This is a genomic window from Dictyoglomus sp. DH, from assembly GCF_055181375.1.
This window is the reverse complement of the sequence record NZ_CM143706.1, coordinates 1,210,518-1,268,188: the sequence shown is the minus strand read 5'-3', so window position 1 is coordinate 1,268,188 and position 57,671 is coordinate 1,210,518. Positions and strand designations below refer to the sequence as shown.

At 31.8% G+C, this 57,671-nt stretch carries 59 protein-coding genes and 1 tRNA gene (2 of these 60 cut by a window edge); 2 read left to right on the top strand and 58 right to left on the bottom strand.

Translation table 11 applies throughout. The features are described from left to right. The 49 genes from ACY3JJ_RS06230 to rapZ all read right to left on the bottom strand — a co-directional run. Positions 1-434, bottom strand: the start of a protein-coding gene (locus tag ACY3JJ_RS06230; protein WP_463091263.1) for a PilN domain-containing protein. The gene continues 952 nt to the left of window position 1, outside the view; 434 of the gene's 1,386 nt are visible here — the first part of the coding sequence; its start codon is at positions 432-434; its stop codon lies beyond the left edge, outside the window. Position 435: 1 nt separating this feature from the next. After that, positions 436-867, bottom strand: coding sequence for a hypothetical protein (locus ACY3JJ_RS06225; RefSeq protein ID WP_463091262.1), 432 nt, complete (start codon positions 865-867; stop codon positions 436-438). Beyond that, positions 864-2,495 carry a lamin tail domain-containing protein gene (locus ACY3JJ_RS06220; protein WP_463091261.1) on the bottom strand — a complete coding sequence of 544 codons (1,632 nt, stop codon included), beginning with the start codon at positions 2,493-2,495 and terminating at the stop codon, positions 864-866. Before ACY3JJ_RS06220 ends, ACY3JJ_RS06225 begins: the two co-directional genes overlap by 4 nt. 2 nt (positions 2,496-2,497) lie before the next feature. After that, positions 2,498-2,884 carry a type II secretion system protein gene (locus ACY3JJ_RS06215; protein WP_463082055.1) on the bottom strand — a complete coding sequence of 129 codons (387 nt, stop codon included), beginning with the start codon at positions 2,882-2,884 and terminating at the stop codon, positions 2,498-2,500. Beyond that, positions 2,881-3,315, bottom strand: a complete 435-nt coding sequence (locus ACY3JJ_RS06210) for a pilus assembly FimT family protein (RefSeq protein WP_463082056.1) — start codon at positions 3,313-3,315, stop codon at positions 2,881-2,883. The genes ACY3JJ_RS06215 and ACY3JJ_RS06210 overlap by 4 nt, the downstream gene beginning before the upstream one ends. 42 nt (positions 3,316-3,357) lie before the next feature. Beyond that, positions 3,358-3,807 (bottom strand): hypothetical protein, encoded by a 450-nt coding sequence (locus ACY3JJ_RS06205; RefSeq protein ID WP_463091260.1) that lies wholly within the window; start codon positions 3,805-3,807, stop codon positions 3,358-3,360. A 59-nt stretch (positions 3,808-3,866) separates the two neighbouring features. Beyond that, on the bottom strand, positions 3,867-4,259 hold the full coding sequence (locus tag ACY3JJ_RS06200; RefSeq protein WP_463092591.1) for a type II secretion system protein: 393 nt from the start codon (positions 4,257-4,259) through the stop codon (positions 3,867-3,869). A 75-nt stretch (positions 4,260-4,334) separates the two neighbouring features. Next, positions 4,335-5,537, bottom strand: coding sequence for a type II secretion system F family protein (locus ACY3JJ_RS06195; RefSeq protein ID WP_463091259.1), 1,203 nt, complete (start codon positions 5,535-5,537; stop codon positions 4,335-4,337). Position 5,538: 1 nt separating this feature from the next. Further along, on the bottom strand, positions 5,539-7,227 hold the full coding sequence (locus ACY3JJ_RS06190) for a GspE/PulE family protein (protein WP_463091258.1): 1,689 nt from the start codon (positions 7,225-7,227) through the stop codon (positions 5,539-5,541). After that, the gene (gene gatB / locus ACY3JJ_RS06185) at positions 7,224-8,669 is read right to left on the bottom strand and encodes an Asp-tRNA(Asn)/Glu-tRNA(Gln) amidotransferase subunit GatB (RefSeq protein ID WP_463091257.1); all 1,446 of its coding nucleotides are present in this window, start codon (positions 8,667-8,669) and stop codon (positions 7,224-7,226) included. Before gatB ends, ACY3JJ_RS06190 begins: the two co-directional genes overlap by 4 nt. A gap of 2 nt (positions 8,670-8,671) precedes the next feature. Continuing rightward, positions 8,672-10,120, bottom strand: a complete 1,449-nt coding sequence (gene gatA, locus ACY3JJ_RS06180; protein ID WP_463091256.1) for an Asp-tRNA(Asn)/Glu-tRNA(Gln) amidotransferase subunit GatA — start codon at positions 10,118-10,120, stop codon at positions 8,672-8,674. Between the two features lie 5 nt (positions 10,121-10,125). After that, positions 10,126-10,428, bottom strand: coding sequence for an Asp-tRNA(Asn)/Glu-tRNA(Gln) amidotransferase subunit GatC (gene gatC, locus ACY3JJ_RS06175; protein ID WP_463091255.1), 303 nt, complete (start codon positions 10,426-10,428; stop codon positions 10,126-10,128). Between the two features lies 1 nt (position 10,429). Continuing rightward, positions 10,430-11,419 (bottom strand): ABC transporter ATP-binding protein, encoded by a 990-nt coding sequence (locus ACY3JJ_RS06170; RefSeq protein WP_463091254.1) that lies wholly within the window; start codon positions 11,417-11,419, stop codon positions 10,430-10,432. Continuing rightward, entirely contained in the window at positions 11,416-12,402 is a 987-nt protein-coding gene (locus ACY3JJ_RS06165) for an ABC transporter ATP-binding protein (protein ID WP_463091253.1), read from the bottom strand. Before ACY3JJ_RS06165 ends, ACY3JJ_RS06170 begins: the two co-directional genes overlap by 4 nt. Positions 12,403-12,477: 75 nt before the next feature. Next, positions 12,478-12,565, bottom strand: a tRNA-Leu gene (locus ACY3JJ_RS06160). A gap of 61 nt (positions 12,566-12,626) precedes the next feature. Further along, a complete protein-coding gene (gene recA, locus ACY3JJ_RS06155) occupies positions 12,627-13,694 on the bottom strand; it encodes a recombinase RecA (RefSeq protein WP_463082066.1) in 1,068 nt (355 codons plus the stop codon). Between the two features lie 59 nt (positions 13,695-13,753). Continuing rightward, positions 13,754-14,794, bottom strand: coding sequence for an NAD(P)H-dependent glycerol-3-phosphate dehydrogenase (locus ACY3JJ_RS06150; protein WP_463091252.1), 1,041 nt, complete (start codon positions 14,792-14,794; stop codon positions 13,754-13,756). After that, a complete protein-coding gene (gene plsY, locus ACY3JJ_RS06145; RefSeq protein ID WP_463082068.1) occupies positions 14,776-15,381 on the bottom strand; it encodes a glycerol-3-phosphate 1-O-acyltransferase PlsY in 606 nt (201 codons plus the stop codon). Before plsY ends, ACY3JJ_RS06150 begins: the two co-directional genes overlap by 19 nt. A 5-nt stretch (positions 15,382-15,386) precedes the next feature. Continuing rightward, complete coding sequence (der, locus tag ACY3JJ_RS06140) at positions 15,387-16,667, bottom strand: ribosome biogenesis GTPase Der (protein WP_463092590.1); 1,281 nt, start codon at positions 16,665-16,667, stop codon at positions 15,387-15,389. 23 nt (positions 16,668-16,690) lie between these two features. Then, positions 16,691-17,542: a 4-hydroxy-3-methylbut-2-enyl diphosphate reductase gene (gene ispH / locus ACY3JJ_RS06135; protein WP_463091251.1), complete on the bottom strand. Its 852-nt coding sequence runs from the start codon at positions 17,540-17,542 to the stop codon at positions 16,691-16,693. Then, positions 17,539-18,174, bottom strand: coding sequence for a lysophospholipid acyltransferase family protein (locus tag ACY3JJ_RS06130; RefSeq protein WP_463091250.1), 636 nt, complete (start codon positions 18,172-18,174; stop codon positions 17,539-17,541). The genes ispH and ACY3JJ_RS06130 overlap by 4 nt, the downstream gene beginning before the upstream one ends. Then, complete coding sequence (locus ACY3JJ_RS06125; protein ID WP_463082071.1) at positions 18,161-18,823, bottom strand: lysophospholipid acyltransferase family protein; 663 nt, start codon at positions 18,821-18,823, stop codon at positions 18,161-18,163. The genes ACY3JJ_RS06130 and ACY3JJ_RS06125 overlap by 14 nt, the downstream gene beginning before the upstream one ends. Then, the gene (locus ACY3JJ_RS06120) at positions 18,804-19,730 is read right to left on the bottom strand and encodes an ABC transporter permease (RefSeq protein ID WP_463091249.1); all 927 of its coding nucleotides are present in this window, start codon (positions 19,728-19,730) and stop codon (positions 18,804-18,806) included. The genes ACY3JJ_RS06125 and ACY3JJ_RS06120 overlap by 20 nt, the downstream gene beginning before the upstream one ends. Next, entirely contained in the window at positions 19,723-20,826 is a 1,104-nt protein-coding gene (locus tag ACY3JJ_RS06115; RefSeq protein WP_463091248.1) for an ABC transporter permease, read from the bottom strand. Before ACY3JJ_RS06115 ends, ACY3JJ_RS06120 begins: the two co-directional genes overlap by 8 nt. Beyond that, on the bottom strand, positions 20,823-22,355 hold the full coding sequence (locus tag ACY3JJ_RS06110; RefSeq protein WP_463091247.1) for an ABC transporter ATP-binding protein: 1,533 nt from the start codon (positions 22,353-22,355) through the stop codon (positions 20,823-20,825). The genes ACY3JJ_RS06115 and ACY3JJ_RS06110 overlap by 4 nt, the downstream gene beginning before the upstream one ends. Before the next feature lie 63 nt (positions 22,356-22,418). Next, a complete protein-coding gene (locus ACY3JJ_RS06105; protein ID WP_463091246.1) occupies positions 22,419-23,429 on the bottom strand; it encodes a BMP family lipoprotein in 1,011 nt (336 codons plus the stop codon). Between the two features lie 65 nt (positions 23,430-23,494). Beyond that, on the bottom strand, positions 23,495-25,432 hold the full coding sequence (locus ACY3JJ_RS06100; protein WP_463091245.1) for a DNA translocase FtsK: 1,938 nt from the start codon (positions 25,430-25,432) through the stop codon (positions 23,495-23,497). A gap of 2 nt (positions 25,433-25,434) precedes the next feature. Then, the gene (locus tag ACY3JJ_RS06095; RefSeq protein ID WP_463091244.1) at positions 25,435-27,078 is read right to left on the bottom strand and encodes a ribonuclease J; all 1,644 of its coding nucleotides are present in this window, start codon (positions 27,076-27,078) and stop codon (positions 25,435-25,437) included. After that, positions 27,068-27,964 (bottom strand): 4-hydroxy-tetrahydrodipicolinate synthase, encoded by an 897-nt coding sequence (gene dapA, locus ACY3JJ_RS06090; RefSeq protein ID WP_463091243.1) that lies wholly within the window; start codon positions 27,962-27,964, stop codon positions 27,068-27,070. The genes ACY3JJ_RS06095 and dapA overlap by 11 nt, the downstream gene beginning before the upstream one ends. A 16-nt stretch (positions 27,965-27,980) precedes the next feature. Further along, positions 27,981-28,775: a 4-hydroxy-tetrahydrodipicolinate reductase gene (gene dapB / locus ACY3JJ_RS06085; protein ID WP_463091242.1), complete on the bottom strand. Its 795-nt coding sequence runs from the start codon at positions 28,773-28,775 to the stop codon at positions 27,981-27,983. Further along, the gene (locus ACY3JJ_RS06080; protein WP_463091241.1) at positions 28,772-30,046 is read right to left on the bottom strand and encodes a M16 family metallopeptidase; all 1,275 of its coding nucleotides are present in this window, start codon (positions 30,044-30,046) and stop codon (positions 28,772-28,774) included. Before ACY3JJ_RS06080 ends, dapB begins: the two co-directional genes overlap by 4 nt. 14 nt (positions 30,047-30,060) lie before the next feature. Then, positions 30,061-32,142, bottom strand: a complete 2,082-nt coding sequence (locus ACY3JJ_RS06075; RefSeq protein WP_463091240.1) for a polyribonucleotide nucleotidyltransferase — start codon at positions 32,140-32,142, stop codon at positions 30,061-30,063. A gap of 4 nt (positions 32,143-32,146) precedes the next feature. Next, on the bottom strand, positions 32,147-32,416 hold the full coding sequence (gene rpsO, locus ACY3JJ_RS06070; RefSeq protein WP_463082082.1) for a 30S ribosomal protein S15: 270 nt from the start codon (positions 32,414-32,416) through the stop codon (positions 32,147-32,149). An 82-nt stretch (positions 32,417-32,498) separates the two neighbouring features. Then, positions 32,499-33,011, bottom strand: a complete 513-nt coding sequence (locus ACY3JJ_RS06065; protein ID WP_463082083.1) for a S16 family serine protease — start codon at positions 33,009-33,011, stop codon at positions 32,499-32,501. 77 nt (positions 33,012-33,088) lie between these two features. Next, entirely contained in the window at positions 33,089-33,532 is a 444-nt protein-coding gene (locus ACY3JJ_RS06060; RefSeq protein WP_463091239.1) for an ATPase, read from the bottom strand. Between the two features lie 2 nt (positions 33,533-33,534). Beyond that, the gene (gene coaD, locus ACY3JJ_RS06055) at positions 33,535-34,020 is read right to left on the bottom strand and encodes a pantetheine-phosphate adenylyltransferase (protein ID WP_463082085.1); all 486 of its coding nucleotides are present in this window, start codon (positions 34,018-34,020) and stop codon (positions 33,535-33,537) included. After that, entirely contained in the window at positions 34,017-34,589 is a 573-nt protein-coding gene (rsmD, locus tag ACY3JJ_RS06050) for a 16S rRNA (guanine(966)-N(2))-methyltransferase RsmD (RefSeq protein ID WP_463091238.1), read from the bottom strand. The genes coaD and rsmD overlap by 4 nt, the downstream gene beginning before the upstream one ends. After that, entirely contained in the window at positions 34,579-36,930 is a 2,352-nt protein-coding gene (recG, locus tag ACY3JJ_RS06045) for an ATP-dependent DNA helicase RecG (protein WP_463091237.1), read from the bottom strand. The genes rsmD and recG overlap by 11 nt, the downstream gene beginning before the upstream one ends. A gap of 6 nt (positions 36,931-36,936) precedes the next feature. Beyond that, a complete protein-coding gene (locus tag ACY3JJ_RS06040; RefSeq protein WP_463091236.1) occupies positions 36,937-38,580 on the bottom strand; it encodes a DAK2 domain-containing protein in 1,644 nt (547 codons plus the stop codon). Continuing rightward, positions 38,577-39,002, bottom strand: a complete 426-nt coding sequence (locus ACY3JJ_RS06035) for an Asp23/Gls24 family envelope stress response protein (protein ID WP_463091235.1) — start codon at positions 39,000-39,002, stop codon at positions 38,577-38,579. Before ACY3JJ_RS06035 ends, ACY3JJ_RS06040 begins: the two co-directional genes overlap by 4 nt. Beyond that, a complete protein-coding gene (locus tag ACY3JJ_RS06030) occupies positions 38,974-39,855 on the bottom strand; it encodes an ABC transporter permease (protein ID WP_463091234.1) in 882 nt (293 codons plus the stop codon). The genes ACY3JJ_RS06035 and ACY3JJ_RS06030 overlap by 29 nt, the downstream gene beginning before the upstream one ends. 27 nt (positions 39,856-39,882) lie before the next feature. Then, positions 39,883-40,812 carry an ABC transporter permease gene (locus ACY3JJ_RS06025; RefSeq protein WP_463082091.1) on the bottom strand — a complete coding sequence of 310 codons (930 nt, stop codon included), beginning with the start codon at positions 40,810-40,812 and terminating at the stop codon, positions 39,883-39,885. A gap of 64 nt (positions 40,813-40,876) precedes the next feature. Continuing rightward, positions 40,877-42,442: an ABC transporter substrate-binding protein gene (locus tag ACY3JJ_RS06020; RefSeq protein WP_463091233.1), complete on the bottom strand. Its 1,566-nt coding sequence runs from the start codon at positions 42,440-42,442 to the stop codon at positions 40,877-40,879. 25 nt (positions 42,443-42,467) lie between these two features. Next, positions 42,468-42,689 (bottom strand): preprotein translocase subunit SecG, encoded by a 222-nt coding sequence (gene secG / locus ACY3JJ_RS06015; RefSeq protein ID WP_463082093.1) that lies wholly within the window; start codon positions 42,687-42,689, stop codon positions 42,468-42,470. Between the two features lie 16 nt (positions 42,690-42,705). After that, a complete protein-coding gene (tpiA, locus tag ACY3JJ_RS06010; RefSeq protein ID WP_463091232.1) occupies positions 42,706-43,455 on the bottom strand; it encodes a triose-phosphate isomerase in 750 nt (249 codons plus the stop codon). Between the two features lie 33 nt (positions 43,456-43,488). Beyond that, positions 43,489-43,845 carry a roadblock/LC7 domain-containing protein gene (locus ACY3JJ_RS06005; protein WP_463091231.1) on the bottom strand — a complete coding sequence of 119 codons (357 nt, stop codon included), beginning with the start codon at positions 43,843-43,845 and terminating at the stop codon, positions 43,489-43,491. Positions 43,846-43,864: 19 nt separating this feature from the next. Next, a complete protein-coding gene (locus ACY3JJ_RS06000) occupies positions 43,865-45,055 on the bottom strand; it encodes a phosphoglycerate kinase (RefSeq protein ID WP_463091230.1) in 1,191 nt (396 codons plus the stop codon). A gap of 72 nt (positions 45,056-45,127) precedes the next feature. Next, on the bottom strand, positions 45,128-46,102 hold the full coding sequence (locus tag ACY3JJ_RS05995; protein WP_463091229.1) for a gluconeogenesis factor YvcK family protein: 975 nt from the start codon (positions 46,100-46,102) through the stop codon (positions 45,128-45,130). Further along, on the bottom strand, positions 46,099-46,992 hold the full coding sequence (gene rapZ, locus ACY3JJ_RS05990; protein WP_463091228.1) for an RNase adapter RapZ: 894 nt from the start codon (positions 46,990-46,992) through the stop codon (positions 46,099-46,101). The genes ACY3JJ_RS05995 and rapZ overlap by 4 nt, the downstream gene beginning before the upstream one ends. Before the next feature lie 71 nt (positions 46,993-47,063). On the opposite strand from rapZ, the gene ACY3JJ_RS05985 reads away from it, so the two are divergent. Further along, on the top strand, positions 47,064-48,977 hold the full coding sequence (locus tag ACY3JJ_RS05985; protein WP_463091227.1) for a transglycosylase domain-containing protein: 1,914 nt from the start codon (positions 47,064-47,066) through the stop codon (positions 48,975-48,977). Between the two features lie 8 nt (positions 48,978-48,985). Here the strand turns inward: ACY3JJ_RS05985 and hisIE are convergent, their stop codons facing one another. The 9 genes from hisIE to ACY3JJ_RS05940 are packed head-to-tail and all read right to left on the bottom strand — an operon-like array spanning position 48,986 to position 56,156. Beyond that, a complete protein-coding gene (gene hisIE, locus ACY3JJ_RS05980) occupies positions 48,986-49,612 on the bottom strand; it encodes a bifunctional phosphoribosyl-AMP cyclohydrolase/phosphoribosyl-ATP diphosphatase HisIE (protein WP_463082100.1) in 627 nt (208 codons plus the stop codon). Beyond that, entirely contained in the window at positions 49,597-50,352 is a 756-nt protein-coding gene (gene hisF / locus ACY3JJ_RS05975; protein ID WP_463082101.1) for an imidazole glycerol phosphate synthase subunit HisF, read from the bottom strand. Before hisF ends, hisIE begins: the two co-directional genes overlap by 16 nt. Then, complete coding sequence (locus ACY3JJ_RS05970) at positions 50,342-51,070, bottom strand: HisA/HisF-related TIM barrel protein (protein WP_463091226.1); 729 nt, start codon at positions 51,068-51,070, stop codon at positions 50,342-50,344. Before ACY3JJ_RS05970 ends, hisF begins: the two co-directional genes overlap by 11 nt. Then, on the bottom strand, positions 51,067-51,669 hold the full coding sequence (gene hisH, locus ACY3JJ_RS05965) for an imidazole glycerol phosphate synthase subunit HisH (RefSeq protein WP_463091225.1): 603 nt from the start codon (positions 51,667-51,669) through the stop codon (positions 51,067-51,069). The genes ACY3JJ_RS05970 and hisH overlap by 4 nt, the downstream gene beginning before the upstream one ends. Beyond that, positions 51,666-52,226, bottom strand: a complete 561-nt coding sequence (gene hisB / locus ACY3JJ_RS05960; protein ID WP_463091224.1) for an imidazoleglycerol-phosphate dehydratase HisB — start codon at positions 52,224-52,226, stop codon at positions 51,666-51,668. The genes hisH and hisB overlap by 4 nt, the downstream gene beginning before the upstream one ends. After that, positions 52,223-53,275, bottom strand: coding sequence for a histidinol-phosphate transaminase (hisC, locus tag ACY3JJ_RS05955; RefSeq protein WP_463091223.1), 1,053 nt, complete (start codon positions 53,273-53,275; stop codon positions 52,223-52,225). Before hisC ends, hisB begins: the two co-directional genes overlap by 4 nt. 4 nt (positions 53,276-53,279) lie before the next feature. After that, a complete protein-coding gene (hisD, locus tag ACY3JJ_RS05950) occupies positions 53,280-54,536 on the bottom strand; it encodes a histidinol dehydrogenase (protein WP_463091222.1) in 1,257 nt (418 codons plus the stop codon). After that, positions 54,523-55,149, bottom strand: a complete 627-nt coding sequence (hisG, locus tag ACY3JJ_RS05945) for an ATP phosphoribosyltransferase (RefSeq protein ID WP_463092589.1) — start codon at positions 55,147-55,149, stop codon at positions 54,523-54,525. The genes hisD and hisG overlap by 14 nt, the downstream gene beginning before the upstream one ends. Continuing rightward, positions 55,131-56,156, bottom strand: coding sequence for an ATP phosphoribosyltransferase regulatory subunit (locus ACY3JJ_RS05940; protein WP_463091221.1), 1,026 nt, complete (start codon positions 56,154-56,156; stop codon positions 55,131-55,133). Before ACY3JJ_RS05940 ends, hisG begins: the two co-directional genes overlap by 19 nt. A 92-nt stretch (positions 56,157-56,248) precedes the next feature. Between ACY3JJ_RS05940 and ACY3JJ_RS05935 the strand changes: the two genes are divergently transcribed. After that, on the top strand, positions 56,249-57,671 hold the 5' portion of the coding sequence (locus tag ACY3JJ_RS05935; protein ID WP_463091220.1) for a phosphodiester glycosidase family protein. It continues 641 nt past the right edge of the window; only the first 1,423 of its 2,064 coding nucleotides appear in the window; the start codon lies at positions 56,249-56,251; its stop codon lies off the right edge, out of view.

Here is a 57,671-nt window from a genome sequence, read left to right as displayed (position 1 = left end):
TTACTTTCAAAAATATCTTTAAAAGAATTTATTATAACTCTTGGTAAAGTTGCAATAATAAGCTTTACTTTATCTTTATCATCTAATATGGGAGAAAAGGATATAGAATAATTATCTAAACTTATACCTTGAGATTCTTCTAAATCATCCAGAATATAGGTTTCAAGCTCCTTAACAGACATCTTTGGATACTCTACAATTCTCATCATTATATCTTTATTCTCAAAAGAAACGACCGCATTATTACCTTTAATTTTATTTTTCTTTAAAAAGTCGTTTAATGTTCTCTTTATCTCTTCTACATCTTTTTTTCTATTCCAGAAATCTCCTTTTGGTATTTCAAAGGTAAATTTATTTTTTAATTCAACTTTTTTACCTTTAATATTTACTTGTCCTATATTTAAATTTCCATCAACCCAATGTATTGAGATCATATCATTCCTCTGTCCACTTATTTATAGTAAGAGAATATGGAACAGAAGTCCCAGTCCTTACTCCTTCTATATTTAAGGCTCTTGTATAAATGTAACTTTCTCCTGTATATACCGATTCAACTTGGGCTGTTGCAGAAATAACAAATGAATTTTCTGTACTATTATAACTATATTCCAATTTTGCAGTCCCCCAGAAGCCTGTAAAGGAAAAGGTATAAGTATTAGCAAAATAAGCTGATGGATTTACTAACCATGTTAAACTATAAATAGCTATCTCAGCTACTCCTTCTGCAAGATATAACGCTTGTTTTTCTCCTATTTGGGCAGAAATACTTTTAATATTCCCCTCCCACATAGATATAACTCCACTTATAACTAAGCTTAGTATAGCAAAAACTAATAAAACTGCAACTAAAATTTGCCCTTTTCTCATGGCGAAATAGAATTTTTAGAGCCTACGGTACAATAAGAATAATAATGATAATAGTATATAATTCCTCCAACTCTTCTTTGTCTTACAAAATAATAATTTAGCTTATTACTGCCTCCCCAATTGGCAGGATCTTGAGAATTTCCAAAAATATATTTTCTTTCTAAAGAATAGTGATAATAATAGTAATTGGGTGGTTGAGGAACATATACTCTATAACCTCCCCAAGTTGAAGAATAACTTACTTGATCTACTATATTATTATAATTATCTCTTAATACTACATTGCCAGAGTTATTTGGTAAAAGAGATGTGCCTCCTCCAAGACCAGAATTTTGTGTTTTTATGTAAATATAAGATCCTGAAATATTATATGATGTATTGAGAGTTGAATTACTCCCACCAATTATTGCATATCCATTGGGAGGAATATTCCATGATCCTACCACAACGGTATTAAATCTATTATTATTTATACTCCAGTTTTGAATATTTACAGTTTGGGTTGTAGGATTATATAATTCAATAAACTCCATATTTCTTTCCTCAATATTATTACCACTTCTATTCCAAGGTGCAGGATAATACATTATTTCATTAATAATTAATCTTGGAATTAAACAGTAAACGTACAATCCTGACGTATAATAATTTAAATAAGGACTATTTCTCCAATTTGACGGATTATTGGAGGGAGCTGATATAGATTTACGAACAAGAGAATAATAATTATTACCAGACGGATAACCACCCCAAGTATAGGAATAATCTACTTGATCAATTACATTTTGCCTATTATCCTCTATAACAACAGATCCATAATTGTCAGGCATCTCCCCATTTGCAGAGTAAAGACCTCTTTGCTGTGTTTTCAAATATAAATAGGAAGATGGAAGATTGTAAAAATTAATTAAATTTGAATCTTTTCCTCCTATAATAGCATAATTTCCAGGTGGTAATAAAAAGCTCCCTGAAGGACTGTCAAAAATTCTTGTAGTTCTATTAACTCTCCAACTATATAAATCTACAGTATAAGTTGTTCCATTATACAGAACAATAAATTCCATATCTCTTTCATCGTGAGAATTTCCATTTTTGTCAATACTTGCAGGATAATACATAATCTCAGTAATGAATATACCTGATAACTGTGGTTGGATTTGAGTTCTTAAAGATACCAAAGTCATATGTTTTTCATTATTGTCCATGACAAGTGTAATTGATAGAGTTCTTATAGTAGATGTCAATGTGGTGTAGGTACCATTAAAATCATATCCAATAAACCTAAGCTCTTTTATTGGACCCGCTTGAATCTCCCCATCAACAGTAAAATAATATTTTCCATTATATAATGTGTAGGAGAAACTTCTTATATCTCCTGTACAAAGCTGAATGGAAAGTTTACCAAGGGTATCAGTAGCAGAACTTATATCTAACACTTGAGATCCTTGTCTTATCTCTCTTGTTAATCTATCGAGAATTATTTGGGCATTTGAGAATATTTCTTGAGATTCTTGTTTTCTACCAAAAAGATCTATGGTTCCTATAAGAACATTGGCAAGAAGAAGAGCAATCATTCCTAATATTAAAATACCTATAATCACTTCAATTAGGGTTAAGCCATTCCTCATTATTATCTCCTTCTTGATATTAAACTAACAAGAACTGCTTTACCCTCAAAATTATCTAATGTATTGTTATTATTTGCATCATTCCAAACTGTAATGGTAAATTGTCTTAGTGAATTTGTAATGTTTGTAATGCTTATTGTATAAAGATAGCTTGTATATCCGATACTAGCAAAATTTCCAGAAATGGGAAAAGAAGCTGTCCAATTGGCTAAAATAGTTTTTCTATAATCTTCTATAACTCTTTCAGATAATTCTAAGCATGTACTTTCAATTTTTTCCATATCATCCTCATTTAAAATATGGTATAACCCAACTCCAAAGGATGCCATAAATATTCCTAAAATAAGTATTGATATCAAAACTTCTAAGAAGGTAAAACCTCTTTTCATAAACCTTCCACTTCAATAAAACCTAAGGAATTTATCCTTATAGTAGAAGTATAATTATCAATTATTAATGTTAAAATGGCATAAGTTTCTGTATAATCAGCTGTAAAATTGCCATCTCTATCAAAGGAAAATAAAGTAGCAGTTGTATTTACAGAAATATTATTAAAAAATCTTGTTACAATCTTTCCCTTATCATCAAGGAAGGTATAGGAAGTATATGCCTGAGGTGAGATTATTAATATCCAGTCAGTTTTATTAATTATTGCTCTTTGTCTTATATATCTTATATCCTGAATAAATTGATTTGTAGTATTCTGTAATAATATTTTAGAGTCCGGTTTACTCAATATAGAGTTATATGTAATCCATAAAAGGATTCCTAAGATGGATATCACTACTATAACCTCTAAGAATGAAAACCCCTTTTTCATGTTTTTATTTTATCAAATCTTTAAAAGTTTTTACAATAAATTTTAAAAACTCACCTTTCCATTTTTATGAAACTTTATAACTCTCTTTGTAAAAAATGTTGAAAGTGATATTTCACCTTCTGGATATATATTTCCATTTTCAAAATAAAAAGTATAAGTCCCTTTTGGGCTATATGCTCTTATACCTGAGGGAATAAGATGAGGAGAAAGATATATTTTTTTTGTTTTTTCCCCATACATCCAATAAAATTGAATAGAATTTATCTTAGAAGAGTAATAAAAATCAAAGACTACTTTTTCATTTTTTAAAACTGAAAGCTGTAGAGCGTAGTTTGCATTTATTATTATCTCATGGGAAATGATGAAGGCCTGTACCCTTAGCCAATAAAATATATTAAAGAAGATATAGAAAAGATTTAGAAAAATACATATAAGAAAAATATATAATATTGATCTTATATTTTTTTTAAAAAAATTAAAATGTTTATTCATTTATTATGATTATAAAAAGCCCCGAAGACAAGCTTCGGGGCATGAACATATTTACAAAACTACGGAGCAGTATAGGATAAAGTGTAAGATTTTGCTGAACCTTGATAAACTAATATGTAAGCATTACTCTCATCCCAAGTAGCAGGTGCAGATCCTTGAGAAGTATATGTTTGCCCATTATACGGACATACTGGTGTTTCTGAGAAGTAGTTAGGATCTTTTAAGAAATTAACAAATGTCTGTGTATCTGTTGGATATGTGTTATTTTTGTTCCTATAATATTCTAAGCTCGTTCTTATTATTGCTATATTTGTTCTCTGAGCATTTCTTTTGGCATCTGCTACCGCATCAAAATATCTTGGTAATGCGATAGCTATAAGAATTCCAAGAATAGCTACTACAACTAAAAGCTCTAACAAAGAGAAACCTTTACTATTTTTCAAATAACTCACCTCCTTTCCCAAAATTAAAAATTATTTTCTTTACTAAATTATATCACAAATTTATCATATACCAAGTATTAATTCCTACCTTCTAAAAAGTCTTACCATATTAAACATTGGGAGATACATGGATATAACAATAAATAAAACTACAATGCCTAAAAATATGGTTAATGCTGGCTCTATAAGAGAAGTCAATCTCTTTGTACCTATCTCTATTTCCCTTTGAGAAAATTTAGTATATTCTTCTAGCATAGAATCTAATCTCCCACTTCTCTCCCCTACTGCTATCATTTGTTTTAGAAGAGAGGTGAATATACTTTCATCAATAAGTTCTGATAAATTTCGCCCCTCCAATATTCCAGAAAGAATTTTTCTTAAATTCTCTGAGAAATATAGGTTACCCACCACATCTTCAAGAATTTCCAAAGACTGAGTTATCAATATTCCACCGGTTATAAGTACATAGAATGTACTTGAGAATCTATTAAGCAATACTTTTCTCCATAAATCTCCTAATTTAGGTATATTAAGTTTAAACTCATCCCACCATCTTTTAACTTTTCTATTTTTTAAACTCTGTTTTATTCCTAAAATTAGTGCAAAAACAAATATAAAAATAAAAAGAATGTTATTTTTTATAAAATTTCCCAAAGCAATAGTAATACGAGTAGGAAGGGGAAGAGGCACATTTGTTCTACCATATATTCTTTGGAAAGTTGGTACTACAAAAGTTAGCATAAATATTACAACCAAGATTGCAGCAACCATAACTATTATAGGGTAAGTAGTAGCTGACCTTATTCTTTCTCTTAATTCATGTTGCTCATCAAAATAACTCGAAAGTTTCTCTAACATAATATCAAGACTTCCTGTAATCTCACCTGTTCTCACTAAACTTATAAATATCTTTGGAAATACACTTGGGTATTTTGAAAGAGCATCAGAAAGGCTTAAACCAGAATCTACGCTCTTTCGTATATCTATGAGCACATCTCTAAAGTAGGGATTGTTTGTTTGAGCTGATAAAGTTGTAAGACATTCCGTAAGAATAATACCAGATCTTAGAAGGGTTGCAAATTGTGATGAGAATAAAACAAGCTCTGGAAGAGTAACTTTCTTTTTATAGGATAAAGTTTTCCATAGCGAGGATTCTTTTTTTAAGGATACTACATATAATTTCCTTGATTTTAGAATTCTTCTTGCTTCTCTTTCATTGGTTGCTTCAATTATACCTTTATATCTTCTTCCTTCAAGATCTCTTGCTATATATCTATAGGAGGGCAAATTAATCCTCCTCCCATGCTATTACTCTACGTGCCTCCTCAATAGTAGTTATTCCTAATAATACCTTTTCTCTTGCATTCATATGTAAGGTTTTCATTCCTTCTCTTAGAGCCATATCCTTAATTTCATCAATAGATGCCCTTTCATTTATTAACGTCCTTATGTTCTTAGTTATTTTTAATAACTCAAAAACTCCAGTTCTTCCTGAATATCCTGTATAATTACAGAACAAACAACCTTTTCCTCGCGCAAGTCTTATATTTCTTCCTTCATCCTTTGTTAATCCGAGCTCTTCTATTTCCTCTGATGAAGGTATATATTCTTCTTTACAAGATAAACATAAAGTCCTTACCAATCTTTGGGCTACTATCCCTATGAGGGAAGATGCAATTAAAAAAGGTTCAAGTCCCATTTGTATCAATCTCGCCACAGCACTTACAGAATCATTTGCATGAAAAGTACTTAACAACAAATGACCCGTTAGAGCAGCTTCAATAGCGGTATTTAATGTTTCTGAATCCCTAATTTCACCCACCATTATAATATTGGGATCAAGTCTCAAGATATTTCTAAGTCCCATAGCAAAATCTATACCTATCTTTGGTTGTATCTGAATCTGATTTATTCCTGGAAGTTCGTATTCTACCGGATCTTCTAAGGTTATTATATTTACTGATGGTCTATTTAAAACATTTAAAGCTGAGTATAATGTGGTAGTTTTACCGCTTCCTGTAGGTCCTGTCACGAGGATCATTCCAAAAGGTCTTTTTATAAGATGTTCAAATACATTAAGGTCTTCATTTGTCATGCCCAATCTATCAAGCTCAATAAGTACTTTTGATTTATCCAGTAATCTTATAACTACCATTTCTCCGTGTATAGTACCCACTGAAGCTACTCTTAAATCAAAGATTTTATTTTCATATCTATAAGTTGCTCTTCCATCTTGTGGTCTTCTCTTTTCTGCAATATCCATTCCTGATATTACTTTTATTCTTGTTACTACAGCATCCTGAATTTCCTTAGGAATACTCATAATATCATAAAGAATTCCATGGATTCTATATCTTACCTTCATCTCTTTCTCTTGGGGATCTAAATGGATATCGCTGGCATTTCTTGTGATTGCTTCATTAATTATAGAAGATACCAATCTAACAATAGGTGCTTCTTCAACGCCTATTGCAGGAGGGGCTTCAACTATTGTTTCTACCGGCATACTCCTTTGAAAGTCTTGAACAGCAGAAAGGGTACTCTTCTCTAAAGGGAAAAGTTTTGACATAATCTGATTAAACTCTTTATCAGTGGTAATAAACAATCTTATTGGTGCTTTTACTATTCTTCTTATTTCATTGACTATTACCGGGTCAATAGGAGGAACAATAGCAACTTGTATTATCCCACTTTCTCTTTTTATAGGTATAAATTTATATTTTCTTAAAAGATTTTCTGGAAAGGATTCAGCTAATTTTTCATCAATAGGGATTTCAGACAAAGAAATATAGGGAATTTCACTTTGTCTTTCTAATACTTTTCCAATATCCTCGGGCTTTACATAACCTCTTTCAATGAGTATTTGTCCTAATTTAGCACCAGTTTTCTTCTGTTCCTCAAGAGCTTTCTCTAATTGCTCCTTAGTTATAAGTCCTAATTCTAAAAGATATTCACCTAAGGGCTTTTTGTCTTTCATAATTTATTTAATTCTTCTTCAAGAAGATTTTTTACTACATCTAAACTCGCTCTTCCTTTTGTCTCTTTCATCACCTGACCTACTAAAAAGTTCAAGACTTGTTTCTTCCCCTTCTTCCAGTCAGAAACTGCTTTTTCATTATTTAATATAACCTTTTGAATAACCTCTTGTAAATATGAAGTATCAGATACTGTTTTTAAACCTTCCTCTTCCACTATCTTCTCTGGATCTTTACCTGTGGTTAGATATTTTCTTAATACGTCCTTTGCTACAGGACGTGTTATTTCGTTTTTATCTACCATTTGTATTAATTTTATAAATTTTTCAGGAAGTATATTTAAATCTTTAAAGGACATATTATTATCATTCAAATAACTTAAGATTTCTACAGATATCCAATTTAAAAGATTTTTGGGATTAGTATATAACACTAGAGACTTATCAAAAAATTCTGCTAATTCCCTTTCAGAAATAATTATCTCAACTTCATTTGGTAATAAACCTAATGCAAAATATTTTCTTCTTAGTTCCTTTGGTAATACTGGAATTTCCTTTTTTATTTTTTCCTTCATCTCCTCTGTCACGATTAAAGAGGGAAGATCAGGTTCAGGAAAATATCTATAATCTTCTGCTTCTTCTTTTCCTCTTAAACTCACTGTTTTTTGCTTTTTTTCATCCCAATGCCTTGTCTCTTGTATTACTTGTTCACCATTTTTCAAAAGTTCAATCTGCCTTTCAATTTCATATTCTAAAGCCTTTTCCAAGGAATAAAAAGAATTTACATTTTTTATCTCAGTTCTTGTTCCTAAAACTCCTTCCTGAGTTTGTATAGAAATATTAGCATCACATCTTAGAGAACCTTTTTCCATATCTCCGCTACTTATTTCTAAATATCTTAAGATTAATCTTAGTTCCTGTAAAAATATTCTTGCTTCTTTAGGAGAATTTATATCAGGTTCTGTAACAATCTCAATAAGAGGAATGCCTGCCCTATTAAAATCGACAAGACTATAATCGGCTTCTGATAATCTATCCCCTGTCCCTATATGTAATAATTTTCCAGCATCTTCCTCTAAATGAATTCTCTTTATTCTTATTTTCTTAACTTTCCCATCCACAAAAATTTCCAAATAACCATTCTTGCATAAAGGTAAATCATATTGAGATATTTGATATCCTTTGGGTAAATCCGGATAGAAATAATTTTTTCTATCAAACTTTGAATAATTTGAAATCTCACAGTTCAAAGCTAAACCAGCCTTTATTGCAAATTCTACCGCTTTTTTATTAAGTACTGGAAGGACTCCTGGAAACCCCATACATATTGGGCAAACATTAGTATTTGGGGGGACATTTTCATGATCCGTACTACAAGAGCAAAAAAGTTTAGTTTCAGTAGATAGCTGAGCATGTACTTCCAATCCTATTACTGGTTTTAGCATTTTTAAGTCCTCCTCTTTTGAGGAAGAGTTGGATATTTACTTGAAAAATCCATCATTTCTTGATATGCATAAGCAAACTGAAGAAGTCTATTTTCTGAAAAGAAAGTACTCATGAATTGAATTCCTACAGGTAGATTATTATAGAAACCAGCAGGCATAGAGATAGCAGGAATACCAGCAAGGTTTACTGGTATAGTCATTATATCGGTTAGATACATTTGAAGAGGGTCAGATATCTTCTCTCCTAACTTAAATGGGAGTATAGGACTTGTTGGTGAAACAATTATATCAACTTTTTTGAATGCTTCCTCAAATTCTTTTCTAATTAAATTCCTTACCTTTGTTGCCTTTAAATAATAGGCATCATAATACCCAGCACTTAAAGCATAAGTACCCAATATTATTCTTCTTTTAACTTCACTTCCAAAGCCATGACCTCTTGTGTTCTTATACATTGATATAAGATCTTCTGCCTCTTCTCTATATCCATACTTTACTCCATCATATCTTGCCAAATTGGAACTTGCTTCAGAGGTAGCAATAATATAATAAACTGAAAGGGCATATTCTATAGAAGGAAGAGATATCTTTATTATTTCAACTCCTAAATCCTTGAATATATCAAAGGATTTGTCAAGAACTCTTAAAACTTCCTCTGAAACCCCTTTCTGCCAAAGTTCTTCAGGGAATCCTACTTTCCATCCCTTTACGCTCTTACCCAAGTTTTCAAAATAATTTGGAATCTCATAAGGAGAAGACGTAGAATCCATGGGGTCGTATCCAGCAATAACCTGAAGAATTAAAGCCACATCCTCTACTCTTCTACCAAAAGGTCCTATCTGATCTAAGGATGATGCAAAGGCTACAAGTCCATATCGTGATACAAGGCCATATGTGGGTTTTAATCCTATAACTCCAGTAAAAGACGCAGGCAACCTTATAGATCCACCCGTATCAGATCCTATCGAAACAGGTACTTCTCCTGCTGAAACACATGCTGCAGATCCACCACTTGACCCTCCTGGAACTCTCTCAATATCCCAAGGGTTTTTAGTAGGACCAAAAGCAGAATTTTCTGTAGAGGAACCCATGGCAAATTCATCTAAATTTGTTTTTCCAATTATTATCGCTCCATTATCTTTAAGCCTTCTTATAACAGTAGCATCATATGGAGGTGTAAAATTTTCAAGAATTTTGGAAGCGCAAGTAGTCCTAATATTTTTTGTAAGTATATTATCCTTTACAGCAATAGGAATTCCATAAAGAGGTAAATTTTTAGGTTTTTTCTCAATTTCACTAATTTGTTTTTCTATTTCATTATAAGGCACTATAAGGAAAGCATGAATAAATGGTTCCCATTCTTCTATCTTTTTTAGATAAAAATCTATTAACTCCCTTACTTTTAGCTCATTTTTACTATATAAATCTTTTAATTCCTTAAGAGTTCTCATACTAATTATTCTTCCCTTTTTAAAATTCTAGGAATTTTAAATCCATCTTCCTCCACTTCAGGGGCATTCATAAAAATTTCTTCCTTAGGAATACTCTTTCTAATATCATCCTCTCTCCACACATTGGACAAAGGTAATACATGTGCCATTGGCTCTACATTAGTAGTGTCTAATTCTTGAAGTTTATTAAAATAATCAAGAATACTTTGTAATTGACGAGAAAATAATTCTTCTTCATCTGGCGTTAGATATAATCTCGCCAGATGAGCAGTTTTCTTTAGTTGATTTTTAAAATCTTGTTTTTCCATATCAATATAAATGACAAGCCACAAAATGATTTTGTTTTACTTCTTTTAATTCAGGCTCAACTTTTGAACATACATCCATTACGCTTGGACATCTGGTATGAAACCTACAACCAGTTGGTGGATTTAAAGGACTTGGTATATCTCCTGTAAGTACTATCTTTTTTCTTTTTTCTTCTAATTCAGGATCTGGTATAGGTATAGCAGAAAGGAGAGCTTGGGTATAAGGATGCAGTGGAGAAGTATATAAATCATCATTTTCTGAAAGTTCTACAATCTTACCTAAGTACATAACAGCTATCCTATCACATATATGTCTTATAACACTTAAATCGTGAGATATAAACAAATAAGTTAATTTAAATTCTTTTTGTAAATCTTGAAGTAAATTTATAATCTGAGATCTTATAGATACATCCAATGCAGATGTTGGTTCGTCAGCAACTATAAATTTTGGATTTAATGCAAGAGCTCTTGCTATTCCAATCCTTTGCCTTTGACCCCCAGAAAATTCATGAGGATAACGGGTTGCATGGTAAGGAGCAAGACCTACAAGTTCTAATAACTCTTGTACCCTCTTCTCTCTCTCTTTTGAAGAAGATACTATTTTATGAACTTGTAACGGTTCACCTATTATTTCACTTATAGTCATTCTTGGATTTAATGATGAATATGGATCTTGGAATATAATTTGCATATCTTTTCTTATTCTTCTCAGAGCGCTATGGGGAAGTTTTGATATATCTACCCCATCGAAAATAATTTCACCATCTGTAGGATCTAAAAGTCTTATAATAGTTCTCGCTACCGTACTTTTCCCACAACCTGATTCTCCTACAAGACCTAATGTTTCTCCCCTTCTAATGTAAAAGCTTACTCCATCTACAGCTTTTACATCTCCCACATGTTTTGAAAATACGATGCCACTTTTTATTGGAAAATATTTTTTTAGATTTCTGACTTCTAAAATTAAATCATCTGTATAGTTATTCATACTTTCAGTCCAATTCTCTTAGCATAAAAACAGCGAGAATAATGCCCACGTTCTACCTCAATTAAATCAGGTATTTCTTCTAAACATCTATCAGTTTTATAAGGACACCTTTCAGCATAATAGCAATAACTTGGAAGGGCAACAAGATCTGGAGGTTGACCTTCTATAGCCTTCAATCTTTCTTTCCTTATATCAAGCCTTGGCACTGATTCAAGAAGTCCAATTGTATAAGGATGAGATGGCTTTTTAAAGATAGTACGTACATCAGCATACTCAACTACTTTCCCAGCATACATAACAAGCACATTTTTACAAGTTTCTGCTACTATTCCCATATCGTGAGTTATTAATATAAGAGACATTCCTAATTCTTTTTGAAGTTGTTTAATTAATTCTATAATCTGAGCTTGAATTGTAACATCTAAAGCAGTAGTAGGCTCATCAGCTATAAGGATTTCAGGACTACATGATAGTGCAATTGCTATCATTACTCTTTGTCTCATTCCACCACTAAATTGATGAGGATATTCATTAATTCTTTTAGATGCCTCCGGTATTCTAACAAGTTCTAACATCTCAATAGCTTTTTTTCTTGCTGAAACCTTATCTAGTTTTTGGTGTAGAATTATAGCTTCCATTATCTGATCCCCTATTGTAAAAACAGGATTGAGAGAGGTCATTGGATCTTGAAATATCATAGATATTTTGTTCCCGCGCACCTCTTTCATTTCCTCTTCTTCCTTTTTAAGAAGATCTTCTCCTCTAAATATTATCTCTCCACCAACAATCTTTCCAGGAGGATCTTGTATGAGTCTCATGATAGAAAGAGCAGTTACACTTTTACCACTTCCTGATTCCCCCACAATTCCTAAACTCTCTCCCTTTTTTAAACCAAAGGATACATCATCTACTGCTTTAACGATTCCTTCATCTGTAAAAAAATATGTTCTTAGATTTTTTACCTCTAACAAATAATCTTCCACAACAATGATTCCTCCGTCAGCTAATTAAAATAAAACCCTTCCCTGAGTGTTGGGGAAGAGTTTCATATTCTAACTTGGTGCCGAGGCCGGGATTTGAACCCGGACGGGCGTAAGCCCATAGCACCCTCAATGCTACGTGTCTGCCAAATTCCACCACCTCGGCATTTCTTGATTTTGATTATATAAATACTATAAACCGATGTCAAGATTCTAAGATAATTTTGTTATTTAGAAGAAGATCTTTTTGTAGTCTTTTCTTCTTTTGTCTCTGTTTTCTCACTCTCTTTGGGTTCTCCTGATACTTGAGAAGTTTCAAAACCCCATATCTTTCTTATTTCTCTTTCTATCTCATCAGCAAGTTCTGGATGCTCTTTAAGATATGTTTTTGCATTTTCCCTACCCTGCCCTAATCTTATATCTTTGTATATATACCATGTACCACTTCTCTCAATAACTTTTGCTTCTACTCCAGCATCCAATATACATCCTTCTCTTGATATTCCCTCACCATATATTAATTCAAATTCACCTTCTTTAAATGGAGGAGCTACTTTGTTCTTTACAACTTTAACTTTTACTTTTGTTCCTGTAACCTCACTTCCTTCTTTCATTGATTCTGCTTTCCTTACATCAATACGAACTGAAGCATAGAATTTTAAAGCTCTTCCTCCAGGTGTAGTTTCGGGATTTCCAAAGAAAACTCCTACTTTTTCTCTTAATTGATTGATAAATATGGCTACAGTTTTAGATTTGCTAATAACTCCAGTTAACTTTCTCAAAGCTTGAGACATAAGTCTTGCTTGCAAACCTATAAAGGCATCTCCCATCTCTCCCTCAAGCTCCGCTCTTGGCACTAAAGCAGCTACTGAATCTATGACAATCACATCTACACTGCCACTTCTTACAAGAATCTCAGCAATTTCTAATGCTTGTTCTCCAGTATCTGGTTGTGAGATAAGAAGATTTTCTAAATTTACTCCTATTCTTTTTGCATAATTTGGATCAAAAGCATGTTCAGCATCTATAAAAGCAGCAATTCCGCCTTGTTTTTGAGCAGAAGCAATAATTTGTAAGGCAACTGTTGTCTTACCAGAACCTTCTGGTCCAAAGAGTTCAATAATTCTTCCTCTCGGAACTCCTCCAACTCCTAAAGCATAATCCAAGGTAAGAATACCAGTCGGTATGACCGGTACCTCATATCTCTCATTACTTCCTAATTTCATTATGGAGCCTTTTCCAAATTGTTTCTCAATCTGAAAAATTGCTGATTCTAATGCTTTCTCTTTTTCCATACTTTAATACACCTCAAAATTTTTTATGTTTCTAAAAGTATTATAACAAGAGTAATTTTTTATAACAAGTTAATTTGAAAATTTTCGTCAATTTCGTGTTTTAGTTCTTTTGATAAAAGACTTATTAGAGCTGATTTAGGGGATTTTCCACTATACAATACTTCATAAACTTCTTCAGTAATAGGCATATAGATATTATATTTCTGGGAAAGATTATAAACTGATTTTACAGTATAAACTCCTTCTGCTACCATACCATGAAGTTCAGATAATGCCTCCTGTAAACTTTTCCCTTCTCCCACATATTTTCCTACCCTCCAATTTCTACTTAAAGTACTTGTAGCTGTAAGTACCAAATCTCCAAGTCCAGAAAGACCGAGTATAGTAAAAGGATTAGCTCCAAATAAAATAGCAAACCTATTAATTTCTGCCAAACCTCTTGTAATAAGACTTGCTTTTGCATTATATCCAAAATTTAAACCATCCGATATTCCAGCTGCTATTGCAATTACGTTCTTCAGAGCACCTCCTAATTCCACACCTACTATATCATCACTTCTATATACTCTCATAAAATCCATATTAAAAATATTTTGTAGAAATTCTGCAGTTACAATACTTGGAGAAGCAATCACCATAGCTAAGGGTTTTCTTTCCATCACCTCTTTTGCAAAACTTGGACCCGAAAAAATAGCAACTTGTCCCTGTTCAATATTAAGCTCTTCCATTATTATTTCAGAAGGCCTTTTAAGAGTTTCTATATCTATACCTTTTCCAGTGTTAACAAAATATGGAATATGGGTAAGATAATATCTATTTGATCTAATAAAATCTCTCAAGCCTTGAACAGGAATACTCAAAATTGCTATCAGAGTATCCTTTGTGGCTAATTCTATATCACTTGTAATCTTCAAATTGGGATTTAACTTATACCCTTGAAGATAAAAGATATTTTCTTTTTTTTCTTCTATAATTTTCGCCTTTTTGCTATCTCGTACCCAAAGAGTTACATCATAATTCTTTTCCGATAATATATCTGCTAATGTGGTTCCCCAACTTCCTCCACCAAAAACTGTAATTTTTATCTTTTTATTCTCCAATCTATTTTATGTTCCTCCCCTCTTATAAGCCTCCTAATATTAGGTATATGTCTATAAATAATAAAAAGACATACGATTACCACACAAATCATATATTCCATTACTGGTCTTTCTAAAGAATATAAAATAAAAGGATAAATAATAGCAGAGGTTATAGAAGCTATTGATTTGTATTTTGTTATACTCACAATTATTATGGCAATTATCAGAACAGTCAAAGAGGTTTTAGGGAAAAGATAAAAAAGAATACCAAAAGAAATCCCTACACTTCTTCCTCCTCTAAAATCAGCAAATATAGGAAAAGAATGTCCTATTACTGCAGAGATAACACATAATAAAATAGCTATATGATCATTTTTAAGGATAAATGTTGCAAGATATACAGCTAAAACTCCCTTACCCACATCCATTAAGGCTGTAATAATAGCAGGTCCCCATCCAAGCACTCTAAGAACATTAGTAGCACCTAAATTACCACTTCCATGTTTTCTTACGTCTATACCTTTCCAAAGTTTACCCACAATTAATGCACTAGGTATAGATCCTAATAGATAAGAAATCAACATTAATAAGATTTTTGTGATCATGGCTTTTACTCCCTCTTTCTTACTTCTATTTTTATAGGAGTACCTGTCCAAGAAAAGTAATTTCTAATATACTTTTCAAAATATTTTTGAACATTCTTATTCATGATTTCTGGTTCATTTACGAAGAAGACTATTCTTGGAGGAGAAGTTTCAACCTGTGTGGCGTAATAAATTTTCAAGCTTTTACCCTTTTTTGAGAAGGAAACTCTACTTAAAGCTTCTTGAATTGCCGTATTAATTTGAGATGTAGGAATTCTCATATGACTTAGTCCATACAATTTGTCTACCCAAGGAATAATCTTTTTTACATTATATCCAGTAAGGGCAGATGTAAATATAAAGGGAAAATAATCGAAAGGAGAAAGTAAACTTGGAACTATTTTTTCAAACTCTCTTCTTACTTTCAAAGAGGGAAATAAATCTGTTTTATTAAAAACAATTAAACATGATTTTCCCTTATCTTCAATATAATGCAAAATTCTTTTCTCTTGATCTCTAATTCCTATCGAAAGGTCAACAACCATTATAGCTACATCCAATCTTTTTATAGTATTTAATGCTTTCCTTACTGATAATTCTTCGAGCTCTTCTTCAATTCTTGAGGGCCTTCTTAATCCTGGAGTATCAAGAATCATGTATTTCTTTCCATTAAATTCCCATATTATATCCACTGTATCTCTGGTAGTTCCAGGAATTTCACTAACAATATTTCTATATTTACCTATCAAGGTATTTACTAAGGAAGATTTACCGCTATTTGGTCTACCTACAAAAGCAAATTTTATTAACTGTTCTTCTTTTCCTACTTCTACATTTGGAATAAGGGATAATATTTTCTCAATAAGCTCGGTAAGATTTTGTTTATGAATAGCAGAGATAGGGAAAGGTTCACCTAAACCCAACACAGTAAAAGGAGAAAGATAAATTTCAGAATCAATTCTTCCTTCCATTTTATTTACTACTAAAATTATCTTTTTTCCAGATTTCCTAAGAATCTCAGCAAATTCAAAATCAAGAGAAGTAAGCTCTGACCTTCCATCTACCACAAATAGTATAAGATCACTTATTTCAATCACTTCATATATTTTTTCTTTAACAAGTTCACTTAAATCATCATTTAATCCATATCCTGCTGAATCTATAAGATAAAAAAACTTACCTTCATATTTGCAAAGGTGCACTAAAGGATCCCTAGTAACTCCAGGCTCATCAGCAACTATAGCTTTTTCCTCTCCTGCAATTCTATTAAAGAGCACAGATTTTCCTACATTAGGCCTTCCTACAATACTTACTACAGGGATTCCTACTTCTATACCAAATGTATCTCTAAGGGATGATGGGTTTCTAATAATTTTAAAACCTCCTCTACAAAAGCATCTGGTGTAGATGTGCCTGTTATAATACCAATTCTTTGTTTATTATCAAACCATTCCATATCAATTTCTTCTAAGTTTTCTATATGATAAGTAGGCACACTTTTAACTAAAATATTATACAATCTTCTCGTATTAGCACTATTTCTTCCTCCAAGAACTAACACTAATTCTACCATTTCTGATAATATCTTTGCCTTTTCCTGCCTTTTCTCAACTTCAGGACATATGGTATTGAAAATCCTAATTTCCTTCCCTTTAGTTAGTATTAACTTTATAATCTCTTCCACCTCTTCCCAACTTTGAGTCGTCTGAATAACTATACCTATTTTAGGAAATGACTCTACCATTATAGCATCATTAATATTTTCAATTACTATGCCTTTTTCTTCAGCATAACTCATTATACCAATCACTTCTGGATGTTTTTTCTCACCAACAATTAATACTTTATAACCATTTTTTTTTAAAAATTCAGCTAATTTTTGTACCTTCTTAACCAAGGGACACGTTGCGTCATAAATTTCATTACCATACTCTTTATATTTTTCTACCTCCTTATAGGGCAAACCATGAGCTCTTACAATAAGCTTTTTTCCCTCTGGAATTGACTTATTATTCCAAATTTTTATTCCTTTTCTTTCTAAATCTTCTATCACTTTTGGATTATGCACTAATGCACCTAATGTATATACTTCACCTTTTGTTTGTAAAATCTTTTCCGCTAAACTAATAGATTTCTTAACACCTGAACACCATCCATAAGGTGTTACCAAATATACCTTCATTTTAAAAGCTCCGTAATACTTTCTTTAATCTTATCATTAAGATCTTTTATCTCTTCTTTAGTAGGTTTATTACTTTTTATAACAAAAATTGGTCCTCCTATTTTTATAGTAATATTTCCTCCTAATTGAGGAATTACTTTTCTTTTTCTCCAGATCTTTTCAGTACCCTTAATTCCAATCGGAAGTATTGGAAGACCATGAGTAATTGCAAGAGTAGAAGCTCCATCCTTTATCTCAAGAAGTCCTTTCTCAGGATGTTCATTTCTTGTTCCCTCAGGAAAAATTACAATTATTTCATTTCCTTTTATAAGTCTTTTAATCTTTTTCCATGTTTCAAACCTAAAATCTCGTCTATCTACATCTATAGCTCCAAGCCATCTTAGAAAAGGGTTGAAAATCTTTGATTTGAAAAGCTCTTTTTTAGCAAGATAAAAAAGTCTCTTATCAAAGGCAGCACCTATAACAATAGGATCCAATAAACTGACATGGTTAGCAACCACAATGAAAGAACCTTTAGGAATCTTTTCTTTTCCTTCAACTTTATAGCCCCATAAAATTTTTAATAGAAATCTTACAATATAAATAATTATTTTATAGAAAAAATAGGAAATTTCCTTCTTAATCCTTTTCATTTTCTATCCTTGCTTCCATTAAAATTTGATTTATTATTTCCATCACTTTATTCGTAAATTCTTCCTCTTTCTTTCTATCATGTTCACCCTCATAAACTAATGGTTCTGAGTATATTACTTTTATTTTGCCAGATAAATGAGGAAATTTTTTCTCAGGAGGCCATATATTATCAGCTCCAATTATAGCTGTAGGAATAACAGGAGCCTTAGTCTTCGCTGCAAAATAACCAATTCCTCTTTTGATTTTAACATCTCCATTATCTCTTCTTAAACGCGTGCCTTCTGGAAATATTAATAATACTTCACCTTCTCTTATAGCTTCTAAACCATCCTTTACAGCAGACAAATCAATATTTTCTCTTTTAACTGGAATTCCTCCCAAATATCTAGCAAATCTACCAAATATGGGATATTCGAATCGTTCTATTTTACCCAAAGCCTTAATAGGTCTTGGCAGGGTCGTAGCTATAACCAAAACATCGAGACTACTCCTATGATTAGGAGCAATAATGACAGGCCCTTCTAATGGTATATTTTCAATACCATACACTTTCAAATTATAAAACCATTTTAGTAATCTTCTAAGAACAACTGCAATACTTTTATAAACAAATATTTGAAACTTTTCCCTATATCTCCTCTTTTTCATAGGGTACTCCATCTGCCGAAGGAGGAGTAGATTTTCCTACAGCTCCTGCTAAAACTAACATAGTAAGAACATAAGGTATCATTTGTATAAATTGCGTTGGAATACCTACACCTTCTAGTCTCATTCTTAGAGCTTCAGCCAGACCGAAAAGTAAACATGCACCTAAGGAACCTATAGGATTCCAATTACCAAATATCATAGCAGCAAGAGCTATAAAACCCCTTCCCCCGGTCATATTCTCGACAAAAACCCTCGCATGTTCTAAGGAAAGAAAGGCACCTCCTATACCCCCTAAAATTCCACTTATAAGCACACCTATATATCTGTATTTATAAACATTTACTCCCAATGTATCTGCTGCCTGTGGGTTTTCACCTACTGCCCTTATTCTTAAACCAAAGACTGTTCTATACAGTATATATTGGGACAAAAAGACAAGAACAATCATAAGGATGATTAGTGGAGAAAGATCTCTAAAAATTAACCCTATACCAGGGATTTTAGAAATAACTGGAATATCTATATGTACAAAACCCTCAATGTGGGGAGAAGATCCTGCAGCTTTAAATATCAGCCTTGACAAAAAAGTGGTACCTCCAACAGCTAACATGTTTAATGCTGTACCACTTACTATCTGATTTACTCTAAACTTAATCGATACCACTGCATGAATAAATGCAACAATTGAACCAGCAATTATAGAGAATAATAATCCAATTAAAGGATTTTTAAAAAAATATGTTCCAACTGCAGCAAAAAATGCTCCAAATAACATAATACCTTCTAAAGCTATATTCACTACTCCACTTCTTTCCGAAAAAACTCCCCCTAAGGATGCATAAGCAAGTGGAGTTGCCATTCTTATAGCAGAAGTTATGGTTTCCCAGGCAAAAATTGTTTCAAGCATATATAACTTTCCTCCTTTTTTTCAGAAAGCGAATGAGTACTTCATTACTTACCACAATAGTTAATATTATGACTGCTTGTAGGACTGAAATTATTTCTCTTGGTATATGAGTAAAAACATCCATACCAATAGCCATTCTATTTAATGCACCAAAAAGAAGTGCAGAAAATATTATGCCTACAGGGTGATTTTTCCCAAGTAGAGCAACTGCTATTCCAGTAAAACCAAGTCCGTGAGAAAAATTATCAAGATATCTGTATCTATATCCTAAAACATCGTTTATACTAGCAAGTCCAGCTATAGCACCACTTATTAACATAGTTACCAATATGACATTTTTAACATTTATACCTGCATTCTCTGATGCATGTATATTAAGCCCCAAAGCTCTTATCTCATAGCCTAATTTAGTTTTCCATAATAAATAGTAAGTAACTATAACCATTAATGTAGCAATTACCAATGCATAATTTACAGGGTTACTTTCTGGTATATTAATACCTATCTTTTGAAAAATTGAATACAGCTTAGGTAGAACTGCTGAAGGAGGCAATTTATCAGTTTGGGGTAATGGATATAAAACTCCTTTTTCTCTAAAAGTATTAACAACTAAATAATTAGTAAGAGCATAACCTATCCAATTCATCATTATGGTATTAATAACTTCATGGACCCCTAATCTTGCCTTTAATATGGCAGGAACAAATGCCCAAATAGCCCCACCTAAAGCAGAAAAAACAAGAGTAATGGGTAAGTGTAGAAAGGGTGGAAATAACGGAGCTATATAAAGACCTGCCAAAGCAGATACTAATCCTCCTACAAGAATTTGCCCTTCTGCACCAATATTAAAAAGACCTCCTTTAAAACCAATAGCTACTGCTAATCCAGCTAATATAAAAGAGGTGGTATTAAATAATACATAACCCCATCCATTTGGATTTCCAAGAGCAAAATTTATCACTTCTCTATATGTTTCCCATGGATTATGTCCAAGTAAATAAATAATAATCCCGCCAAAAAATAATGCTATAAATATTGATATTAAAGGACTTATTATACTAAGAATTAAGTTTTCTATAAATTCCCGATTTTTCAAATTAATGCCTCCTTTAATTCAGTCTGCCTCTTAACTCCAGTCATGTAATAACCTAATTCTTTTTCATCAACTTCTGATTGACTAAAAGATCCTACTATTTCCCCATTATACATTACCAAAATTCTATCACTTAAATTTAAAATTTCATCTAAATCCGCAGAAACAAGAAGCACAGCTTTTCCTTGATTTCTTAGATCTACTAAAAGTTGATGAACAAATTCTGTAGCTCCTATGTCTAAACCACGAGTTGGTTGAGCTGCGATTAAAAGATCAGGTAAAAAGCTTAATTCCCTTCCTAAAACTATTTTTTGTTGATTACCACCTGATAAATTCCTAATAGGTATTTTTATGTTAGGAGTTTTTACTTGATATTTCTCTACAATTTCATTGGCATGTTTATACACTTCTGAATAATCTATAAATATTCCCTTTGAAAATTTATTAAAATAGTGAAGACCTAAAATACAATTCTCCGCTACAGAGAAATCTAAGATTAATCCTCTTTTATGCCTATCCTCTGGTATATGACCAAAAAGAAGACGTCTTTGTCTAATCTTTTCCAAAGTTATGTCCTTGTTTTTAAAAAATATTTTTCCTCTTTTTAAAGGTAAAAGCCCTACTATAGCTTCTACAAGCTCAGATTGTCCATTTCCCTCAACTCCTGCTATACCCAAAATTTCTCCCTCTCTTATATTAAAAGATACACCTTTAACTACATCTAATCCCTTTCTTCCCCTTACCCATATATCCTCAACTCTAAATATTTCGCCTCCTCTTTCTCTCTTAATTTTATCAACTTTTAGAAAAACCTCTCTTCCTACCATCATTTGAGCGAGTTCAAACTTATTTGTTTCTTTAGTATTTACTGTATTTACTAATTTTCCTCTTCTCATTACACTTACTCTATCAGATATCTCAAGAACTTCATTCAACTTATGAGAAATAAATATTATGGTTTTCCCTTGAGAAGAAAGCTTTCTAAGAATAGTGAAAAGCTCTTCTACTTCTTGGGGAGCTAACACAGCTGTAGGTTCATCTAAAATTAATATTTCAGCCTTTCTGTATAAAAGTTTCAAAATTTCTACCCTTTGGGCCTCACCAACAGAAAGGTTTTCGACCTTTTCATACAAATCTATTTTAAAACCAAGAGAATTAATAATATCATTTAGAGTCTCTTCAGCTTTTTTTAAATTTAAAGATATACCGTTTTTTACTTCTGCCCCTAAAATAATATTTTCAATAACTGTAAAAGGAGGTATCAGCATAAAATGCTGATGCACCATACCTATACCATAATTTATAGCAATTTTAGGAGAATTTATATTAACCTTTTTCCCATTTATATAAATCTCACCCTTATCTGGTCTATAAAGACCATATATTATCTTCATTAAAGTAGATTTTCCAGCACCGTTTTCCCCAACAATTGCATGAATTTTTCCTTTATAAATAGTTAAGAATACATTATCGTTCGCAATAACCCCTGGAAAAACCTTGGTTATTCCTTCTAATCTTATCATCTCTTCCACTTATTTTCTTACCTCCCTATATAAACCCCCTCCCATAATGGGAGGGGGTAGGAAATTATATTTCTACTTTAGATATTTTGCTTTAAATTCTCCGAAAGTCTTATCATCGTACGGAACTACGATTTTTCCTGATATTATATCTTTTTTAACTTGTTCAACTTTTGATATTACACCTAATGGAAGAAGCTTTGTTTTTTCATAATCAACCCCACCATTTGCTGCACCAAAAACTCTAATTCCAGGTCTAAATTTTCCTTCCTTTACATCTTTTATAGTTTCATATACTGCTACATCTACCCTCTTTAACATGCTTGTAATAATTCTATCTGGCATGATCCAAGATTGAGGAGAATCTACTCCAATAGCATATTTCTTAGTTTCTTTTGCTGCCTCAAATACTCCCTCTCCAGATGCACCAGAAGCATGATAAATTATATCAGCTCCTTGTTTATATTGAGCTAAGGCTAATTCTTTACCCTTAACTGGATCTTTAAATGCATCTCCTGTTACACCAATATAATTTATCAATACCTTCACTTTTGGATTAACATATAATGCTCCAGCTTTATACCCAACTTCAAACTTGTGTATTAAGGGAATATCCATTCCACCTACAAATCCAATAACGTTACTCTTAGTCATTAAACCTGCGATAACCCCTACTAAAAAGGATCCTTCATGCTCATTAAATACTAAAGAGGAAACATTAGGTAATCCCTCTATAACTCCATCTACAATGGCGAACTTTACTTTTGGAAAATCTTTAGCTACTGCTGTAATAGCATCAGTGAAAAGAAAACCTACACCAATAACTAAGTCATAGTTTTGTTCAGCAAGGGTCCTTAATAGCTCTTCCCTATTCGCCCCTCCAGGACCAGGTTCTAAATCCTTTCCTTCCACTTTAAGTACCCTAATCGCTCTTTGCAATCCATTATATGCAGCATCATTAAAAGATTTATCTCCTCTACCACCTACATCATATACTATACCCACTCTAATAGTTTTTGCAGAAAATCCTATAGAAAAAAGTAAGATAAGAGAAAGAACTAAAAAGGCAATTAAAAATTTACGCATAATAATTTAAACCTCCTCCATTGAGAAAATTTTCTAAAACAAACAACCCCTTTAAAATCTTTGTCTTATGAGATGTCATCACCTCCCCTTAGTACTCTTCTTGGTTTCCCCTCTCCTTGTGATGCTACATAACCCTTTTCTTCTAATATATCTAATATTCTTGCTGCCCTATTATAACCTATACTAAATTTTCTTTGAATATAAGATGTAGAAATTACTTTTTTTCCCTTCAAAAGTTCTATAACTTTTGGTAGAAGTGGATCTCCAAATTCCTCAATCTCTTTTCCTTCTGTCTCTTCTTTCTCTTCAAAGGTAATAATATCATAATTTAAATTTCCAAAATTTTCTACAATATATGATACCACATTTTTGATATCTTTGTCTTCCACATAAGGTGCTTGGAGCCTTATAGGATGACCGCTTGTTATTGGATGAAATAGCATGTCCCCTCTTCCTATAAGTTTTTCAGCACCTGCATCATCTAATATTATTCTTGAATCTATTTGTGATGATACCGCAAAAGCAATACGAGAAGGAATGTTAGCCTTTATAAGGCCTGTTATTACATCTGTAGAGGGTCTCTGAGTAGCAACCACTAAATGCATACCAGCAGCTCTTGCTTTTTGAGCTATTCTACATATTAAATCCTCTATTTCCTTTGGAGCTGCCATCATAAGATCATTTAATTCATCTATAATAACTACTATATAGGGTAAATTTTCTTCTATTTGAGAAAGATTTTTATATTCATCTATGTTTCTTACTTCCAATTTTTCAAATATCTCGTATCTCCTTTCCATCTCTGAGACTGCCCATCTTAACGCATAAACAGCTTTTTTAGGCTCAACCACAACTTTATGTCTCATATATTTACCTAATAGTTTATTATACGTTGATAATTCTACTCTTTTTGGATCTATAAGAATGAGATTTAAATTTTCAGGGGGATTTTTGTATAAGAGACTTAAAATTAAAGAATTAATAAACATACTCTTACCAGAACCTGTAGTACCAGCAATCAAAAGATGAAGCATTTCTGCAAGGTTACCAACTTTTATATTTCCAATCAAATCCTTTCCAAGAGCTATAGTTAATGGATGAACAGATTTTTTAAAAACATCACTCTCTAAGATTTCCCTCAAATATACTTTAACTGGCTTGCTTCTTGGAATTTCAATTCCTATAACTGATTCACCGGGAACTGGAGCCTCAAATCTTACACTTGGTACTGCAAGAGCTAAAGCTAAATCATTAGAAAGACTCAAAATTCTACTTACTCTGACTCCAGGAAGTATAGATATATTATATCTCACAACAGAAGGTCCAATATTCCAGTCTTTAACCTTAGCTTCTATTTTAAAGCTTTTAAGGGTTTCCTCCAAATTGCGAGCCATTTTCTCGTAGTTTTCATCATCATTTTTTTGAGTAGAATAGGAAAGAATGTTTAGAGGGATAGAAAATTCTTTAGTAACAGGTTTTTGAGAAGTATTTATAAATTTGGCTTGCTCTCTATTTTGTATCCTATCAATCTTTCCTTCTTTTTTTCTTTTTACTACCTTTTCTTCCTTTGAAACAGTCTTTTTTTTATTAAAAATTTCAAAGGATGGATAAAAGAGAAATCCTAAAAAGGTAAAAAACAAAGTTAATAGTATGTATCCACCTATTCCCACATATTGATATATGCTAAAAGATAATTTTCCAATAAATTTACCATGATCTTGAAGATTAAAAATATTTATCAAGATCGAAATTAAAAACAATAAAGATAAAAAATAAAACAATAAAGCCTTTAAAATATTTGGTTGATAGTCCTTTTTAATGAGCAGAAATGAAATACTTATTAGATAGAGAAATAAAGGAATTAGGTATATACCAAAAACCCAACTTAAAAAGTCTATTATAGTTTTCCCTAAACGCCCACTTGCATCTGGGAATAACCAAGCCATAAAGATAAATATAACAATAGAGAAGATAATTATTCCTATAAGCCTATGTTTCTCCATAACTATATTTCCCATACTAAAGGAATTATTACAGGCTTTCTTCTTATTTCTTCATTAAAAAAGTTTTCCAGATAGGTCTTTACTAATACTTCCTTACTTACATTACCATTTTTAATTTTCTTTTTAAATAATTCTCTAACGACCTCTTTAGCTTCTTCTATTAATTCTTCAGATTCCTTCATAAATATGAAACCCTTAGATATTATCTCAGGTCCTTCAAGAATTAACCCAGTAGCACTATCTAATAAAACACCTATTACTAATACTCCATCTTCTGCTAATGCTCTTCTTTCTCTAAGAACAATATTTCCAACATCTCCCACACTTAACCCATCCACATAAACATTAGAAAGTTCTATATGATCAACTATTTTAGCTGTTTGTTGATCTAATTCTAAAACATCACCATCTTCCATCAGAATTATTCTATCTTCAGAGAAACCTAAATCTTTACCTAACTTTTTAAGTAATACTAAATGCCTATACTCTCCATGATAGGGTATAAGATATTTAGGTTTTAGAATATTTATTAAAAGCTTTATCTCTTCCTGAGCAGCATGACCTGATACATGTACTCCTGCATCCTTTCCATATATTACCTCAATCCCTTTTCTAAAAAGCTGATCTACCAATCTATACACAATTACTTCGTTTCCTGGTATAGGCTTTGTAGCAAGAATAACAGTATCTCCAGGTTGCAAAGAAAGTTGTTTATAGGAATGATTAGTAAGAAGTGATAATGCAGAATAAGTTTCTCCTTGACTTCCAGTGGAAAGTACCAACACCTTTTCAGGAGGAAGATTATTTACCTCTCTAATATTCATAATAAGACTATCTGGTATATCTAAGTATCCTAATTTCTTCCCTACTTCTATATTGTTTATTAAGCTTTTACCAGCAATAGCTACTTTTCTACCAAATTTATGAGCCATATTTATAGCTTGTTGTATTCTATGAAAGTTAGAAGCAAAAGTAACAAGAAAAATCCTACTTTTCGTAGATGCAAATATATTTTCAAAAGTGCTTTTAACAAGACTTTCAGAAGGAGTTGTACCCGGTTGTTCAATATTTGTAGTATCACAAAAAAGGGCAAGAACACCTCTTCCGGCAAGTTCAGCCATCTTTTTAAAATCAGGAGTTATACCATCTATGGGATTCTGATCAAATTTAAAATCTCCACTTATAACTACTAATCCTACTGGTGTATTAATAGCAAGTCCAACAGTATCTGGTATACTATGGGTTTGCCTGAAAGTTTCAATTATAAAGGGTGATATTTCTATAGACTCTCCAGGTACAATCCTCTTCAGGGTTGCCTTATACCCAAATTCTTCCAGTTTTCTCTCTATAAGTCCCAGGGTCAAAGAAGTTCCGTAAATAGGCACATTTATATCTTTTAAAATATATGGTAAAGCTCCTACGTGATCTTCATGTCCATGAGTTACAAAAATAGCTTTAACTTTCTCTTTATTAGAGACCAAATACGAGATATCTGGTATTATGAAATCAATACCTAACATGTCACCATCAGGAAACATTAACCCTGCATCTACAACCAAAATACTATCCTGGTATTGGATAGCCAACATATTTTTCCCAATTTCTCCAAATCCTCCAAGAGGTATAATCTTCAAATTATCCTTCATTTACTTCAAATCCATACTCTTTCAATACTCTTATAAGCTCAGCTCTACTTTTCGCATCTATAGGGTTTAGTGGAAGTCTACATTTACCTACATTATACCCTAATAAATTTAATGCCTCTTTCAAAGGTATAGGATTGGTGGTTACAAAAAGAACTCTAAATATAGGTAAAAGTTTCAGATGTAATTCAGATGCTCTATTTACATCACCTTTAAAATAGCTATTTATCATTTCTTTTATTTCTTTTCCTATAATATGGGATGCTACACTTATCACCCCATCTCCCCCCACACTTAAAAGAGGTAAAGTCATAGAGTCATCTCCACTATATAGTAAGAAGGGGTGTGGTAGAATTCTTCTTATAGTAGAAATTTGATTCATATCACCGCTTGCTTCCTTAACACCCACAATATTAGAGTAATCATTGGCTAATCTTTTTAATGTTTCAGGAAGAACATTAACTGCTGTTCTGGATGGGATATTATAAACAATGATTGGTAGTGAGGTTTCAGATGCTATTTTTGCAAAATGTAAATACAATCCATCTTGAGGTGGTCTATTATAATATGGTGCAGTAGCTAAAATACCATCTACCCCAATTTTTTCTGCTTCCTTTGTAAGTTCTATCGATTCTTTTGTACAATAAGTAGTTGTTCCTGCAATTACTTTAGCTTTGTTTCCTACTCTTTCTTTTATTCGTGCAAAAAGTTCTAATTTTTCCTTCTTAGACAATGTTGGAGCTTCGCCTGTAGTACCAGATACAAGAATGCTATCACTGCCATCCTCTAAAAGCTTATCTACTATTCTATCTACTTCTTTCCAGTTTATTTCATCATCGTTACCGAAAGGTGTTATCATAGCAGTAATCAATGAACCAAAATGAATCATAAGCTTTACCTCCCCTCTATTCTAAAAAGCTTTCTAATCCATAAAAGAAACCATCTCTTTTTACAATCTCTCTTAAAGCCATAAGGACACCAGGAATATAACACTCTCTACTCAAAGCATCATGCCTGATAGAAAGGGTTTGACCTATACCTCCAAATATAATTTCCTGATGAGCTACAAGTCCAGGAAGTCTTATACTATGAATATTTATACTTTCTACTTTCCCCCCTCTCGATCCAGGGAGTTTTTCAATCTTTGTAGCATCTTTATGAGTTAGATTATATTTTTTCATCTCTTGAGAAAGAAGTTCGGCAGTTAATAAAGCTGTTCCTGAAGGAGCATCTATCTTCTCATTATGATGCAATTCTATAATTTCTACATCAGGAAAATACTTTACTATTTGTTTTGCAATCTGCATCATAAGAACTGCACCGAGAGCAAAATTAGGTGCAATCAATATCGAAGTCTTATTTTCTATAGCTAAATTCTTTATCTCTTCTATACTTTCTTTAGGAAGTCCTGTTGTTCCCACAACCATTCTTTTACCTTTCAACAAAACCTTCTTTATGTTATCATAAGCTGCTTCTGCTGTTGTGAAATCTACTCCTACATCAAAATCATCCTTTACTTCATCAATTGATCCTAACACATCTAAAGAAATTTTATCAGTACCTATAATTTTTCCATAGTTTTCCCCAGTAAATTTAGGATCTATTGCACCTACAAGTAACATATCATCTGCATCAACTATTGCCTTTCCAATAACTTTTCCCATCTTACCACAAGCGCCAAATAGAACCACTTTTATCATAATACTCTCTCCCCTTTTAAAAAATTTTTTATTTGAGAATCTAAAGTACCTATTACTGCTAAAGAGAAAGGCTTGTTAAAGATATCCATTATAGTATCATTAACATCATCTATTTTTATCTTTCTTATCTTTTTAATCTTTTCAATCCAAGGAAAAACTCCTCCATATACTAGATAAGAGTCTATTAAATAAAAAAGTCTCTGCGTTGGACTTTCGATAGCCATAAGTATATTATTTATGATTTGTTTCTTTGCAAGATCTAATTCCTCTCTCTTTATTCCATATTTTAAAAGTTTTTTCCTTTCTTCTGATAGAGTTTTAAAGGTTTCTAAAAATGAATTAGGAGAAGTAGCCGTATATATACCGAAAAGAGATGCATCCCTAAAGGTAATAAGTTGGGTCTCAATATTATAAACTAAACCGCGTTTATCTCTTAATTCTCTAAATAATCTTGAACTTATTCCACCCCCTAATGATACAGAAAGGAGAGACAAAGCTTCTCTTTTTTCATGACCAGGTGGGTATCCTTCAGTTCCCCATATCAATTGAATTTGCTCAAAATTTCTTCTTAGAAAAATATTTTTAGGTTTAAAAACAGGTGGTTTAGAAGAGATTTTTTTATTTACATTGTTGATATTTGACTCATTAAAAATAAAAAAGTTTCTGAAAGTTTCTTCAACTTTCTTTGTAGGGATATTACCACTTATGCCAATAATGAACTTATTTGGTACATAATGTTTTTTATAAAAAGAGACAATAAGATCTTTATTATAACTTGACACTTTTTTTTCAGTCCCAAGAATTTCTTTTACCAGTGGATGACCATCCCAAGATGCCTTCAGAAAATTGTCAAAGACTAATTCTTCAGGTGAATCTCTATACATTTTTATCTCTTCTTTAACTACCATTTTTTCTAACTCTATTTCTTCCTCAGTAAAATCAGGTTTTAATATAATATCACTGAGAAGTTTAACTCCTCTTATAAAATGATATCCTAAAATCTTTAACGTGAAATAGGTAGTTTCCCTTGTGGTGAAGGCGTCCAACTCTCCGCCTAAGCGATCTATTTCTTCGTGAATGTCATCAATTTTCCGGGCAGAATTGTTCTTGAAAAGTAAATGCTCTACGAAATGAGCTAAGCCATGCTCTTTTTTATCTTCATCACGGGTTCCTACCTTTACTGCTACTACAACATTTACGGTTTTTCTGCCTGGATTAAAATCATGAATTATCTTTAGACCATTTTCAAACTCTATTTCAGTAACTTGCATCCTTTTAACATGAGTTATAGATCTTTTCTGCTCAGACTGATTCTACCCATTGGATCAATAGAATCAACCTTAATCAATATCTCATCTCCTAAATTAATCTCTTCTCTTACCTCACTTTTACCGCTTTTTGTGGTTTTAAACTTTGATATATGAAGAAGTCCTATTTTTCCAGGTAATATTTCTACAAATACTCCATAATCTGTAACTCTTACAACTTTGCCTAAGAACACATCTCCTTCTTTTATCTCTCTAGTATAATTTTGTACCATTTTAGCTGCTTTTTCTGCTGATTCCTGATTGGGAGCTGAAATGTAGACTAATCCTTCAGGTTTTATATTTATAGTAGTATTTGTCTCTTCTATGATCTTCTTTATATTCTTACCACTCGGCCCAATAAGATCTCCAATTTTATTAGGATTGATCTCTAATACCATGATACGAGGAGCATAAGGTGATATTTGAGGTCTTGGTTCAGGAATAGTTTTTTCCATTATTTCAATAATTTTGGTTCTTGCTTCTTTAGCTTGCCTCAAGGTTTTCTCGATAATATCAAAAGTAAGACCATCTACCTTTATATCAAGTTGTACTGCTGTTATACCATTACGTGTACCAGCTATTTTGAAATCCATACCACCTAAAGCATCCTCAAGACCTTGAATATCAGTCAATATTTCATACCTATCACCATCTTTTATTAATCCCATAGCCACACCAGCCACATGTGTTTTTATAGAAACTCCAGCATCCATTAAAGATAAACTACTACCACAAACACTAGCCATAGAAGTTGAACCATTAGAACTTAAGACTTCTGATACAACCCTAATAGTATATGGAAATTCTTCCTCCTTGGGTATAAGTGGGAGTAAAGCTCTCTCAGCAAGAGCACCATGCCCAATTTCTCTTCTCTTTGGCCCTCTTAAGGGTTTTGCCTCTCCTACTGAGAAGGGTGGAAAATTATAATGATGAATATATCTTTTAGGCTCATTCTCTATTACACTTTCAATTATTTGTTCTTCTCCTGCACCTAAGGTTACTACAGAAAGAACTTGCGTTTCCCCTCTCTGGAACAAAGCTGAGCCATGGACTCTACTAAGTACTCCTACTTCACAACTTATTGGTCTTAACTCATCAAGTTCTCTTCCATCAACTCTTCTCTTTTTCTCCAATATAACTTTCTTTAATATTGCCTTTGCTTCTTCATTTATAATTTCATCTATTTGTACTTTTACTTCTCCATAGATAGGTTTCAAATAATCAAGAGCTTTTTTCTTTAAGTCCTCTAAGGATTTCTGTCTTTCCGATTTACTGGGTGTAAATATTGCCTCTTTGATTTTATCTAAGGTTACGAAATCAAGAACCGCTTGCTTTAGCCTTTCATCGATTACAAATGGATTATAAGAAAAGGGATTAGGATTTACTGTAGAGATAATTTCTTCTTGAAAGTTTATAGAATCTTGTAATGCTTCATGAGCTTTAATTATAGCTTCTAAGAAAATCTCTTCAGGTACTTCCTTGCCATCTCCTTCTATCATAAGAACAGCATCTTTAGTGCCAGCCACAACTAAATCTAAAAGCAAATCCTTTGATAAAGAAATAGATGGATTTATATACCAATTATTACCATCCCAACCAATTCTAACCGCTCCTACTGGACCCTTAAATGGAAGTCCTGAGAGCATTATTGCAGAAGATGCACCAATGATTGATGGTATATCTGTAGAATTTTCGTTATCATAAGAAAGTACAGTTACTATAACTTGTACTTCATTCCTAAAATCTTTAGCAAATAAGGGTCTTAAAGGACGATCTATCAAACGAGCAAAAAGAATTTCTGGCTCTGTAGGCTTACCTTCCCTCTTGAAAAAACCTCCTGGAATTTTCCCTGCAGCATATAATCTTTCTACATACTCCACTGTTAGTGGGAAGAAATCAACATCTTCTTTACTTTCTTCTGAAGCTACAACAGTAACTAAGATAGTGGTTTCTCCATATTGTACAAGAACTGCTCCTGTCGCTTGCCAAGCAACCTTACCAACTTCTATTTTTAAAGGTTTTCCTGCATATTCTTTAGTAAATGTATAAATTTGCCGCATAACCTTACTTTCTCAAACCTAATTCTTGTATTAGTTTCTTATATCTTTCAAAATCTTTCTCTTGAAGATATTTTAATAATTTTCTTCTTCTTCCTATCATCTTTAAAAGACCAACACGAGAATGGTAATCCTTTTTATGAACCTTCAAATGTTCAGTAAGCCTCTTTATCCTTTCAGTAAGCAAAGCAATTTGTACCTCTGGTGAACCAGAATCATTCTCATTCAATCTAAATTTTTCAATAATTTTTCTTTTTTCTTCTTTTGTTAAAGCCATTTTTTACCTCCTTTTTTATTTCAAAAAATCGCCTATAGCAATGGTAACCCATCACTATAGGTTAGTTATATTTTAACATAAATTATTCAGTTATGCCAACCTTAGGTAATACAAACATCAATAAGTTTCTTTTTGCATCATCATAATCCTTAGGATATATATACAAAATTCCATCATAACCTCTATCTTTTCTTTGAGAAAAAGGTAAAAACATAACATTAATTCCGTTTCTCTTAGCCACCTTTAATTTTAAATCTAACCCAAGTACAGGATTGATCTCTCCATTATTAGAAATCTCTCCTGTTCCTGAAATCTTTAGGTTTTTTGGAAAACTCAATTTTTTCTCAAAACTCCAGAAAGCAAGATTTAAAATAATATCAGAAGATTTTCCATATATGTATATATCTTTTCTTGTTTTATATCCATGAAAGCTTTCCATTTTCACATTGGTTAGATTGTCCTTTAAATACAAATGACCCTTTAAAAAGAGAAAGATAAAATTATAAAAATGAGGTTTTTCTTCTTTTAAGAGTATTACATAAAAATTATCAGGAAAATGTTGAGGCAGATTTTCTAAAATCTCTTTTATATTCATACAAAAACCATCATAAAAGTAAACATAAAATTGGGATACTATTTCTAAGATAAAAACTATAAATAAGAGTAGTATAATTATAGTTCTGATTTGCACTTTCTTATTAACTCTATTTCTCTTTCCAGTAAATTTTCAACCTTATTCAAAAGATTATTAATATAACCTTCCATCTCCTTTTTAATTTCAGTTGCCTCTTTCTTAGCATTATTTATAATTTTCTCAGCTTCTTTTTGAGCTTCTATGGTAATATTATTGCTACTGACAAGAAGCTTAGCCTTTTCCTTTGCGTTTCTTATAATATCTTCTGCATCCTCATAAGCTCTTTTGAGAATTTTATCCCTTTCTTCTACTATTTTTTTGGCTTCTGAAAATTCGCCAGGTATACTTTTCTCAAGATCACTAATAAGTTCTAAAAGCTTCTCTTTATCAAGAATAACTTTATCCCAGACAGGAACAGTAGGTGAATTTTCTAAGATACTTTTAAGTTTTTCTAAGTTTTCCAATAATTTATCAATATCCATACTTATCTTTTTACATTAAATTTTTCATAAAGTTTTTTAGCCACACATTCTGGAACCAAATCCTCCACACACCCACCAAATTTGGCTATTTCTTTTACCATACTTGAACTTAAAAAAGTATATTTAATATCACTAATTAAAAATACCGTCTCACATTCAGGATAAAGTTTTTTGTTGGTCAATGCTTGTTGAAATTCATATTCAAAATCTGAAACAGCCCTCAACCCTCTTATTATTATCCTCACATCTATTTTTTTAATATAATCCACTAACAAACCTTTAAAAGAGTCTACTTTAACATTAGGAATATGTTGTAGACTTTCTCTCAGCATACTTAATCTTTCTTCTAAAGTAAAAAGAGGTATCTTAGATATATTTTCAGCCACTAAAACAATAACCTCATCATATATCTTAGCCCCTCTCTGTATTATATCTATATGACCATTGGTAACAGGATCGAAACTTCCTGGATATACTGCTCTAATCATGTATTTACTCCTTTACAACCGTAAAAGGATAATACTGTTTCTCCATAATTTTTATTAAAAATTAATACCAGACTACTATATTCTTTTAAAAGTTCTGTTTTTTTGTGATGTTCTATTATTAACATGCCATCCTTTTTAAGCCATTTATTATCTACTATGTATTTTACCACATCTTTCATCTTTTCTCCTAATTCGTAAGGTGGATCTGCAAAAATAATATCAAAAGCTTCATGAGGATTTTTTCTAAGAAATGTAAAAACATCCTCAAGATGAACTTCTGTCCTATTCTCTAATCCAAATTTTTTTAAATTTTCTCTCATTAATCTTACAGCAGGTAGATGTTTTTCAACAAATACTACTTTTTTCGCCCCATAACTTAAGGCTTCTATTCCCACAATTCCCGATCCAGCAAATAAATCCAAAAAGCTACAATCTTTTATTTTTTCATCTAAAATATTAAAAATAGAACTCCTCACTTGTTCCATTGTAATTCTATAATTCCCCTTTTTAAGAGTCTTTATGGTCTGACCCTTCAAATATCCACCAGAAATTCTTACTTCAGAGGACAATTCCCTTCTCCTTATAAGGAATATTCACTGAAAGATGTTTTTCAAGAATTAGTTTTTCATTATCTTTCACTTCGATTTCATTTTTTATAACAGAAATAGCCTCTTCTCTTGCTATCTCTAAAAGTCTCATATTTTGAGATAAATCTGATAGATTCACATTTAAAATTTTCATTGAAGGTGCTCCATGTTGTCTTACTCCAAAAAATTCACCAGGACCCCTAATATTAAGATCCTCACTTGCTATCTTAAAACCATCATTTGTCTCTACCATTACTTTTAATCTTCTTTTGGCCTCTTCAGTATTAGTATTAGCTATTAAAAAACAATAAGACTGCACTGATCCTCTACCAACCCTACCTCGCAATTGGTGGAGTTGGGCAAGACCAAACCTATGAGCATCTTCGATAACCATTATAGAAGCATTTGGTACATCTACACCCACCTCTATCACTGTTGTTGCTACTAACATTTTTATTTCTCCTTTTCTGAATTTTTCCATTATCATATTTCTTTCATCCCTAGGAACTAAACCATGGATAAGTCCCATAGGAATATGAGAGTAATACTTTTGAAGCTCTTCAAATAACTTTTTTGCAGATTCCACCTCTAATTTTTCCGATTCCTCTATCAAAGGACATACAACAAATGCTTGTTTACCCTGCATTATTTCCTTAGCTACAAAATCATAGATCTTTTTTCTATCTCTCTTAGAAACAAGATATGTTATTACAGGTTTCCTACCAGGAGGTAATTCATCAATTATAGAAACGTCAAGCTCTCCGTATAAAACAATAGCTAAAGTTCTCGGAATAGGAGTTGCGGTCATAACTAAAAGATGAGGATTTTCTCCTTTTTTCCAAAGTATAGATCTTTGAGTTACTCCAAATCTATGTTGTTCATCTATAATTACTAATCCCAATTTACTAAATTTAACATCTTCCTCAATTAATGCGTGAGTACCTACAACTACAAATAATCGACCTTCAGAAAGATCGGTATAAATTCTATTTTTTTCCTTTTTAGATACACTACTTGTAAGAAGACCAACTCTAATTTCTAAAGGTTCAAGATATTCCCTCAATCTATTGTAATGTTGCTCTGCCAAAATTTCTGTAGGAACCATAAAAGCAGACTGATATCCGTTTTCATAGGCACATATTATAGAAAGGACTGCTATAATAGTTTTTCCAGAACCCACATCTCCTTGTAACAATCTATGCATTGGTCTTCCAGATGAAAGATCATTTTTAATCTCCTCCCAAACTCTTTTTTGTGCATTTGTAAGTTCAAAGGGTAATTTAGAGATAAATTTCTCAACTAAAGTGTTTTCCGTTTTAAAGATAGGAGCGTTAAGTTGTTCTATCTCTTGCTTTTTCCTAATTAATAATAACTGCATAAAGAAAAGTTCTTCAAAAAGAAGCCTTTTTGTAGCACTTCCCAAGGTAAGAAAGGAAGTTGGAAAATGTTTTTCCCAAACACTTACTGGCTTATCTAAAAGATTATATTTCTGTTTTAAACTTTGAGGTATAGGATCTTCTATAAACATTGTATATTCTGTTAAAGCGTCATAAATTATTTTTCTAATTACTTTTTGAGAAAGTCCAGCAGTTGATGAATATATGGGAACAATTCTTCCCACATGAATCAATTCTTTTTCTTCTTCTTCTTCCAATATCTCATATTCCGGATTTTCAAATTCCCAATGACCCAAAACCCTTTCTGGTATTCCAGATAAAAGAACTTGAGTCCCAGGTGGTAAAACTTGTTTAATATATTTTTGATTATACCAGACAGCAAAAGCTACTCCTGAGTTATCTACCACTCTTGCCTTTACAATAGGGATTTTCTTATATAGTGTTTTTCCTTCCTCATATTCGATTATTTTAACTTTAACAGTAACCTTTTCGTTCTGTTTTAATTCTGAAATCTTTTTTAACTTAGATCTATCATCATAGTCTCTGGGATAATAAGTTATAAGATCATGAAGAGTTTTAATTTCAAGTTTCTCAAACAATTTTGCTTTTTTAGGACCAATACCTTTTATATATTGTATCGATCTATTCCAAAAATCTTCAGATGAGTAGAATACTATAGCTTTATCAATTATTTCATATACTTTATCCACCACTATCTTTCTTTCATCCAAAGGTTTTATATCATAATATTTCACTAAATCTAATACCTTTTGAGTCCAGAAACCATTCCAGATAGGAAATTGATTAATAGCCACACTTACAGTCTTCTCTAAGCCATATTTAATAGCTTTATTTGAATATCCTGAAGAAATTTCTTTTTCAAGGACCGATTTTAGTCCTTTAATAATCTTCACTTTTTCTTGCATTACCAACTATTCAACACCTAAATAATAAAAATAATAGGGTTGACCACCATAAAGGAGTTCAATTGATAATGAAGGATATTGGTTATTTAATTTATTAACTAATTTCTCTGCTTCTTCCTTAGATACATCTCTTCCATAAAAAACAGAAATAACCTCTGAGTCTCCATCAACAAGAAGCGAAAGAAGATCTAAACATACAGTCTCTATATTTTTACCAGCTACTTTTACCTCATCATTCGTTAATCCAATAATATCTCCTTCTTCAATCTTTAATCCATTATAAGATGAATCTTTTACAGCCCTTGTTATTTCTCCAATTTTAATTTTTTCAATACTTTTTTCCATTTTCTCTTTTAGAATTTCCCATGTATCTCTTGGGTTATATTCATAAAGAGCTCTTATTCCTTCTAAAACGTGCTTTGTGGGAATAATTACAACTCTTTCTTTATGTATATTTTCCAGCTGTTTTGCTGCTAATATAACATTTTTATTATTTGGTAAAACAAATACTTTTTTGGCTCTTACTTTTTCTACTGCATTTGAAAGTACTTCTACGCTAGGATTTAAAGTCTGACCTCCATTTACAATAATATCTACTCCTAATCCTTTTAATATTTCATTAATCCCTTCGCCCCAAGAAACTGCAACAAATCCTATCTCTTTTAATGGAGTTATACTATCTCTATTTATCTCTTCTTTTAATCTTTCTTCATGTTGTTCTGCCATATTGTCGATCTTTATTCTCGAAAGCGAACCTAATTCCAAGGCTTTTTCTAAAACAAGACCAGGATGATTAGTATGAATATGAATCTTCAAAAGTCCAGGAGCCTCAGAAGTAACAATACTATCACCTTGACTCTCTAACCATTTCTTGAAACTACTGAAATCTGTATTTTCAGAAGAATTTATTATAAATTCTGTACAATATTGATAAGTAATTACATAACTTTCAAGAACCTCTTTTTCCGGTCTTTCCTTTACTTCTATCTTTTCCTCTTTCTCCTTCATCGGTTTTTCTATGAAAATTTCTATCCCCTTAAGAACCTCATAGAATCCTGTCCATATCCATACAAGTCCCTGTCCTCCAGCATCTACAACTTTTGCTTCCTTCAAAATAGGAAGAAGATTAGGAGTGTTTGCTAAAGATTCTTTAGCTTTATTTAACATTCTTTCCATAATTAATGTAATGTCATTCGTTTCTCTTGAAGCAATTACCCCTTCTTTTACCCCTTCTCTTAATACTGTCAATATAGTTCCTTCTGTTGGTTTTATTACTGCTCTATATGCGACTCTTGTGGCATTTTGCCAACTTTTAATCCATACTTTTGCATCAATATACTCATTTTCTCTCATTACCTCACAGAAGCCTCTTATTATTTGTGAAAGAATAACCCCAGAATTCCCACGAGCTCCCATTAATGAACCTTTTATTGCAGCTTCTGCTATTGTCCTTATAGTTTTATTTTTAACTTTTCTAATTTCATCTAAAGTAGATTGAAGAGTATATAACATATTTGTACCTGTATCACCATCGGGTACTGGAAAAACATTAAGTAAATCTATCTCTTCTCTATGTTTCTTTAATTCGTAAGTTGCGTATTCAAAAAGCTTTATCAAAAGATCTGAATCAATATTTTCTACTCTCATCATATCTCTTCCCAAGGAAATGGCTCCTTTTCTTCTTGAAGTCTTATTCCCCACACATTAACATTTATTTCTTTAACTGATAAACCAGTTACCTTTTCAAGATTCCATTTAACTCTTTCCATAATATTATGGGCAACCTCAGGAATCCTGACACCATATGCTACAATAATATAAAGATTTATTTTTATTCCATTCTCATCAATCTCAACATCGACACCCCTATTAACCTCTTCCAATCTTAATAATTCAGAAATTCCATCTGCTATATTTCTTGCAGCCATACCTACTACACCATAACTTTGTATAGTTGCCATACTTGCAATAGAAGCTATAGCATTTGGTGAAATTTCGATCCACCCTATTTCTGTATAATATTTTTGCTTATTTTTTTCTTTTTTAGATATAAAGTCTTGGATCCAACGCATCTCTCAAACCATCCCCTAATAGATTAAATCCAAAAACTACTATCATTATGACAACACCGGGAGCTATAGGATACCACCAACAACTCCTTAGATATGCAAGTCCCGCTTGTACCATAGAACCCCAGCTCGGAGTTGGAGCTTGTACACCAAGACCCAAAAAGGACAAACCAGCCTCTAACATAATCATTCCACCCATCCCTAAGGTAGCTTCTATTATAAGTGGAGAAAGTGCGTTAGGCAATATGTGTCTAAACAATATTCTCCAAGTAGAAGCACCAATAGCTATAGCACCAGCTACAAAATCCCTCTCCCTTAAACTCAAAACTTGCCCCCTAATTATACGGGAAACACCAGCCCAACCAATTAATGCTACTGCTAAATAAAGATTTTGTATTCCAGGTCCTAAAGTTGATACTACTGCAATAACAAATAATAAAAATGGAAATGCAAAAAGAATTTCCACTATTCTCATTATAAGATCATCAACCCAACCCCCATAAAAGCCTGCAATAAGTCCTAATACTGTGCCTATAGATATGGATATTAACTGAGCAAAAAATGCAAACTGTAATGATACACGTGTACCATATATAATCCGGCTGAATATATCTCTTCCAAATTCGTCTGTCCCTAAGAGATGTCTCCAGCTTGGAGGTTGAAGAGCTCTTGATAAATCCACTTCATTCCATGGGTATGGAGCAATATAAGGAGCCAAAACAGCTACAATTACAAAAAAAATAACTATTCCAAGCCCTAAAAGAGCTAATTTATTCTTTGCAAGTCTTTTCCAAGCAATTCTCCATAAGCTTCTTGGCTTTCTACTTTGCAACAAATTTTCTGTTTTCATTGTCATAATACTTTTTACCCCCAATAAATATCATTACTCATATCTAATTCTTGGATCTATAAGTGCATAGGAAAGATCAACTACAAGGTTAGCAAGAATGTATATAAAAGCTATGACAATAACACCACCCTGCAAAACTGGTAAATCCCTATCAAAAATTGATTGAACAACTAATCTTCCTATTCCAGGCCAAGCAAAAATTGTCTCTGTTAAAACTGCTCCTGTAAGGAGATCGCCAACCACCATTCCTGCATACGTAACAACAGGAATAAGGGCATTTCTTAATGCATGTTTAAAAATTATCTTTCTTTCAGAAACTCCCTTTGCTCTTGCAGTTAATATATATTCCTGTCTAATTACTTCTAACATGGAAGATCTAGAAAGACGAGCAAAGTAAGCCGCGGGTCTTGTTCCAAGAGTTATTGCAGGAAGAATAACAGCCTTCAATCCATATTCTGTTACATATCCTCCTAAAGGCAACCATCCTAAGTTAAAACCAAATATTAATAGAAGAATTATTCCTACCCAATAAACTGGAGCTGAAACTCCCAAGAGAGCAATAACCATTGCAGAATAATCAAAAATAGAATATTGTTTTACAGCAGAAATAATACCAGCAGTGACTCCTATTAAAATTGCTATAAGAAAAGCAAAAAGAGCAAGAATTGCAGTTGCTTGTAATCTTTCTCCAATAGATACTATAACAGGAATATTTGTTTTAAACGATCGACCAAAATCAAACCTTACAATCCTTCCCAAAAAAAGTAAATATTGAATAGGCAGAGGCTTATCAAGCCCCCATGTGGAACGTATTCTAGCTAATGTCTCAGTATCAGCTCTTTGCCCTGCAATTAATCGTGCTGGATCGCCAGGTGCAATAAAAAACAAAATAAAAGTAATAAGTGTAACTCCTATAAAAACTGGTATTGCTTGTAGAAGTCTTCTTATTATGTATCTTAGCACTTCTTTCCTCCTTTCTTGAAAAAAGAGGAAGAGGAGCAGAACCCTCTTCCTCTTTAAATTCTACTTATTTCTTATCCATCCACACTACCCTATATCTTACTCCAGAAAGACCTGTTAGAGGATCTAAGTATAATCCATGGACCCATGGTTGATATATTACTTGAGATACATAATAATAAATTGGAACAATTGGACAATCCTCTAATATTATTCTTTCTGCCATGTTATAATATTTTACTCTCACACTCCATAAAGTTTCGTTTCTTGCCTTGTTGGTATATTCATCAACCTTAGAATTTTTATAAAAACTATGGTTACCTTCAGGCCCAAAATTACTTGAATTGAAAAGAACCCATAAGAAATTGTCAGGATCAATATAATCCGCTACCCATCCAAGTCTATATACAGGAAGCTCACCCTTGTCAAGGAGATCTAAATATACTGCCCAATCATAATTTTGTAATTTTGCATTTATTCCTATCTTTTGAAGATCTGCTTGTATTGCTTCCATAATCCTCTTATGTGAAACGCTTGTATTGTAATAAATCGTTATCTCTGGAAGCCCTTTTCCATTAGGGTATCCAGCCTTTGCAAGTAGTTTTTTGGCTTCTTCTACATTATAACTTAGCTTCTCTTTTGCCCAATTATAATTTTCTTTACTAAAACCTGGCATAGATGGAGGAAGAATAGTATAAGCAACTTGTGCTCTTCCTCTTCTTATAACTTTTACTATACCTTCTTTATTAATAGCTCTTGCAATTGCTTGTCTGAGATATTTATTATCAAGGGGTTTCTTTTGTACATTAAATCCTAAATAATATATACCAATTATTGGTTTTTCTAGAATATATGGTTTATACTTGGGATCATTACTTACCCTATCCCATTCTGGATCAGGTATTCCAGTAATATCAAGCTGTCCTTTTTCAAAATTCATGAAGTCAACATTTTCATCTGGAATTATTACCCATTCTATAGCATCCACATATGGACGCCCACGGAAATAATTGGGGTTAGCCTTTAATCTAATCTTCACATCATGCTTCCACTCATCAAACATAAAAGCCCCAGTACCAATTGGTTTTGTAGCAAAATCTTTTCCAAGTTTTTCAACTTCTTCCTTAGGGACAACCCAAAAACATGAATAAGTCAACGTAGAAAGGAAAGGAGCAAAGGGTCTTTTGAGGGTTATTACTAAAGTATATTTATCTTTTGCTACTACATCTTTGATTGGCTCTGCAAAACTTGCTCTTGGGGATGCTGTCTTTGGATCCATCACTCTCTTTATAGAATACACAAAATCTTCAGCAGTTACATTTCTTCCGTTATGGAAATATACGTTGTTGTTTAAATAGAAAGTGTAAACTGTTCCATCTTTTGATATAGTCCATCTTTTTGCAATTGAACCAACAACTTTTCCATTGGGATCATACTCTACTAATCCATCAAAAATTTGCCTTGCCACCTCATCTGAGGCAGTATCAGTTATCATTGCCGGATCAAGAGTTGGTGGATCATTTACTAAACTTCTCTTAAGAACACCACCATATTGTGGTGTTTGGGCTACAGATAAACCTATCATGGAAAAAATTAAAAAAACTAACAAAAAGAACCAAAATATTTTCCTCATTTTAGAGCACCTCCCATGTATTTATTTAATGGAGAACAAAAATAAGAACAGATGTTACCATAAACAATAGAGCTAAAACTACAGTCGCTTGTTTTAATCCTTTCTCCATCTTACGCTTGGCCTTATAAAAAGTAGTTTCTCCTCCCCCTATAAAGCCAAGTCCTTCTCCAACTTCTGATTGGAAAAGAATTACTACTATCATTCCCAAAGATACTAAAAAGTGAATTATATACAATAATACTTGCATTTTTATTACACCTCTCCTATGATTTTACAATTTCCCAAAAAGATTGAGGCTTTAGGCTTGCTCCTCCAACGAGTGCTCCATCAATTTCAGACTGGCTTAAAAACTCTACTATGTTTTGAGGATTCACACTCCCCCCATATTGTATTCTAACTTTATTAGCAATATCACTATTATATAGGGTCGATATAATATCCCTTATCAATTTTGCAACTTCATTTGCATCTTCTCCTTTTGCAGAATGTCCAGTACCAATTGCCCATACTGGTTCGTAAGCAATAACTATCTTTTCAACATTTTCCATTGAAAGTCCTTCTAATCCTTTAGTTACTTGTTCTCTTATTACGTCTTCAGTTTTACCCTTTTCTCTCTCTTCCCATTTTTCACCAACACAAAATATGGGTGTAAGTTCCCAATTAAAAGCAGTTTTTATTTTCTTATTTATATTTTCATTGTTTTCACAAAAATATTGCCTTCTCTCAGAATGACCTATTATAACATATTCACAATTTAAATCCTTCAACATTACCGGAGATATTTCCCCTGTATATGCACCTTCTTTTTCCCAAAACATGTTTTGGGCTCCAAGTTTAAATGGTGTATCCTTAAGTAAGTTTTGGGCAACAAACAATGAAGTAAAAGGCGGACAAATAACTACTTCCTTTTCTTCATAATTTCTTGCTAAATTTTTAAATTCAACGATAAAACTTTCTGTCTCTGCACAAGTTTTGTACATTTTCCAGTTAGCCGCAATAATCTTTTTTCTCAATATTGTTCCCTCCTAATTCAAAATATTATAAAACTATATAAGTCTTGCCAATTGAAATACTCCTTTTTTAATTCCTATTCTAATCTTACCTAAATTAGCACTTTTATTCGATACTACAACGAGAATGGCAGGTTTCCCTTCTACTGGAACTATGAATACTGCTCCATCTTCAAATATAATAACCATTTCTCTTGTACTTCCTTTTGCAAGTTCTGTCCCTATCATTTCTGATGCCCTTAAACTCCCTGATGCAACAGCCGCAAGTGGTTCCGCATTTGAACCATTTCTACCTACACTTTCGATAACTAAACCATCGTCACTAACCAAAACCGTAACTTGCACACCATCTAATCTTGATATTTCTTCAAGTGTCTCTCTTATAGTTGCCAATTTATCCCCCTCTTTTTAATTATTTATCTTGAAGAACTGCCACCCCCGGCAGAACTTTTCCTTCCAAGAACTCTAAAGAGGCTCCACCCCCAGTAGAGATATGAGTAAATTTATCTTCTAAACCAAAGAGTTGTACGGCAGCTGCAGTATCTCCTCCTCCCACAATACTTACACAATTATTATTTTCTGTGATAGCTTCAGCTACTTTCTTTGTTCCATTTGCAAAAGCAGGTATTTCAAATATTCCCATAGGACCATTCCATATAATTGTCTTTGCTTTCATTATTTCCTCTCTAAACAGTTCTACAGTTTTTGGTCCAATATCTACTCCAATATCATCTTTCTCAAACTTATCCACATCTTTAACAGTAGTAGGAGCATCCTCCTTAATCTCTTTAACAACTACAGCATCCACAGGAAGAACAAATTTTACTCCTTTTTCTTCGGCAAGATTCATCAAATATTTTGCAAGATCAAGTTTATCTTCTTCAACAATAGATTTACCTATCTCATAACCCAATGCCTTAAGAAAGGTAAACATCATACCTCCACCAATTAATAAAACATCTACTTTATTAGCAAGATTTTGGATTACACCAATTTTATCAGAAACCTTTGCTCCACCCAAAATACAAATAAAAGGTCTATCGGGATTCTCTAGGGCTTTACCCATAATTTCAATCTCTTTTTTCATCAACAAACCAGCTACACCAGGAATATAATTAGCAACACCTGCTGTTGATGCATGTGCTCTATGAGCAGTACCAAAGGCATCATTTACATATAAATCAGCAAGTTTTGCTAATTTCTTGGCAAACTCTGGATCATTTGCTTCCTCTTCTTTATAGAATCTAATATTTTCTAAAAGAACCACATCTCCAGGATTCATATTAGCAACTTCTCTTTCTACCTCTTCTCCAATACAATCATTTAATTTCTTAACAGGTTTTCCGAGTAATTCACTTAGTCTTTTAGCAACTGGATCTAACCTTAAGTCGTCTTGAAAACCTTTTGGTCTACCGAGGTGAGATACAAGAATAACTTTTGCTCCTTTTTCCATTAAATATTTAATCGTTGGTAAAGCTTCTCTTATTCTTCTATCATCAGTTATAATTCCATTTTTAATAGGTACATTAAAATCAACCCTTACAAATACACGCTTTCCCTTAAGCTCCTCATCCTTCAAATCTAAAATGGTCTTTTTCGGCATAGAAAATCCTCCTTCCTTTATTAACTTTATATTATAGAATTTTACAATCTTTTGTCAATTTATAAAACTATTTTATTCTATAAAATTTTTAACAAGGAAATTGGAAACTTTATAAGGATCGTGTCTTACTACGTTTGTTTCAGAAATAAAATCACCAGAGATTATCTCCACATTCAAAGCCCTAATATTTTCTATATCAGGATGAACAAAATCAGCTCCACTTTCTTGATATTTTTTAAGTATATCATCCTTTGGCTTTTTATTATTTAAAATTATATAATGAAAAATATTAAAACCAATATGCTCAATGATAGCTTTTAAATGATCAGAAGCCTTATATCCTGTTGTCTCTCCTGGCTGAGTCATGACATTACAAATATAAATAATTTTAGCTTTATCATTTAAGTAAATATTTTTCAAGGTTTCTTTGATTTCATCAAGAATAAGGTTTGGAATTATACTTGTATATAAACTTCCAGGACCAATTATTATAATTTCAGATTTTTTTAATGCATAAATAGCTTCAGGGGTCGCACATATCTTTTCCCCATCTTTTACTGGTATCAATTCAATCTTCTTAATTCTGCTTTTTTTATAATTTGAAATAGCCGTCTCTCCAATAATTTGAGTATTATCCTCAAAAATTGCCTTCAACCTTACACGATTTAATGTAGATGGCAATACCTTACCTCTTATGGCCAATACTTTGCTTGTTTCTTTTATACCTAATAAGAAATCACCTAAGATATCTGACATAGCAACTAAAAATAAGTTCCCAAAAGAATGCTCTTTTAATCCTCCTTCTTTAAATCTATATTGAAATAGCTTTGCCATCAACGATTCTTCATCTGCTAAAGCAACAAGACAATTACGTATATCTCCAGGAGGTAAAACACCTAGTTCTTCACTAAGTCTTCCTGAACTTCCACCATCATCACTAACAGTTACAATAGCACTTATATTAAGAGGATAATATTTTAACCCTCTTAATATATTAGATAAACCTGTTCCCCCACCAATAGCTGTTACATTTCTTATTTTATTCATATTTTTATATCTTTATCTATATCTCTATGGAAAATTTTCACATTATACCTATCTGATAAATAATTTCCTATTTCATTTGCTACAACTACTGCCCTATGTCTTCCACCTGTACACCCTATTGCAATATTAAGATTTGTTCTTCCTTCCTCTTGATAAAGGGGAATTAAAAAATCTAAAAGTCTTTTTAAGTAATCTAAAAATTCTTTTGCTTCTTTAGTTTCTAATACATAATTTCTTATTTTTTCATTTTCACCAGATAAAGGTCTTAACTCTAAAATATAGAATGGATTGGGTAAAAACCTCACATCAAAAACAAGATGTGCATCAATAGGTACCCCATATTTAAAACCAAAGGAAGTAATTCCTACCATGAATCTTAATTTAACATTGGAAATATCTTCGGATACAATTTCAAGTATCTTATCTTTAAGATTTTTAGTACTCATATTAGAAGTATCAATTATATGGGTTGCCATTTCTTTTATCTCTGATAATTTCTGCCTTTCCAGTTTTATACTTTCGAAAATTCCTATACCCTCTTTATCTAATGGATGTCTACGTCGGGTTTCATTATATCTTCTTACTATAACCTCATCCTCAGCTTCTAAAAATAAAATTTTATAGTAAACATTTAATTTTTTAATATTATCTACCATTTCTCTAAAATCTTCTAAGAAATTTTCACTTCTTATATCTATAACTAAAGCAATTCTTGATATTTTGCCATCAGTAGAAAAACAAAGTTCTATAAGAGTAGGAACAAGCTTGGGAGGTATATTATCCACACAGAAAAATCCTAAATCTTCTAATATACGTAATGTTTGCGACTTTCCTCCTCCTGAAAGTCCTGTAATAATGTAAAGACTAAAGTTATCTGTTTTTGCTTTCATATTGTTAAAACCTTCCCTGATTTTATATAATACATAATACCATATGTTTTAAGGAGGTACAAAGAGGAAAAATGACTAAAAAATACATAGAAGAAGTCGCAATAAAAAAAGGAAAAAGATGGAAAAAAAATCTTTTATATATATTAATTGCTATTATTAGTTTAATTTTACTATTGGGCTTATCCTTAGCAATATATGTTTTTTTAGTGATAAGAGAAGTACCACCTATTGATAAATGGATGGAAATAAAACCAAGTCAAACAACTATAATATATTCTTCTGACAATAAAATACTTGGAAAAATATATAAGGAAAATAGAATTTACGTACCTCTATATAAAATTTCTCCCTATTTGCAACAAGCTGTAGTAGCCTCTGAAGATAAAGAATTTTATAATCACAGTGGTGTGAGCTTAAGGGGACTTATAAGAGCAGCTCTTATTGATCTATTACATTTAGAGAAAAAACAAGGGGGAAGCACTATAACTCAACAGTTATCTGAATTATTATTTTTAAATCCAGAAAGAACAATAAAGAAAAAGATAAAGAAAATATATATAGCTTTACAACTTGAAAGATATTTTACAAAACAACAAATATTAGAAATGTATTTAAACCTTATTTATTGGGGTCATGGAGTTTACGGAGCAGAAACTGCAGCTCAATTTTATTTTGGAAAAAGCGCTATAGACTTAAATATACCTGAATCAGCACTTCTTGCTGGTATTATTCCCGCACCTGAAATTAATTCTCCCTATAGAAATCCTGATTTAGCTCTAAAGCTAAGAAACATTGTTATAGAGAAAATGTACAATCTTGGGTATATATCAGAAGAAGACTATAAAAAAGCTATAAAAGCACCTCTTGGCATTGTGAAAAGAAATAATCCAAGCTCTGGTTATATAGCTCCTTATTTTTTTGATTTTGTATTAAAAGACCTCATTAAAAGATTTGGAAAAGATATGGTATATGAAGGCGGACTTAAAGTCTACACAACTATAGACATAAAAATTCAAGATATGGCTGAAAAAGCACTTTTAAAAATTATAAATGAATATGGGAAAAAATATAACGTAACCCAGGGAGCTTTGTTTTGCTTAGATCCCAATACTGGATACATCAAAGCATGGGTGGGTGGTTTAGATTATAGTAAAAGTCAATTTGATAGAGTCTATATGGCTGTGAGACAACCTGGGTCAGCATTTAAACCATTCGTATACTTGACTGCTCTTCAAAAAGGTTTTAGACCATGGGATTTGATTGAAGAAAAAGAATTAACCTATACTTTTAATAAAAAGGAATGGAAACCCAAAAACTATGATGGAAAAATACATGGTACCGTTACACTTCAAGAAGCATTAGAAAATTCATATAATATAGCAACCATACTCCTATTAGAGGAAATAGGCGTAGGTGACGTAATTAAAAATGCAAGAAAACTTGGAATAGAGAGTCCTTTAGAACCAAGTTTAGCACTTGCTCTTGGTACTTCAGGTGTAACCTTATACGAAATGGTAAGAGCTTATTCTAGTTTTGCAAACGGAGGAAACAGAATTACTCCTATAGCGATCTTGAGAGTAGAAGACAATAATGGAAATATAATATTTAATGCAATTCCTGAAACCACACCTGTTATTGAAAGAGATGTAATATCAACACTTGTCAAAATGATGAAACGGGTAATAACAAAAGGTACAGGAAAAAGAGCAAATATTGGCAGACCTGCAGCAGGAAAGACAGGAACAACAGATGATTATAGAGATGCTTGGTTTATAGGTTTTACTCCAGATCTTTGCACTGGGGTCTGGATGGGTAATGATAATTACACTCCAACAAATAAAGTACCTGGTGGATTACTCCCAGCTATGTCATGGAAAGAATTTATGAGTAATGCTCTTAAAGATATTCCTCCAAGAGATTTTGATTTCTTAATAGAATATTCTGTACCTGTTACAGAAACCTCTAATCAAACAAATACTCCATAAAAACCAACTTAAGCTCTATGCCTTCTAATTAATTCCTCGATGATATCCTTTAACCCTATATTCTCTTCTACAAGTACTAATAAAAGGTGAAATAAAAGATCAGAACTTTCATAGATAAAATCATTTCTATTATTCTTCATCCCTGCTATTATAGTCTCAACTGTCTCTTCTCCTAACTTCTGAAGAATCCTGTCTTTCCCTTCTTTAAACAGTTTTGCAGAATAAGACTCTCCTGGAAGTTTTTCCTTTCGATCTCTCAAAAATTTCTCAAGATAAAAGAGAAAACTATCTCCTGAATTTTTTGCTCTGTAAAAACAGGAAAAATTACCTGTATGACAAGCTACTCCTATTTGCTCTACTAATAAAAGAATAGTATCCTTATCACAATCAACTGCTATATCTATAACCTTCTGAAAATGTCCTGAGGTTTCCCCTTTATGCCAAAGGGCATTTCTACTTCTACTAAAATACCATGCTTCGCCTGTTTCAATTGTTCTCTTTAGTGCTTCTTCATTCATGTATGCTAACATCAAAACTTTCCCCGTTTTATAATCTTGTACAATAACTGGTATTAATCCTTTCTCATCATATTTTAAATCTTTAATAAGATCATCTATATTCATAATCTTATCCATATACCCCTTTCTTTTAAGTATTCTTTTACTTCCCTAATACTATATGTTCCAAAATGAAAAATAGAAGCAGCAAGTACCGCATCAACTCCAATATAAAGGGCTTTATATAAATCCTCCAAATTACCTGCACCACCCGAAGCAATAAGAGGAAGATTACAGTAATTTAAAGCCAACTCTAAAAGTTCAAAATCATATCCTGCCTGATGCCCATCTGCATCAATACTTGTTAAAAGAATTTCACCAGCCCCTCTTTTTTCTACTTCCTGTATCCAATCCTTAAAATTTATACCTGTCGGCTCTTTACCCCCTTTAACATAAACTTCCCACTCTCTATTATTTCTTCTCTTTACATCTATAGCTACAACCAAACATTGACTTCCAAATTCTTCTACTATTTTATTTATAAGATCAGGATTTTTGACAGCAGAAGTATTAATAGAAACTTTGTCAGCTCCAGCCTTAAGAAGGTTTCTTACGTCTTCTATATCTCTTATACCTCCTCCTACTGTCAAAGGAACAAAAAGTTCTTCTGCTACTTCTGAAACTACCTCAATAAAAGTTTTCCTGTTTTCCTCACTGGCTGTTATATCTAATAAAACCAACTCATCCGCACCTTCTCTCTCGTACCGATGAGCAAATTCCTTAGCATCTCCTACAACTCTAATATTTCTAAAACTTGTTCCTTTAACGACCTGTTTTCCAATAGTATCTAAACACGGAATTATTCTCTTAGCCAGCATTTATAACTTGATTAACCTCCTCCCAATCTAACCTTCCTTCAAGAAGAGCTCTTCCCACAATTATGCCTTTTATTCTCCCTGTCACCTTTGCTAATTCCTTGATCTTTATGACATCTTCTATAGAAGAGATCCCTCCTGCAACCCAAATATCCCAATCATTTAAATTCAAAAAATTATTAATATTAGATATATTTATACCTTTCAATGTACCGTCACGTGATATATCAGTAAAGATAACCTCTTTAATATTTAATGTTTCAAATTTTTCTTTAACATCACCCCATTCAATAAAATTTTTCCATCCTTTTATCCCAATCTTTCCTTCTTTCCAATCTAAACTTGGTATAATTTTCTCTGGAAATTCACCGAATATCCTTTTAAGTAAATTTATGTCTTCCACTAAAATGCTACTCACAATAACTCTCCAAACGCCCCAATCTAATGCGTTTTTTATTTTTTCATAACTTCTAAATCCTCCTCCTACCTCGACAGGAATATCTATTTCCTCTATTATCCTCCTTATAATCTTCTCATTCTCATCATTGTTATCTATGGCAGATTGTAAATCTATAACATGAAGAGCCTTTGCTCCTTTCAAATACCAATACTTTGCAAGTTCAATAGGATTATCAAACTCTAAAACAATCTTTTCCTTTTTACCCATTTCCATCCTAACAGCTTTCATTCCGAAAAGATCAATAGCAGGAATGACAATCATTTTTTACACTCCTTAATAAAATTTTCTAATAGCTTTATTCCATAACTACTACTTTTTTCGGGATGAAATTGGACTCCAAAAATATTTTCTTTTTCTATATAGGATGGAAATTTTATTGAATATTCTGTTAAACCAATTACAATATCTTCCTCAGGATTAACATAATAAGAATGAACAAAATAGAAAAATGAGTTATTTGGGATTCCATTTAAAAGTCTACCATGCTTTTCAAATTCTACATTATTCCATCCAAGATGAGGAATTTTTTTGGCAGGTAATTTTTTTACCTTTCCTTTGAAAACACCTAATCCTTTTTCCAACTTAGATTCTTCGCTTTCTTCAAATAAGATCTGAAGTCCTAAACAGATACCCAAAAAATATTTATTTTTAAGAATCTCTTTTAATGCTTCATCTCTCGCATCTTTTCTCAGCTCCGACATAGCTTGATCAAAATTTCCTTGGCCTGGAAACACAACTGCATCTCCTCTAAACCAATCTTCAGGATCTTTACTTACTATAGTCTCTAATCCTATATATTTTAAAGCCTTCAAAATACTAAAAAGATTACCACCCAGATAGTCTATAATTACAACTTTCATAATATCTTTCCCTTTGTAGATCTTAAACTATCTATAATTTGACTTGCATCTTTAATAGCAAGCCCTAAGCCCTTAAAAATTGCCTCTTCAATATGATGAGTATTTTCTCCTGAAAGAATCCAAATATGCAGTGTAATACCTGCCTTATTTACAAAAGCTCTTAGAAACTCTTTTACAAGTCCGCCTCTTAGAAGTTCTCCATCATCCCTTAAAGAAAAATAAGGCCTTCCACTAATATCTATTACTACCATCACAAGAGCATCATCCATAGGAATAATTCTCTGTGAAAATCTGTTAAAATTGGAATCTTTTATTGCAGTAATAAAAGCCTCTCCTAAAACTATTCCTGTATCTTCTATTAAGTGATGAGGATCTACTTCCATATCTCCTTTAGCTATAATATTTACATCCCATTGCGCATAAAAAGAAAGAGCAGTCAAAAGATGTTTAAAATAAGGAATAGGATATTCTCCATCAAAGTTTCCTGTTCCATCTAGATTTATATCTATCTTTATATATGTTTCCTTTGTCTCTCTTTCAATGCTGGCTTTTCTCATGAAAGCACCTCACTTAATATTTTTAAGAAAAGATCATTCTCTTTTCTATCTCCTATTGATACCCTTAAACAATTTTCTAAAAGTGGTTCTTTACTAAAATCCCTTAAAGAGATACCATTTTCTTGACATTGTTTCAAGATTTCATCCTTCTTATCAGATCTAAAGAGTATAAAATTGGTAACAGAAGGATATACAATTATTCCCTCCATAGTTTTCATCTCTTTATAAACTCTTTCCTTTTCCTTTTTAATTATATCAATCTTATCTTTTAAATAGTCCCAATAAGAAAGAAGAATTTCCCCTGCAATCTGAGAAAAAATGTTTAAATTATATGGCAATCTAAAATTGTCTAAATATTCTATTACCCTTGAGTTGGTGATAAGATATCCTAATCTTATTCCTGCAGAAGAAAAGGCTTTAGAAAAAGTTCTTAAAATTAAAAGATTTGGTAATTGATTAATATAAGGAAGAAAAGTTAAACCAGAGAATTCAAAATAAGCTTCATCTATCAATACAAAACCAGAAAAATCAGAGATTTTTTCTAAATCCTTTTCTTTTATAAGAAAATTACCAGTAGGATTATTGGGATTTGTCAAAATTAAAAGTTTTGGACTACTCTTAAAGGTTTCTCTTAGCTTTTCAAGATCTAATGAAAAATCTTTTTCATTAAGATATGTTTTTGTAATCCTAACTTTTTTTTGCTGAAGCAACTTTTCATATAAAGGAAAAGTAGGAATAGGAAGAACAACTTCATCTCCTTCCATCAATAGACCATTAAAAATAATTTGTATAACCTCTCCTGAGCCTGTACCTAAAAGTAAATTCTCAGGACTTAACCCTAAAAAATCTGAAAGCTTATTTTTAAGGTTTTTGGCGCTACCATCTGGATATCTATTCCATGGGGTTTCAGCTAACTTTTTTAAAACCTCTTCCTTAATGTATAATGGTATATCATAAGGATTTTCATTTCTTGAGAGTTTTATAGGAAGATCCGGAATATTTACCTTGTAACCCTTATAATCACTTTTAATAATATCTTTCCAACCCAATTATCTAATCTCCTTTCTTAGAATAGTTTTTTAGACTCTTTTCATGCATATCAAAACCCTCTTCTCTTGCTATTATACTTCCAAAATATGATAATCTTCCTTTATCTTCATCATTCAATTTTACAAAACTTATTCTTTTTAAAAACATATTAACATTTAAACCTGAAGAAAATCTTGCAGAACCACCAGTAGGAAGAATATGATTTGGCCCTGCTATAAAATCCCCAAAAATAGAAGACTGATTTATAAAAATAGCCCCCGCATTCTTTATGTAAGGTAAAAATCTTTCTCCATTAGGATCCACAACCTCTAAATGTTCTGGAGCTATAGTATTTATAATCTCTATGGCTTTTTCTTCTCTTTCTTCCACTATAATATAAGCATTTTTAATAGATTTTTCTAAGATATCTCTTCTTGATGACTTATTTATTTCTTCCTCTATTTTATCAACTACAAGATTAAGCCTCTTTTCGTCTAATATTAGCCAACCACGATCAAAAGGTGAATGTTCTAACTGGGCTAAAAAATCACACACCACTATATTTATATCTATATCTTCTGATTTCAACCATACACAAACCTCACTGGGACCAAATATACCATCTATGTTAACATCTCCAAAAACCTTCTTTTTAGCAATAGCCACATACAAATTTCCAGGTCCAATAATCATATCTACTTTAGGAACAGAATAAGTACCATAAGAAAAAGCAGCTATAGCATGAGCTCCACCTAATAGATACAACTCTTTTATACCAAGTTTATTAAGAGTATAAAGAAGATTTTTATCATCTTTTTTGCTTGGAGGAGTAGTTATATAAATATCCTTTACTCCAGCTATTTTAGCAGGAATAGTACCCATAACAACTGTAGATGGATAGGATGCTTTACCTCCTGGAACATATAATAAAACCTTCTCCATTGGTACTAATAGTTGCCCTAATAAGCTTCCATTTTCAGTATAAAACCAAGAATTTTTATATTCATGGCTATAAAAATTCTGAACCCTTTTTATCATTATATCTATAGCTTCTGCAAAATCTGATGAAACCTCAACCTTATCAGGTACAGAGATTTTTAATCCATTTTTCTTTATATCAAAATTATCAAATCTTAATGAAAACTCATATAAAGCTTCATCCCCCTTTTCTTTAACCAATCTTATTATTTCTTCCACATCTTTTTCAATTTTATCGATCTCTTTTTCCTTATCTTCTGCTAAAAGAAAAGGATTAAATTCATAACCTTTAATTATTTTCATAAATGTTCTCCACCTCTTTCAGAATATCTGATATCTCCTTTCTTTTCCATACATAACTGGATATATTAGCTATTAAACATGCAGAAGATTCAAAAAGAATCTCTTTAACAACAAGCCCATTTTCTTTTAATGTTCGACCTGTTTCTACTAAATCCACAATATAATCTGATATATTTAAAATAGGACCCAATTCAACAGATCCGTTAAGTTTTATTATTTTTATTCTATTCCAACGATTATTGAGATATCTCCTTGTAATATTTACATACTTAGACGCAATTTTCACTTCTTCCAAATTCTTATCTTCAGGAAAGCCTGCAAGTACCATTTTACAATATCCAAAAGGAAGTTTAATCAATGAAACCACTTTCCTTTCTTGTTCTATTATTATGTCCCTACCTATAATTCCCAAATCAGCAACTCTCTCCTCCACATATAATGGGAGATCCCATGGTTTAGCCAAAAAGATTTCAAACCTTTCTCCTTTGAACTTCAATTTCCTGTTTGAAACATCATTCTCTAATGATGAATCTAAAATCTTTAAGAAATTTAATGCTTGTTCTAACATTCTCCCCGTAGGAAGAGCTATTCTAATTAAAGATTCTCTATTAATATGATCTCACCATCCTTTTCTAATTCTTTTATATTTAAACCTTCTAATTCCTTAGGTACAAAAACAGCAATATTACCCTTCCTTCTTTCTTCCTCTATCAATTTCTGAATTTTATGAAAGTCTTTTTCAGAACAAACATAATATTTTTTACTAATTTTCTGGTTATGATCATTTACATTTTTTAATAAATCTTCTTCTACAAAAGCAAAACCTGTACCAAAAATTTTTTCTCCATTTTTATTCGTGGCCACATAACTTCCTCCTCCTCCTAAGGCTTGTTTCATATCCTCCAAATAAACCTCAAATATTAGTCCGTTATAGTATTCAAAAGGTCTAATAAAAGCTGGATTTATTAATATAGATTCCGATGAATATCCTAAGTTTATCAACTCTCTTTTAAAAGAGTTTAATGACTTAAGTTCATTATTTAAATCTTTATCATAAAAGGAATAACTATCTTCAAAAAATAGGAGTTTTTTAATATCATTTAAAACATTTGTTGATAAAGAAAGTTTCTCTACATATTCCATTAGAGATAAATAATCTTTTATTAGTAAAAGATTTTTTAAACTCTTAATCTCCTCTTCTTTAATATATTTTCTTAAAAAATTCCAAATGTTTGTGTTACTTATTTCAATAATATAATTTTCTATGCCTATTTTTTTAAATATATTTTTAATGGTTAATAATATCTCTAAATCTCTCCAAAGAGAAGGTGAATATATAAGTTCCCAACCGATTTGAAATTTTTCTTCTATACTATATCCGTTAAGGCTAAAGACAGGTCCCATATAAAAAAGTCTTATAGGGAAGTTTTCCCTTTTTATATTTCTTAATATTTCAGAGGTCATTTCTGGACGAAGAGATAACAATTTACCATTTTTTTCAAAAAATAAGAGATTTTCATTTCCCCATAAATTTTCTGAAACTATAGGGATTCTAATCTCTGTATATCCCCAAAGTTCTAATTCTTTTCTAATAATGTTTTCTATGTTTATACTCTTCATTTATTTATCACTTTAAATTATTAAAGCAATAAAGATTATATTTAAAAATATATTTTTTGTCAAGAGAAAGCTCATAAGATATAATATTAAATATGAGTAAGGCAATTAAATTTATACAACCCCTAATTTTTATCCTACTTTTAGTATCCTATATATTAGGAGCAGAAAGCTTTTATATAGCTCCTTCTATAGAGTATAAAAAGGTTACATCAGATAGTTTAGTATATCACATTACTTCAATAAACCAATTTGATCCTTTATTAGACATAGAAACAGTGGTAACAAACACAAAACTTTCAGATGTATTAAAAGAAAAGAACTACGATATTATTATTAACGCAAACTTCTTTGATCCTAATAGTAAAGAGCCTGTTGGACTTGTAGTTAAGAATTATGAACTGTTACATTTACCTATAAAAAGGGGGGTCTTTGGAATAACCTCAGACAATAAAGCTATTATAGATATTTTTAATATCAACATAAAATTAAAAATTGACAATACAATAATACCAATTAATAACTTAAACTCTCCTCGTGGGGCAGACCAAATCACAATTTTCACTAAATTTTTCGGAAAAGAGACCAAAATATTAAATAATGCAGTAGCTGGAGTTGATATAGAAGTAAGTTTAGATGATAGAATTCCTTCCTTAGGTACAACCTCAGGCAAAATTACTAACATATATTATGGGGTAAAAAAATCTATTATTAAAGATAATTCTTGTATTATATCTTTAGGAGGTACTGCCTTAAAATATCTTCCTTTCTTTAGTTTAGATAAAAAAATAGAAATAGTAGTTGAAAGTAATCCTCCTATAAGGTTAAAAGAAGCAGTATGTGGAGGACCTATTCTTATAAAAAATGGTGAAATCGTATTTGATAAAACAGGAGAAATTCCTTTTACCTCAAATATCATCAACTCAAGACATCCTCGTACTGTTGTAGGAATTACAGATGATAAAATTTTCTTTATAGTGATAGAAGGGAGAAATAATAATTCCTTAGGTCTTTCTATTCCAGAAACATGTGAACTTGTAAAAAATATGGGTATTAGAGATGCTATTAATCTTGATGGGGGAGGATCAAGTCAAAAAATAATTTGGGGAAATTTAATCAACCAAGTATCAGAAAGAAGTGTTCCAGTAGGAATAGGAGTTAAAAATAACTATCCTTACAAAAATCCTACATATCTAAGCTTTAAAGAAAAGGACGATATCTATATAAGAAAAGGAGAAAAATTAAAATTGGAGCTATTACTTCAAGATGAAAATTATCATCCCTATTCTATTACATATACAATGTTAACATGGACCATAGCCAATGATAATATAAACTTTAATCCCTCAAAATTAGAGATAGAAGGAAGGGAATTAGGAGAATCAAGTCTAACAATTTATTTATCCAATTTGGAGGCTTCTAAAAAAATATATGTATGGGACTATGTAGCATTAAAAATAGAGATTGATGAGGATAAAGTATACTTGGGGGATAGTATTCTCCCTAAAATATATGCTA

Coding starts and splice junctions, on each gene's coding strand:
- ACY3JJ_RS06225 (WP_463091262.1), bottom strand. CDS start 867: ATGAGAAAAGGGCAAATTTTAGTTGCAGTTTTATTAGTTTTTGCTATA.
- ACY3JJ_RS06220 (WP_463091261.1), bottom strand. CDS start 2,495: ATGAGGAATGGCTTAACCCTAATTGAAGTGATTATAGGTATTTTAATA.
- ACY3JJ_RS06215 (WP_463082055.1), bottom strand. CDS start 2,884: ATGAAAAGAGGTTTTACCTTCTTAGAAGTTTTGATATCAATACTTATT.
- ACY3JJ_RS06210 (WP_463082056.1), bottom strand. CDS start 3,315: ATGAAAAAGGGGTTTTCATTCTTAGAGGTTATAGTAGTGATATCCATC.
- ACY3JJ_RS06205 (WP_463091260.1), bottom strand. CDS start 3,807: ATGAATAAACATTTTAATTTTTTTAAAAAAAATATAAGATCAATATTA.
- ACY3JJ_RS06190 (WP_463091258.1), bottom strand. CDS start 7,227: ATGAAAGACAAAAAGCCCTTAGGTGAATATCTTTTAGAATTAGGACTT.
- gatB (WP_463091257.1), bottom strand. CDS start 8,669: ATGCTAAAACCAGTAATAGGATTGGAAGTACATGCTCAGCTATCTACT.
- gatA (WP_463091256.1), bottom strand. CDS start 10,120: ATGAGAACTCTTAAGGAATTAAAAGATTTATATAGTAAAAATGAGCTA.
- gatC (WP_463091255.1), bottom strand. CDS start 10,428: ATGGAAAAACAAGATTTTAAAAATCAACTAAAGAAAACTGCTCATCTG.
- ACY3JJ_RS06170 (WP_463091254.1), bottom strand. CDS start 11,419: ATGAATAACTATACAGATGATTTAATTTTAGAAGTCAGAAATCTAAAA.
- recA (WP_463082066.1), bottom strand. CDS start 13,694: ATGGAAAAAGAGAAAGCATTAGAATCAGCAATTTTTCAGATTGAGAAA.
- plsY (WP_463082068.1), bottom strand. CDS start 15,381: ATGATCACAAAAATCTTATTAATGTTGATTTCTTATCTATTAGGATCT.
- ispH (WP_463091251.1), bottom strand. CDS start 17,542: ATGAAGGTATATTTGGTAACACCTTATGGATGGTGTTCAGGTGTTAAG.
- ACY3JJ_RS06130 (WP_463091250.1), bottom strand. CDS start 18,174: ATGAAAAGGATTAAGAAGGAAATTTCCTATTTTTTCTATAAAATAATT.
- ACY3JJ_RS06125 (WP_463082071.1), bottom strand. CDS start 18,823: ATGAAAAAGAGGAGATATAGGGAAAAGTTTCAAATATTTGTTTATAAA.
- ACY3JJ_RS06120 (WP_463091249.1), bottom strand. CDS start 19,730: ATGCTTGAAACAATTTTTGCCTGGGAAACCATAACTTCTGCTATAAGA.
- ACY3JJ_RS06105 (WP_463091246.1), bottom strand. CDS start 23,429: ATGCGTAAATTTTTAATTGCCTTTTTAGTTCTTTCTCTTATCTTACTT.
- ACY3JJ_RS06100 (WP_463091245.1), bottom strand. CDS start 25,432: ATGGAGAAACATAGGCTTATAGGAATAATTATCTTCTCTATTGTTATA.
- ACY3JJ_RS06095 (WP_463091244.1), bottom strand. CDS start 27,078: ATGAAGGATAATTTGAAGATTATACCTCTTGGAGGATTTGGAGAAATT.
- dapA (WP_463091243.1), bottom strand. CDS start 27,964: ATGATTCATTTTGGTTCATTGATTACTGCTATGATAACACCTTTCGGT.
- dapB (WP_463091242.1), bottom strand. CDS start 28,775: ATGATAAAAGTGGTTCTATTTGGCGCTTGTGGTAAGATGGGAAAAGTT.
- ACY3JJ_RS06080 (WP_463091241.1), bottom strand. CDS start 30,046: ATGCAAGTTACTGAAATAGAGTTTGAAAATGGTCTAAAGATAATTCAT.
- ACY3JJ_RS06075 (WP_463091240.1), bottom strand. CDS start 32,142: ATGCGGCAAATTTATACATTTACTAAAGAATATGCAGGAAAACCTTTA.
- rpsO (WP_463082082.1), bottom strand. CDS start 32,416: ATGGCTTTAACAAAAGAAGAAAAAAGAAAAATTATTGAAAAATTTAGA.
- ACY3JJ_RS06065 (WP_463082083.1), bottom strand. CDS start 33,011: ATGAATATAAAAGAGATTTTAGAAAATCTGCCTCAACATTTTCCTGAT.
- ACY3JJ_RS06060 (WP_463091239.1), bottom strand. CDS start 33,532: ATGGATATTGATAAATTATTGGAAAACTTAGAAAAACTTAAAAGTATC.
- coaD (WP_463082085.1), bottom strand. CDS start 34,020: ATGATTAGAGCAGTATATCCAGGAAGTTTCGATCCTGTTACCAATGGT.
- recG (WP_463091237.1), bottom strand. CDS start 36,930: ATGCAAGAAAAAGTGAAGATTATTAAAGGACTAAAATCGGTCCTTGAA.
- ACY3JJ_RS06040 (WP_463091236.1), bottom strand. CDS start 38,580: ATGATGAGAGTAGAAAATATTGATTCAGATCTTTTGATAAAGCTTTTT.
- ACY3JJ_RS06035 (WP_463091235.1), bottom strand. CDS start 39,002: ATGCGTTGGATCCAAGACTTTATATCTAAAAAAGAAAAAAATAAGCAA.
- ACY3JJ_RS06030 (WP_463091234.1), bottom strand. CDS start 39,855: ATGACAATGAAAACAGAAAATTTGTTGCAAAGTAGAAAGCCAAGAAGC.
- ACY3JJ_RS06020 (WP_463091233.1), bottom strand. CDS start 42,442: ATGAGGAAAATATTTTGGTTCTTTTTGTTAGTTTTTTTAATTTTTTCC.
- secG (WP_463082093.1), bottom strand. CDS start 42,689: ATGCAAGTATTATTGTATATAATTCACTTTTTAGTATCTTTGGGAATG.
- ACY3JJ_RS06000 (WP_463091230.1), bottom strand. CDS start 45,055: ATGCCGAAAAAGACCATTTTAGATTTGAAGGATGAGGAGCTTAAGGGA.
- ACY3JJ_RS05995 (WP_463091229.1), bottom strand. CDS start 46,102: ATGAATAAAATAAGAAATGTAACAGCTATTGGTGGGGGAACAGGTTTA.
- rapZ (WP_463091228.1), bottom strand. CDS start 46,992: ATGAAAGCAAAAACAGATAACTTTAGTCTTTACATTATTACAGGACTT.
- ACY3JJ_RS05985 (WP_463091227.1), top strand. CDS start 47,064: ATGACTAAAAAATACATAGAAGAAGTCGCAATAAAAAAAGGAAAAAGA.
- hisIE (WP_463082100.1), bottom strand. CDS start 49,612: ATGGATAAGATTATGAATATAGATGATCTTATTAAAGATTTAAAATAT.
- hisF (WP_463082101.1), bottom strand. CDS start 50,352: ATGCTGGCTAAGAGAATAATTCCGTGTTTAGATACTATTGGAAAACAG.
- ACY3JJ_RS05970 (WP_463091226.1), bottom strand. CDS start 51,070: ATGATTGTCATTCCTGCTATTGATCTTTTCGGAATGAAAGCTGTTAGG.
- hisH (WP_463091225.1), bottom strand. CDS start 51,669: ATGAAAGTTGTAATTATAGACTATCTGGGTGGTAATCTTTTTAGTATT.
- hisB (WP_463091224.1), bottom strand. CDS start 52,226: ATGAGAAAAGCCAGCATTGAAAGAGAGACAAAGGAAACATATATAAAG.
- hisD (WP_463091222.1), bottom strand. CDS start 54,536: ATGAAAATAATTAAAGGTTATGAATTTAATCCTTTTCTTTTAGCAGAA.
- ACY3JJ_RS05940 (WP_463091221.1), bottom strand. CDS start 56,156: ATGAAGAGTATAAACATAGAAAACATTATTAGAAAAGAATTAGAACTT.